The following is a 56,115-nucleotide window of genomic DNA, read 5'->3' as shown; positions in this document are numbered from 1 at the left end:
ATGACCGAGATGAGGACCTCCGGAAGGCCGGTCACCAGCGTGAGCGTCGACACGTACGCGCCCGCGGAGACGTTCTGGATGTAGACGCCGAAGATGAAGCCGCCGACCAGGCCGATCGTGATGACCGCGCCGTTGAGCAGCAGCGCCACGAACGTGGAGGCCACCACGCGGGGGACGACGAGGCGGTGGATGGGGTCGATGCCCAGCACCTCGAGCGCGTCGATCTCCTCCCGGATGGTGCGGGCCCCGAGGTCGGCGCAGATCGCGGTGGAGCCGGCGCCCGCGACCACGAGCACGGTCACGAGCGGGCCGAGCTGGGTGACCGCGCCGAGCGCGGCGCCCGCGCCGGAGACGTCGGCGGCGCCGAACTCGGCGAGCAGGATGTTGAGCGTGAAGATGATCAGCACGGTCAGCGGGACGGACACCGCGACCGTCGGGAGGAAGGACACCCGGAACAGGAACCAGGCCTGCAGGATGAACTCGCGCCACTGGAAGGGCGGACGGAACAGCGCCTTCCCGGTGAGCACGCACATCCGGACGAATCCGCCGACGGCCTCGAGACCCGGCCTCACCTGATCACGAACGTATCCCGTCAGCCCGCCGCTGGAGGCGGTCACCAGTGCGCTCCCATGACGGAACCGTCATCGTGGCGCAACGGCAGTCCCTGTCGCACGCCGCCTCCTTGTTGCCCCGTCCCGACCGTAGTGACGACTGTCTCCCTACTCGGTAGTAGTAAGTGAGACCACAGGACTGTACCCGATGCCAGAACCGCCGTGCACCGCATCCGCGGGATTGGCCACCCAACCGTTAGCAAACTCGTCACCAAACGCTAGCTTTTGCGCGATGTGGCCGAAAGACTTGTCGCAGACTGGCTTTCGTCCGCGTCATCGGACTGCGTGGAAGCATACCGCTGCCGCAGTTCGGTCTTGAGCACTTTGCCTGCCGGATTCCGCGGCAGGGCGTCGACGATCTCGAGGGCTTTCGGATGCTTGTAGCGGGCCAGCCGCTCGGTGAGGAAGCCGTCCAGATCGGCCAGCGACAGGCCGGGTTCGGCGCCGTCCAGCGCGATGACGGCCACCGGCACCTCGCCCCACTTCTCGTGCGCTCGGCCGATCACCGCGACCTCGGCGATGGCCGGGTGCGCGGCCAGCGCGTTCTCCACCTCGGCGCAGTAGATGTTCTCGCCACCGGAGATGATCATGTCCTTCTTACGGTCGACCACCCAGATGTAACCGTCCTCGTCCTGGCGGACCAGGTCGCCGGAGTGGAACCAGCCGCCCTCGAACGCCTCCGCGGTGGCCCTGGGGTTGTTCCAGTAACCGGCCATCAGAGTCGGTGCGCGGTAGACGATCTCCCCGACCTGTCCCACGGGCACGTCGTTCATGTCCTCGTCGACCACGCGCGCCGAGACGGTCGGGATCACCTTGCCGACCGAGCCGAGTTTGCGGATGGCGTCGTCGGCCAACAGCATGCAGGTCACCGGTGACATCTCGGTCTGGCCGAACGCCGCGAAGATCTGGGCGCCCGGGAACGTCTCGGCCATCGCGCGCAGCAGGGTGTCCGACGCCGGCGCCGCACCCCACGACAGCACCCGCAGTTTCAGGTCGCGGGGTCGGCTGCGCTGCGCGGCGCAGACCGCCTGCCACTGGGCGGGTACGAGGAAGATCGACGTCACCTTCTCCTCGGCGAGCACGTCGAGCAGTTCACCGGGGTCGAAGGCGCCGAGCGGGTACAGCACGGTGGGCAGGCCGAGGAGCAGCCCGCTGATCATGTTGCCGATCCCGGCGATGTGGAACAGCGGCACGCCGATGAAACCGACGTCGTTGTTGAGGTCGGCGCCGGTGGTGAACAGGTTGGTCATGGCCTGACCGGCGATGTTGGTGTGGGTGAGCACGGCACCCTTGGGCCGGCCGGTGGTCCCCGAGGTGTACATGATCAGCGCGGGCGAGTCGTTGGGGATGTCGACCGGTTCGGGGTCCAGGCCGGGTTCGGCGAGCAGGTCGTCGTAGCCGAGGAGCCCCTCGGCGGTGCCGCCGCCGGCGACGATCACCGTCTCGAGCGTGGCATCGAGGTCGCGTACCGCGGCGGCGACCGGGGCGAGCGCGGCTTCGGTGACGACGACGCGGGCGGCGCAGTCGCTGACCAGGAACGCGATCTCCGGCGGGGTCATGCGGAAGTTGACCGGCACCGCGATGCCGCCGAGCTTGTTGACCGCGAGGAACGTCTCGATGAACTCGGTCCGGTTGAGCATCAGGATGAGGACCCGGTCACCGGCGGCCACGCCGCGCCGGCACAGCGCACCGGCCAGCGTGGTGACGCGCTGGTCGAGCTCACCCCACGTGGTGGTGCGGCCGAGGAAGCGCAGCGCCGTCTTGCCGGGCTGCATCAGCGCGTGACGGGCCAGCTGGTTGGTCCAGTTCTGCCGGCGGGCGAGGTACGGCTGCTCGGTGGCGGCGGGGGGCGCTGAGGTCAACGGCGTGACTCCCTCTTCTGGGGTTGCACGTGCTTGATATTTGATCAAACATGGGATGGCCCCGGTCACACTATGGCCTCGGCGGCTCGGGAACAAGCCCGCCCTGAAGACCGGAGAGCGCGATGAACACGACCGTCGGACACCGCCCGGTGCGCCCGCGGGGAGTCCGTCGCGAGCAGATGTCCGACGAGGTCGCGGCGCACCTGCGGGCCGAGATCATGACCGGCTCGCTGCGGCCGGGCACCTTCATCCGGCTCGACGAGACGGCGGCGCAGCTGGGGGTGAGCATCACCCCGGTGCGGGAGGCCCTGCGGACGCTGCGCGGTGAAGGGATGGTGCGACTGGAGCCGCACCGCGGACATGTCGTGGTCCCGATGACCCGCGCGGACATCGAGGACATCTTCTGGTTGCAGGCGACGATCGCCGAGAAGCTGGCCGCCTCGGCGACCGAACGGATCACCGACGAGGAGATCACCGAACTCGAAGGGCTCAACGAGGCGCTGGCGGACGCGGTCGAGCGGCGGGACCCCGAAGAGGTGGCCTACGCCGAGTTCGCCTTCCACCGGGCGTTCAACCATGCGACCGGGCGGATCAAGCTGGCGTGGCTGCTGCTGCAGGTGGCGCGGTTCCTGCCGCCGCTGCTCTACGCCACCGATCCGGCGTGGGGGGCCGAGGCGGTGGCCAGCCACCGGGAACTCATCGCGGCGCTGCGCCGGCGGGACACCACCACGGTGGTGCGGCTGACCAGCGGGCAGTTCACCGACGGCGCCGAACGGCTGATCGCCCGCCTGGAGAAGATCGGGCTCTGGGACTGAGGTCTGGGGCGGCCGAGTGGCCACTCGTGCGACGCGAGCCACCGAGAAGCGCGCCGTAGGTGGCCGCTCGGCGCTATTGCTGGGCGCCGAACTGCTCCGCGCGGGCCTTGAGGTTGTCGGCGAGGTAGTCGAGCGTCTCGCCGATCGCCTTCTTCACCATCGGCCCGGGAATCGACAACTTGGTCTCGACGTCCATGTCCACGGTCAGCAGCGACGCCGTCCCGATCGGCACCACCGAGAAGCGCTGTTCCTGCTTGTCGAAGTGATCACCCTGCTGCAGCATCGTGAAGATCTGGTTCTCGGCCGGGTAGTACACGGCGGTGATGAACGTGCCGGCCTGCCCCTGCACCTCGACGTCGAGCCGCAGCTGGCTGGGCCGCCCGTCGTGGTAACGCGCGAGGATCCAGCACCCCTTGATCTCCGGGTTCCACTCGGGGAACCTCTCGAAGTCGGCGACGATCGCCATGATCGTCGCCGCAGGCGCCTGCACCTCGACGGTCTTGCTCACCAACGGCATCGGGCGAGCATATCGACTAGCCGACGACCGCCGTCGCCAGCAGCGTCCGGATCCCGTCGGGCATCGGCACCGGCCGCCGCGTCTGCCGGTCGACGTACACGTGCACCCAGTGCCCCACCGCCGCGACCGCGTCGGCGTCCCGCTCGAACAGCGCCAATCGGTAGGTCACGCTGCTGCGGCCCAGCCGGGCCACGGCCAGCCCCACCACCAGCGGATCCGGGAACGCCAGCTCCGCGAAGTACTGACATCCCGACTCCGCCACCACGCCCAGCCACGGCGCGGTCACCGGGTCCACCCCGACCGTGGTGTTGATCCACGCGTTGATCGCGGTGTCGAACAGCGCGTAGTACACCGCATTGTTGAGGTGGCCGAACATGTCGTTGTCCGCCCACCGCGTGGACACCGACCAGTGCACGGGGAAGTCGCGGGGCGTCGGACGGCTCGCCGGGTCGCTGGGCATGCATGCAGTGTCCCAGTGGGGGCAGTCTGGTCTGCATGACGATCACGATCCGCGGCGCCGTGCTCGAAGAGATCGGCCGGCCGCGCCCTTTCGGGGAGTCCACTCCCCTCTCGGTGTCCGAGCTCGAACTCGACGGTCCGGGCCCCGGCGAACTGCTGATCCGCATCGAGGCGGCCGGCCTGTGCCATTCGGACCTGTCGGTGGTCGACGGCAACCGGGTCCGTCCGGTCCCGATGCTGCTGGGCCACGAGGCCGCCGGCGTCGTGGAGGAGACCGGCCCCGGCGGCTCCGACCTCGCGATCGGCCAGCGGGTCGTGATGACGTTCCTGCCGCGCTGCGGGCACTGCCGCGCCTGCGCCACCGACGGCCTCACCCCCTGCGAGCCCGGCAGCGCCGCCAACGCCGCGGGCACCCTGATGCAGGGCGAGATCCGGCTGCGCCGCGACGGCGCGCCGGTCTTCCACCACCTCGGCGTGTCCGGGTTCGCCACCCACGCGGTGGTCGACCGCCACTCGGTGGTGCCGGTCGACGACGACGTACCCGCCGTGGTCGCCTCCCTGCTGGGATGCGCGGTGCTCACCGGAGGCGGCGCGGTACTCAACGTGGGCAGACCCGCACCCGGCCAGACGGTGGCCATCGTCGGGCTCGGCGGCGTCGGGATGGCCGCGATGATCACCGCCATGGCTTTCGACGGCGTCGACGTCGTCGGCATCGACCAGGTGGAGGAGAAACTGGAACGCGCCCGCGCCATGGGCATCAACGCCGCCTACACCCCGGCCGAGGCCGCCGAACGCGACCTCAAGGCGACCGTGGTGATCGAAGCGGTCGGCCACCCCGTCGCCTTGGAGACCGCGATCGCACACACCGCACCCGGCGGGCGCACGGTGACCGTCGGGCTCCCCCGGCCGGACGCCCGGCTGTCCATCGCGCCGCTGGGATTCGTCGCCGAGGGCCGGTCGCTGATCGGGAGCTACCTGGGGTCAGCGGTGCCCGCCCGGGACATCCCGCGCTTCGTCGAGCTCTGGCGCGCCGGCCGGCTGCCGGTGGAAACCCTTGTCTCCTCGACTATTTCGCTCGACGACATCAACACCGCCATGGACCGGCTGGCCGAGGGCAAGGCCGTGCGACAGGTGATCGAGTTCAACTGACCCTGGACCGGTCACTACTCGTCTGATAACTTGAAGCTTGTCATACAAGCTTAAGGAGCATTCGTGGCCGACCGGATCAAGAGCCTCACGCTGTCGCATGTGGTTCTGCCCCTCGACAACCCCGTCAGCGACGCCAAGGTGCTGACCGGCAGGCAGAAGCCGCTCACCGAGACGGTGCTGCTGTTCGTCGAGGTCAGCACCGAAGACGGTTTCGAGGGAATGGGTTTCAGCTATTCCAAGCGGGCCGGCGGGCGGGCCCAGTACACGCACCTGTGCGAAGTGGCCGAGACCGCGCTCGGGCAGGACCCGTCCGACGTCGACAAGATCTACCAGTCGCTGCTGTGGGCGGGTGCGTCCGTCGGCCGCTCCGGCACCGCCACCCAGGCCATCGCCGCGCTCGACGTCGCGCTGTGGGACCTCAAGGCCCGCCGGGCGGGCCTGCCGCTGGCCAAGTTGATCGGCGCGCACCGCGACTCCTGCCGGGTGTACAACACCTCCGGCGGGTTCCTGCAGGCCTCTGTCGACGAGATCAAGGAGAAGGCCACCGCCTCGCTGGAATCGGGTATCGGCGGCATCAAAATCAAGGTGGGACAACCGGATTGGCAGCTCGATCTGGAGCGCGTCGCCGCGATCCGCGACCACCTCGGCGACGTCCCGCTGATGGTCGACGCCAACCAGCAGTGGGACCGGGCCCGCGCCCGGCGCATGTGCCGAGAACTCGAGCAGTTCGACCTGATCTGGATCGAGGAGCCCCTCGACGCGTGGGACGCCGTCGGCCACGCCGACCTCAGCCGCACCTTCGACACCCCGATCGCGACCGGGGAGATGCTCACCTCGGTGCCCGAACACCTCGCCCTGCTCGACGCCGGCTACCGCGGCATCGTCCAGCCCGATGCCCCGCGTATCGGCGGCATCACGCCGTTCCTGCGCTTCGCGACGCTGGCCTCGCAGGCCGGCCTGGCCCTGGCCCCGCACTACGCCATGGAGATCCACCTGCACCTGGCGGCCACCTATCCGACCGAGCCGTGGGTCGAACACTTCGAATGGCTCAACCCGTTGTTCAACGAGCGCATCGAGATCCGCGACGGCCGCATGTACCTGCCCGAGCGGCCCGGCCTGGGCTTCACGCTCAGCGACACGATGCGGGCACTGACCAAGGAGTCGGCGTCCTTCGGTACGCGATGATCGTGCGGTGAGCACGAATCTCGCGGCGCGGGTGGTCGCCGGTGTCAAGGACAAGATCTTCACCGGCGCCCTCCCGCCCGGACACAAACTGCCGTCCGAGGCCGAACTCATCGATGAGTTCGGCGTCTCGCGCACCGTGGTGCGCGAGGCCGTCACCCGGCTGCGCGCCGAGGGGCTCATCGAAACTTTCCAGGGCCGCGGCTCTTTCGTGCTCGCGGTGCCCGATCCCACGCCGTTCACCGTCGAGACCGATGCGCTGCGCACCCACCGCGACATCCTCGACATGATCGACTTCCGGCTCGGCGTGGAGAGCGAGACCGCCGCGCTGGCCGCCGCCCGCATCGACGCCGCGGGCCGGCGCACCGTGCGGGCGGCGCTGGCGGCGTTCCTGGCCGCCGAGGCCGAGGACGCCGTCGAGGCGGACTTCGCCTTCCACCGGGCCATCGCGGCCGTCAGCGGCAACCGGTTCTGCCTCGAACTGCTCGACTCACTGGGCCCGATGATGATCATGCTGCCGAGAACCCGGTTGGGCGACGCGTATTCGATGAGCGACACCGGTCACGTCGAGCGCGTGCGCCGCGAACACGACGACATCGCGGCCGCGGTACTGGCCGGCGAAGCCGACACCGCCCGGGCCGCGATGCGTGTCCACCTGGGCAACAGCCGCCGGCGCCTGGACGCCGGCGGCCGCTAGCTCAGACGCCGACCTTGTCGGAGTCGGCCTTGTGAGCGTCGTCCTTCTTGGCCTTCCGCAGGTGGAGGAGGTGCCGGATCAGCGGCAGCAGAATCAGGAGCAGGAAGATCGCCAGGATGGTCCCCGAGATCGGCCGGGTGATGAAGCCGGTCGGGTCGCCGCCGAAGATCAACAGCGAACGGCGGGTGCTGGATTCGATGATCGAGCCCAGCACGAACGCCAGCACCATCGGGCCGGGGTCGAAGCCGGCCTTCTTCATCAGGTAGCCGATGATGCCGAAACCGATCATCAGGAAGATGTCGAAGGTCGAGTTGTTGATCGTGTAGACGCCCAGGATCGTGATCAGCGCGGTGATCGGCGCCAGGATCGCCGGCCGCACCCGCAGGATGCGGACGAACAACCCGACCAGCGGGATGCTCAGGATGAGCAGCAGCAGGTTGCCGATGTACATCGAGTTGATGACGCCCCAGAACACATCCGGGTTCTCGTCGACCAGCTGGGGTCCGGGCGAGACGCCCAGGATCAGCAGCGCACCGAACAGCATGGCCATCGAGGCGTTGGCCGGCAGGCCGATGGTCAGCAGCGGGATGAATGACGAGGTGGCCGCGGCGTTGTTCGCGGTCTCCGGGGCGGCGACGCCCTCCACCGCACCGCGCCCGAACCGCGACGGATCCTTGGCCCGGCGCTTCTCGGTGGCGTAGGCGACGATCGAGGACAGCACCGCGCCGCCGCCGGGCAGCACGCCGAGCACGAAGCCGATGATCGAACCGCGGCCGATGGCGCCCGAGGACTGCTTGAGGTCCTTGCGTGACGGCCACACGTTGCCGACCTTGGCGGGCGGCTGCACCTTGCGGTGGCGCTGTTCGAGGTTGTAGAGGATCTCGCCGACACCGAACAGGCCCATGGCCACGACGACGAAGTCGATGCCGTCGGCGAGGTTGAGGCTGTCGAAGGTGAACCGCTCGGCGCCGGTGAAGCTGTCGCGCCCGACCGTCGCCAGTAGCAGACCGATGGCGCCGGCGATCAGCGCCTTGAGCTTGTTGCCGCTCCCGATGGTCGCCACGAGCAGCACGCCGAGCAGGGCCAGTGCGGCGTACTCCGGCGGCCCGAAGTCGAGCGCCACACTCGCCACCACCGGGGCCAGCAGGGTCAGTCCGATGATCGAGATGGTGGCGCCGACAAAGGATCCGATGGCGGCGATACCGAGCGCGGTGCCGGCTTTGCCCTGTTTGGCCAGGGCGAAGCCGTCGAAGACGGTGACCACCGAGGACGCTTCGCCGGGTAGCCGCAGCAGCACCGAGGTGATGGTGCCGCCGTACTGGGCGCCGTAGTAGATGCCGGCGAGCATGATGATCGCCGACACCGGATCGATGGTGTAGGTGATCGGCAGCAGGATCGCGATCGTGGCGGCCGGGCCGAGGCCGGGCAGCACGCCGATGATCATGCCGATCAGCACGCCCGCCAGGCAGTAGAGGATGTTCTGCGGCTCTAAGACGAGCGCGAACCCGTCGAGGAATGCGTTGATGTCCATGGTGTTCTACACGTCGCTTTTCACAGAGAGATCAAGTGCGGCAGCGGGATTCGCAGCCCGTAGAGGAACAGGAGGTAGAAGACCGTTACGGTCACCACGCTGGTGATGAGCGTGCTACGCCAGGTCTCCCTACCCAGGAACCGCAGCCAGATCACGCCGAGCACCAGGGCCGGGATCTCGAAGCCGATCACCGGCATCAGGAACCCGAACGCGATGAACGTGATCACGCCGATCACCGGCAGCCAGCTGCTGCGGGTGAAGGCCTCCGCATCGGTCAGGCCCCGGCCGGCCACCAGCAGACCCACCGACATCAGCGTGATCGCGACGCTGACGATGAAGGGCCATAGGCCGGGTCCGGGCTCGTTCAGCGAGCCCAGGCCGTAGCCCCAGGAGAAGAATCCGCCGGCGACACCGACCGCGACGCCCACCAGTGCGCCCACGGTCTGGTAGAGCGGACCGCCCTGCGGCGGGCGGTCCTCCTCCATCTCGTGTGCGATCTCCTCCTCGATCTCGTGGAGGATGTCGCGGGTGTGCGGGTGATCGTGCTGGTCGCGCGGATCCTCGGCGGGATCCGAGACCGGGCTGTCGACGCTGTCCTTCATGGTCAGCCTTCGTCGCGCAGGTTGATGCCGTACTGCTGCACCAGGTCGGCGTACCGCTGCTTGTCCGACTCGAGCTGCTCGAGCACCTCTTCACCGGAGATGTCCATCGGAGTCAGGCTGTTCTGCTTGTTGAACTCCTGGTACTCCTCGGTCTCGAAGGTGGCCTTCATGCCCTCGACGAGCCGGTCCTTGACGTCCTGCGGAGTGCCCTTGGGGACGGTCATGAAGCGGTACTGCGTCACCTCGACGTCCAGACCCTGCTCCTTGGCGGTCGGCACGTCGGGCAGGTACTCGATGCGCTCGGGGCCGAACACCGCGAGGGGGACCAGCTTGTTGGACTGGATGTTCTCGATCGCCTCACCGACCTGGATGCTGGCCACGTCGACCTGGTTGCCCAGCACGGCAGCCAGGGCCGGGGCGCCGCCGTCGAACGGCACGGCCTGGGAGTTGACGTTGCTGGTCTTGAACAGCAGCGCGGCCGACAGCTGCGCACCGGTGCCGACGCCGGTGGTGCCGTAGCGCACCACGTTCGGCGAGGCCTGCATGTCGGCGAGCGAGCGGAAGCCGCTGCCCGGGCTGGCGACCAGCACGTAGTCGTCGCGGGAGACGCCGTGCACCACGTCGAACTGGTCGATGTTGGTGACCTCGTCGGGCGCCACGGCCAGCGGGGTGATGGTGAACAGCGAGGCGTTCTGGATGCCGATCTTGGAGCCGTCCGGCTTGGCGTTGGCGATCTCGGCGGCGGCCAGCGCACCGTTGGCGCCCTCGCGGTTGATCACCGGGAAGGACGCGCCGAGGCTGTCGGACAGCCCCTTGGACACCGCGCGGCTGATCAGGTCGCTCGAACCGCCGGCCGACGCGCCGACGTACATCTCGACCGTGCCGGACGGGTAGTTCGCGCCCTCCTCGCCGCCGCCGGTCGACGTCTCGACCCCACCGCACGCCGTGAGGGTCAGGGCGGCCGCGGCCGAGGCCACCAGGCCGGTGCGGAAGCGGGTGCGGGTAGCGATCGCCATGGAAATCTCCTGTCTGCGTGACTAGCACTTCGTTGAGCCGCCGGTATGGCGTGCGTCACCTGGATACACGGTAAGAACAGTTGGTGATACCTGTCCAAGCCCTATGCGGCATTACTTGATACTTTTGGTGCATGACGGTGACGCTGGATCAGATCCGCTGCTTCGTCGCGGTCGCGGAGGAGTTGCACTTCGGCCGCGCCGCCGAGCGGTTGGCCATGACCCAGCCCCCGCTGAGCCGCCAGATCCAGAAGCTCGAACGCGCCGTCGGGGCCGGGCTGCTGGACCGCGACAACCGCCGGGTGTTGCTGACGCCCGCCGGCATCGCGTTTCTCGAGGACTGTTACCGCATGCTCAACACACTCGAGGGCGCCACCACGCACGCACAGCGGGTCGAGCGCGGGTCCGCGGGCACGCTGCGGCTGGGTTTCACGGCGGTGTCGGCGATCGGCATCCTGGGGCCGCTGCTCGGACTGCTGGGCAGTGAACTGCCCGACGTGCAGGTCGTGCTGCAGGAGGGGGTGACCAACACCCAGGTCGACGGCATCCGCCGCGGCGAGCTCGACCTGGGCCTGGCGCGGCCGCCGTTCGACACCGCCGCGCTCGCGTCCGAGATCGTGGCGCGCGAACCGCTCTACGCGGTGGTGCCCGCGGACCATCCGCTGGCCGCCGGGATCGGACCGCTGACCCCGCAGGCGTTCGACGGGCTACCGGTGATCAGCTACCACCCGGAGCGGGCGCGCTACTTCCACGAACTGACCGTGCGGTTCCTGTTCAACGGCCACCCGCGCATCACCCAGCGCGTCCAGCAGGTGCTGACCGCGGTCCTGCTGGTGGCCGCGGGGGAAGGGGTGGCCCTGGTGCCGGCCAGCGCGACCGCGCTGCGGGTCGACGGCGTGGTCTACAAGTCGCTGACCGACGTGGGCGGCGGGCATCCCGACATGGATCCGGCGCGCCCGGTCGAACTGCACGCGATCTGGGCGCGCGGCGGTCTCACCCCGATGTTGCAGCGGGTGCTGCAGCTGGTGCAGCAGTCCGCCGAGGCGCACCTCACCGCGATCACCGGCTGACGGGCTGTTCCCCGAGGTGGCGAGTGAAGCCGTCCGGGATCACGAGGTCGGCCGGGCCGAGGTCCTGCACCGAGGAGTGCCCGAGACCGAGCAGGGCCGAGTCGATTCCGCCGCGCATGATGTCGAGGACGTTCTCCACGCCGGCTTGGCCGCCTGCCGCCAGACCCCACAGGTAGGCGCGGCCGATCATCACCGCGCGGGCGCCCAGCGCCAACGCCTTGACGACGTCGCTGCCCCGCCGGATGCCCCCGTCCAGCACGATCTCGACTTCGTCACCGACGGCCGCGGCGATCGAGGGCAGTGCCCGGATCGGCGCCGGCGTGCCGTCGAGGTTGTTGCCGCCGTGGTTGGAGACCGATATCGCGCTGACCCCGGCGGCGACCGCCCGGCGGGCGTCGTCGACCCGCATCACGCCCTTGAGCATGAACGGCCCGCCCCACTGCTCGCGCAGCCACGCGATGTCGGACCACGTCGGCAGCGGGGTCTGCATCCATTCGCCGTACGCGCCGAAGAATGTGGGCGCCGCACCGCCGTCGGCCAGATTGGGTGCGGTCAGGTCGGGAACCCGTCCGGCGCGGGCGAATTCGCCCAACCAGCGGGGCCGGGTGACGGCCTCGGGCGCGAACCGCAGCATGGCGCGCCAGTCCATCTTCTCCGGGATCGCCGGGCTGCCCCAGTCCCGGCCGCTGGAGAAGGACCAGTCGGTGGTGAGGATGAGGCCGACCGCACCGGCCGCCCGAGCTCGCTGCATCCGGGTGACGAGTTTGTCGCGGCCGCCCGTCCAGTACATCTGGAAGAACGTCTGCGGATTCGCCTCGACGACCTCTTCGATCGGCTTGCTGGCGAACGAGCTCAGACTCATCGCCGTACCGCGAGCGGCGGCGGCCCTGGCCACCGCGACCTCGCCGTCGGGATGGACGGCCTGGACCCCGGTCGGCGAGATGAACACCGGCAGCGAGATCGCCTGACCCATCACGGTCGTCGAGAGGTCGCGCTTGCTCGACAGGCCGGCCACATGCGGCGCGAAGCCGAGCTCACCGAAGGCCGCGAGGTTGTCGTCGACGGTGCTGCCCCGCTCCGAGCCGGCGACCAGCGCGGAGTAGACACTACGGGGAATGCGTTTGGCCGCCCGCCGCTGCGCTTCGGCGACGGTCTCGAACCAGCCTGTACTCGCCACTTCTGATCTCCTCTACACCAGGTCGCGAACCGGGTTGATGTCACAGGCACGCGCCGGCTGCCGCGCGACCACCGTCAGGGGAAGTGACCTCGAATGGTCGACGGTGGATTTGGGCACCTCACGCTCGAGGCGCAGGGCCGTTTCGCCGAAACCCTGAACACATTCGGGATCCGGCCCGTCCATCGGCAGACCGGTGAAGAATTTCGCGGCCATGCAGCCGCCGCGGCACGCATCGAAGAAGGAACACTTCGCGCACGCGCCGCCGGTCTGCGGCGCCCTCAGCTCGGCGAACAACTCGGAGTCCCGCCACACCGCGGCGAACCCGTTGTCGCGAACGACGTTCCCGGCCAGGAACGTGTCGTGAATGGCGAACGGGCAGGCGTAGACGTCGCCCACGGGATCGATCAGGCACACGACGCGTCCGGCGCCACACAGGTTCAGCCCCGGCAGCGCCGAGCCGTAGGCGGACAAGTGGAAGAAGGAGTCCCCGGTCAGCACGTTCTCGCCGTTGTCGACCAGCCAGTCGTAGAGCTCGCGCTGCTGCGCCGCCGTGGGATGCAGCTCGTCCCAGACGTCCGCGCCGCGGCCGGACGGGCGCAGGCGGGTGATGCGCAGGGTCGCACCGTAGGCGTCGGCGAGCGCCTTGAAGTCGTCGAGCTGGCCGACGTTGTGCCGCGTCACCACCACCGAGATCTTGGCATCGGAGAAGCCCGCCCCGGCCAGGTTGTCCAGCGCGCGGACCGCCATGGCGAACGAACCGCGCCCGCGGACCGCGTCGTTGACCTCGGCCGTGGCGCCGTCGAGCGAGATCTGGACGTCGACGTAATCGGAGGCGGCCAGACGCGCGGCGACCTTCTTGTCGATGCGAACGCCGTTGGTGGAGAATTTGACCCCGACGTGGTGATCGGTGGCGTAATCGACCAGCTCCCAGAAGTCCGGTCGCACGGTGGGCTCACCACCACCGATGTTGACGTAGAAGACCTGCATGCGCTCCAGCTCGTCGATGACCGCCTTGCACTGTGCGGTGCTCAGCTCCCGTGGATCGCGCCGGCCCGACGACGACAGGCAGTGCACGCAGGCCAGATTGCAGGCGTAGGTCAGCTCCCAGGTCAGGCAGATCGGCGCATCGAGCCCCCGCTCGAACCGGTCGACCAGGCGGGGCACCGCCACCGCGGTCATGATGCCCGCACCAGCATGTGCGACGACACCAGGGTGTCCAGCGCCCGGGCGTACCGCTCGACATCGTGGACGCCGGCCGCCCGCAGCGCCGTCCGCGCGTCCGCGTGATCGGGCAGTGAGGTGATCACCCGGACCACGGTGCGGTCCTTGAGGAACGACAGCTTCCTGGTTCCGAAGTGATACAGCAACGCACCGAACGATTCCGGCCGCAGTGCGACCTGCGGGTGCAGTCGCCAGGCGGCGTCGACGTCGAACATGTCAGTAGACCCCGCACATGCCGTCGATCGAGACCTCTTCGACCAGGGACTCCTCGACGAGCGGCTCGGCCGGCGAATTGGTCAGGGCGTCTTGGTGATCGGACATCGGAACCTCCGGGGAATGTGGTCGGGACCACACCGACGCTATGGCACGGCACGCGATCACGACACTCGCCGAACGGGCAGTCGACATCCCGTCCGGGCGGCGCGGCGTTTACGCCCGATCGGTGCGCGTGGACACGGGCGCGATCCGCATAGCGTCGCGGGCATGCTGGATCAGCTCACCGTCCGGGTACGCCGCCGCAGCGGCGCCCATCCGCTCCACCACGGGCGGGACACGTTGTGCACCAGTCACTTCTGCGCACACCGGTCGGACGGCATCCTCGAGGTCGCGCATGATCTGGACGCCGACGACCTGTCGGACGATCTCGCCGAGCTGCTGGCCGACGAGCTGGACGATGCCGGCGTCCTGCGCGGACTACCGGAGTTCGAAGCGGTGTTCGCAGGCGTGGTCGAGTCGACCGACCCCGACCGGGAGGAGGCCTGGTCCCGCTTCTACGCCAACTCCCTCGACCGTCTCGAACGCGGTTGCGCCGCCTTCGCGCCCGTCCACGAGCACGCCGCCTCGCTTTTGGTCGGCCACCGTCTGATCGACCTCGGGTCCTGCTTCGGGTTCTTCCCGTTACGCGCCGCCGGCGACGGATACGCAGTACTGGCAACCGATCTCAGCGCACCGACGATGGATCTGCTCGCCCGGGCCGCGACGTGGCTGGGCCGGCCGGTGAAAACGCTGGCGTGCGACGCTGCGCAGGTACCGCTGGCCGGGCGCGCCGCGGACACCGTCACCGTGCTGCACCTGATCGAACATCTCGAACCCGACGTCGCCGAGCAGGTGCTCGACGAGGCGCTGCGCCTGGCCCGTCGGCGTGTCATCGCCGCGGTGCCGTTCGAGGACGAGCCCCGCGCCTGCTACGGCCACATCCAGCGGTTCGACGAAGCCGCCCTGCGCTCACTGGGATCCCGGATCGCCGAGCGCCACCACGACGTCCGCGTGGCGGTGCACTCCCATCACGGCGGCTGGTTGGTGTTCGACCGCTAGATCAGCCCGCGTTTACTCGCCGCGTACACGGCCTCGGCCCGTCTGCTCACCTCGAGTTTACGCATGATGTTGCTGACGTGGAACTTGGCCGTGGTCGCCGAGATGTACAGCTGTTCACCGATCTTGATGTTGGACAGGCCGGCCGCGAGCAGCCGCAGCACCTCGATCTCCCGGTCGGTCAGCTGCTGGCGCGGCTCGGTTCGGCCGTTCATCGAGCGGACCACCGCCGCGGCGCTGCGCGAGTCGAAGGCGCTCTGCCCCAACGAGACCGCCCGGATCGCCCGCACCAGTTCGGTGGTGTCGACGTCCTTGACCACATACCCGCGTGCCCCGGCGTGCACCGCGCGCACCACGAGATCCTCGTCGAGGAACGTCGTCAGCACCAGCAGCCCCAGGTCCGGGTGCGCCGCGGACAGTTTGGCGCACAACGACAGACCCTCGAAGTCCGAACCCGCCGACAGTTTCAGGTCGAGCACCACGACGTCGGGCGTCGAGGCGCGCACGACGGCTTCGGCCTCGGCGTCGCTGGACGCCTCACCGACGACCACCAGATCGCTCTCCCGCTCCAGCACCGAGCGCAGACCCTGGCGCAGGATGGCGTGATCGTCGACGAGGACCAGCCGGATGGTCCTGGTGCCCACACCCACACTCATGCCTCACACACCTTCCGTGGAACGGGGAATGGTCGCGGCCACCCGCACCCCGCCGATGCGGGAGCGGCCGACCTCGAACGTGCCGCCGTGTTCTCGTGCCCGGGCGGACATGTTGGCCAATCCGCGGTGGTGACCGTCGACGTCGGTGGCGTCGGCCAGCCGCAGCATCAACCGCAGCTTGTCCGGGTCACCGGTGCCGTCGTCGGCGATCGCCAGCGAGACCGAGGTGGGCCGGTACGTCAGCCGTACCGTCGCGCGCGTGGCGTTGCCGTGCATCGCGGTGTTGAACAGCGCCTCGCCCGCGATGCGCAGCAGCGCGTGCTCGACCTCGCTGGGCAGGTCGGCGCGGCGGCCGATGACCCGCAGCGTCACCTGCAGGTCCTCGGGCATGTGCACGGTGGCCAGCTGGGCCAGCATCTCCGGCAGGCTGGAGCGGTGCGCGCTGCCGGGATGGTTCAGCGCGTAGATCGCCGACCGCAGCTGCTCGACCGCGGACCGGGTGAGGGTCTTGGCCAGGTCCAGCCGCTCGGCGAGATCCGCGCCGTCCGAGCGCCTCTCGATGTCGCTGCGGCACACCTCGATCTGCATGCCGGCCGAGAGCACGCACTGAGTGACGCTGTCGTGGAGCTCGCGCGCGATGCGGTGCCGCTCGGAGTCCAGCACCTGATGGCGTTGGGCTGCGTCGAGTTCCCGCTGCGTGGTCAGCAGCTGGGCGTTGCGCGCCTGTGCCTGCGCCAGGAGCGCCTCTGTGGTGCCGAACAGCGCACAGTTCTGCAACGCGACCGCGGTCTGGCTGCTCAGAATTCGCATCACGATCTCGTCGGTCGCGTCCAGCGTCCGGTGCCGGGGCGTCCATGCCGCGAACGCGCCGATCACCCCGCCGTCGAGCTCGATCGGCACGTGGGCGTGATGGCTCTCGATCACCGGCCGGGTGAACTGCGCCAGCTGACCGCGTAGGACGTCGTTGAGCCGGTTGAGCACCGCGTCCGGCAGTGCGGCGCCCGGGTCCCTGGCGCCCACCAGCCCCTCGAACGAGTACGCCACCCCGTCGGTGTCCAGGATCAGGTGCCGCGGCCGCGCCTCCGGCAGCGCTCCGTCGGCCAGCGCCAGCAGCACCCAGTCCGCGTTCAGGTGGGTGCGCGCCGCCTCGGCCACCGCTCGCACCAGCGGCTCGGGACCGTTGACGGTCTGCACCAGCGCGCGCGAGATCGCATCGAGGGCCGTCAGCACCCGTTCGGTGCGCTGGGCGGCCACCCGGAACTCGGGATAGAACGAGCCCTTACCCGACCGGACGCCGGTGAGCCGTTCCAGATCGGGTGTGCTGACCCGGCGACCCGACAGCGACGTCACATCGCCGCCCGGAACAACGCCTCCACCAGCGCCTCGTCGGCGGGCCGGGGGTTGGTCGACATACAGGCGTCCTGCAGCGCGGTCCGCGCCAGCCGGGGCACGTCGGCATCTCGGACGCCCAGGTCGGCGAGCCCGCGCGGCACCCCGACGTCGGCGGCGAGTGTGGCGACGCGGTCGGCCAGGGCGTGCGCAGCCTCGGTGGCGGGCGCGCGCCGGTCGACCAGCCCCAGGCAGCCGGCGATCGTGGCGAACGGGGCCGGATCCGCATCGGCGTTGAAGCGGATGACGTGCGGCAGCAGCACACCGTTGATCACCCCGTGCGGCAGGTCCAGCAGCCCGCCCACCTGGTGGCTCATGGCGTGCGCCGCGCCGAGGATCGCGTTGGTGAAGGCCAGGCCCGCCTCCAGGCTGGCCTGGGCCATCAGCACGCGCGACGGCAGGTTCCTGGGCCGCTCGATGGTGTCGGCGAGGTTCTCGATCACCATCAGCACGGCCCGCAGCGCGTGGTGGTCGGTCAACTGGTTGTGCCCCAGCGACACGAACGCCTCGATTCCGTGGGTCAACGCATCCAATCCGGTTGCCGCGTTGAGCCATTCGGGCATCGTGGTCAGCACCCGCGGGTCGATGACGGTGACGTCGGGCACCAGGGCCCGGCCCAGGATGGTGACCTTGGTGTTTCGGGTGGTGTCGGTGACGATGCAGAACTGCGATACGTCGGCGCCGGTGCCCGAGGTGGTCGGGACCACCACCAGCGGCGGGATCGGCATCGTCGCCTTGTCCACCCCGGCGTACTCGAGGATGTCGCCGCCGTTGGCCGCCAGGATCGCGATGCCCTTGGCCGCATCGATCACCGAGCCGCCGCCCAGCGCGATCAACACGTCGCACCCGTGCTCGGCGTAGTACTGGTAACCGGCGGTGATCTCGTGGTCCTTCGGATTGGGTGTCACCGCGCTCCACACCCTGGCATCGACGCACTGCGTCCGCAGGTACCCGGCGAGTTCGTCGACCCAGCCCGCCTCGATCAGTCCGCCGTCGGTGACCAACAGCGGCCGCAACGCCCCGTGCCGCAACGCGGCGTGGGCGGCCTCGGCCATCGAGTCGAGCCCGAACACGATCTCGGGGGCGTGGAACTTCAGCAGCCGGGTCGGTTCGGCGGCGGCGCTGCGTTCATGTTCGGGGATCAGCGCCCGCCCTGCCAGTGCGGGCATCCCGCTCGGTGCCTCGCGTGTCGCCGAGAGCTTTGCCACGGTTCCTCGCTTCCCCTCCGTGCCCGGGTCGGCGCGTCCGGCCGCCTGCCCCGGGGTGTGATGCACGCTACATCGGTGGCTTCAGCCTACGACCCATCCGGTCACCCCCCAATGTGCAGCCGGGCAGCCCGACCCCTACCCGATCGGGTAGGTGCCCGGCTCACGACAGGGCCGCGGCCAGGTCGCGGGCCTGGGCCGCCAACTGGTCGGCGTCACGGGCGACGATCACCGCATCGCACACGTCGGCGTACTCCGGCATCGCGCACGTCGCCTGGCGCCAGTACCGCTCGGGTTCGGGAGTGATCCACGCCAGTCGATGCACCCGCCTGCGCAGGGCGCGCAGCACATCGGCGCGGGCAGGCAGGCCGCCGCTGCGCCCGTCGCCGACGATCAGCACCGCGGTGCGTTTGTCGAGCGCACCGGCGTGTCCGGTCATCATGTCGTCGAGCATCCGCCCGTAGTCACTGCTGGCCTCCAGGTCCAGGTGGGCGTCGGCCAGCACGGCCGCCAGCACGGCATCCCCCCCGGCCTCGCCGTGATCGCGCAGCAGCACGTCGGTGACGTCCACGGCCCGGTCCACGAACGCCATCACGCGGCACCGCTCGGCGCGCCGGTGCATCGCCCGGGCCAGCCGCAGCGTGAACGCGGTGACCGGGCGCACGGACAGCGACACGTCGGCGATCACGAGCAGCCGCACCCGGTCGGGCAGCGGGGTGCGCATGACGAGGTGGAACGGCACGCCGTCGGTGCGCAGGCTCGCGCGGGTGGTCCCGCGCATGTCGAGCCGGCCGCGGTCGCGCGCCCGCGGCACCGGACGCGGCGCCCCGCGCATCCGGCGCAGCACCTCCTGGCAGGCCAGATCGACATCGCGTGTGCCGGCGCCGGCGTCCGCCGCGAAGTCAGCGGTGTCGGTCGCCGCGGCCAACGGTGTCCGCGCTGCGAGGGCGGCGACGAACTCCTCCACCGCCCGGGTCAGCTCGGCCAGCTGGTCGGCGGTCAGCGGCGAATCGGACGCGTCGCCGCCGTAGGTGCGGTCCGGGTCGTAGGCGTCGAGCCAAGCCAGGATCGAGTCCGGGTCGTCGAAGCTCAGAGAGCCTGCGACCACCGGGCCGACAGCGTCGGCGAGATCACCCGCCGCGGTGGAGGCGGCGCGGTCGACCTCGACGGTGTACTTGACGCCCCGGCGCCCGTCGTCGGCCTCGGCGGAAACCGCGAGCTCGTTGTCGGCGCCGGAGACGCTGATGTCGTCGTCGTCCTTGTGCGGGTTGAAACCCTTTTCCGCCTGGGGGGTGTCGAAGTGGTCGCCGACCTCGGCCGCGCGTTCGTTGTATTCGGCGTACCGGCCGATGGAGTCGTCATCGGAGACCTCGAGGTCGGCGGGCAGGCCCGCGGCGGAGTGGGCCCGGGAGGCCGGACCCTCGGTGGCGTCCGCGCCCGTGCGCGCGCCGAACAGCGCATCGAATGCGCGGTCGAAAGCGGCCTGCTCGCGCGCGTACTTGGCGCAGGTGGCCCGCAACGCGGCCCGCAACGCCGGCTGGTCGCGCGCACCGAGCAGCGCGAGCACCCGCCGCACCTCGATCATCTCGGCCGGCGACGCCCCGACACCGGACATGCGCAGCAACCGGCCGAACCCGGCCGCCACCACGTCGAGGATCTGAGCCGGGTCAGCGCCGACTGCCACGGAACGCCGCCGTCGTCGTGTTGGCCGGACGCGACGCGACCGTCACCCGCTCGACCGACGTCGCGACGGCCACCGCGGTGGGTGCGGGCGCGCCGCGCAGATGGTGCAGCGCCACGTCTCGGTCACTGGTGAACTTCACCAGCGTCGCGAGCAGCACGTCGTCGGACACCCTGCCGCCCAACATGATCGCCGCACGCGCAGCGTCGATCACCTCCGAGATCGACGGGCTCTTGCGCAGTGGCAGCTCCCGTAGGGCGCGCGCCAACTCGACCACGTCGTGCACGGTGTCGGCCGGGACGTGCGGCGCCCGCACCGACACGATGTCACGCTCCCGCTCGGCGGTGGGGAAGCCGAGGTGGTAATGCAGGCAGCGGCGTTTGAGCGCGGACGACAATTCGCGGGTGTCATTGGAGGTCAACACCACCCACGGGACGTGGCGTGCGGTGAACGTGCCGATCTCGGGGATCGTCACCTGCCGTTCGGCGAGCACCTCCAGCAGCAGGGCCTCGACGGCCTCGTCGGTGCGGTCCACCTCGTCGACGAGCAGGACCACCGGTTCGTCGGACGTCACGGCGTCCAGCAGCGGGCGCGACGAGAGGAAGGCCTCGGTGTAGAGCCCGAAGTCGCGGTCGGCCAGGTACCGCGACGCCTCGTCGAGGTCGTGGATGCCCGCGGTGGCGGCGGTGATCCGGTCCCGCAGCATCTGCACGTGCAGAAGCTGTTTGGCGTAATCCCACTCGTAGAGGACGCGGTTGTCGTCAAGACCCTCATAGCACTGCAACCGCACCAGACGGCGTCCGCTGGCGGCCGCCAGCGCCTTGGCCAGCTCCGTCTTGCCGACGCCGGCGGGACCTTCGAGCAGCAGGGGCCGGTCCAGCGCGGTGGCCAGGTGCACGACGGTCGCGAGGTCGTCGTCAGCGATGTAGTCCTGGTCGCCGAGTGCCGCGGAAAGCTCTACGGCACTGCGGAACCGGCGTGGGGCTTCGATCGAAACGGCGGCGATGGTCGAGGTCACAGATCACTCCCATGGGTGGACGGGTGGTGACGGGCACGGCCGGAGGGGGCTCATCCGGCCGTGCCCGCAGATCGGGTCAGTACTTCTCGTTGATCGCGTGGCCGACCACCGGAATCATCGAGTCGACGGTCACCTCACGCGGATTCCCCGGCGTGCACCAGTCGCCCTGGATGTGTTCGGAGATCGCCAGCACCGTCTTGTCGTCGCCCTTGATGACCTCACCGCGGCCGGCGTACTTGCCGGTGTTCATCCGGTTCTTGTCGTAGGAGTCGGTGCGCACCTGGCTGAAGTTGTCGGGAATGCCCACATCTTGCGACAGCCGGATGGCCGCCTCGACCGCGGCATCGGCGGCCTGGACCGTCGTCATGTTGCGGGTGTCAACCCCCATCGCCGTGGCCAGCTGCGCGTACCGCTCGTAGCGGGCGGGCAGGTTGTACTCCCACACGCGGGGCAGCGCGATCGCGTTGTTGAGGCCGTGGTGGCTGTCGAAGAACGCGCTGACGGCGTGGCTGATCGAGTGCACGATGCCCAGTCCGCCGGAGTTGAACGCCTGTCCGGCGATGTACTGCGCGTTCATCATGCCTTCGCGGGCCTTGAGGTTGCGCGGTTCGAAGACCGCCTCCCGCAGGTGCTTGGCGACGAGTTCCACCGAGTACAGCGCGTTTCCGAGTGAGGGCGCGAAATCGAGCCGCGACACGAACGGCTCGGAACCGTGCGCCAGCACGTCGAATCCACAGTAGGCGGTGAAATGCTGGGGGCAGCTGTAGTAGAGCAGCGGATCGTCGATGGCCAGCGTGACGATCGTCGCCTCGTCGAAGCCGACCCACTTGTGGGGATGGTCCATGTCGGAGGTGTCGGTGATGACGTATGCCCAGGACGTCTCCGAACCCGTTCCCGCCGTGGTGGATACGGCGATGTGCGGCGGGTTCTGCTTGTTCGTCGACTTGGCGAAGCCCTCGAACTCGTTGATGTTGCGGCCGTCGTGGGCGATCACCACCCGCGCACCCTTGGCGGCGTCATGACTGGAACCGCCGCCGACCGAGATGATGCTGTCGCACTTCTCCTGCTGGTAGAGCGCCGCGGCCTCCATGCAGTTGTAGTCCTTGGGGTTGGACTCGACCTTGTCGTAGAGGACGACCTCGACGCCCTGGTACTCGATCTTGCCGGTGAGCTCCTCGATGATGCCGGAGCCGCGCAGGCCCGTGGTCACCAGCAGAGCGCGCTTGAACCCGAGATTCTTCGCCTCCACCCCGATGATGTCGTGTGCACCCACGCCGAGCAGCGCTCGCGGAAATGGATGGAACTCCTTGATCGGGAACTCCCAGATCTGGTTCAGCTCAATGGCCATCGCGATCTCTCCTTGCCGTATCGGTGGACGTTCGGTGGAAGTGCGCCACCGCCGGTCACCACCGTGACGCCCTGTGTCGGCGGTCACAACGGGTACGGGCACTTACTCACCGACCGGCAGGACAGAACTACCCGACCGGACAGGACGCGCGACGGGATCGGACCCACCGCCGCGAGGGGTCCGCGCTGACGGCGCTCGGCCGTCCGGTCAGCGGATCGTGCTCACGCCGCCGTCGACGGGGATGACCGTGCCCGTGATGTAGGTGCTGGCGCGGCTGGCCAGAAAGACCGCGATACCCGCCATGTCGTCGGGTGCGCCGACGCGGCCCAGCGGCAGCGCGGCGCCGACGGCCTCTTCCCCGGCGCTCATCAGCACCTTGGTCATCTTCGACGGGAACAGCCCGGGCGCGATCGCGTTGACGAGGATCTTCGGGGCCAGTTCGGTGGCCAGGTGGGTGGTCAGCATGTGCACCGCGGCCTTGCTCGCCGCGTACGAGAAGTTGTTGCGGCCGCGCTCGGGGGTGTGGAAGCCGTCCACGCTGCCGGTGTTCACCACCCGGGCCGGGTCGTCGTCGCGTGAGCCGGCGGTCAACAGCGGGACCAGTGCCCGGGTGAGCAGGAAGACACCTTTGACGTTGACGTTGAAGACCCGGTCGAACGCCGCGTCCGGGAACTCCTCGAACGGCGCACCCCAGTTGGCGCCGGCGTTGTTGAACAGCGCGTGGATCTCGTCCTCGCGGGCGGTGAGCGCATCGGTGAGGGTCTGGACCCCCTCGGCGGTGCCCAGGTCGGCCGGCACCGCCTCGACGCGGCCGAACGGCGACAGCTCCTCGACCGCGGCGGACAGTTCGTGCTCTTTGCGGCTCGACAGGTACACCGCGGCGCCGGCCTGCAGCAGCCCGCGCGCCATCATCACCCCGATGCCGCGGCCGCCGCCGGTGACGACCGCGACCTTGCCGTCCAGCCGGAACAGGTCGGTCACGCCGAGGGCACCTGTTCGACGCCCAGCGGCGAAGAGGCGCGCACGGTCTCGTCGCGGATCAGCCCGCGCAGCAGCGCGGTGCTGAACTCCTCGGCGATCTCCTGGGCGGTGCGCCGGCCCTGCGGCCGCAGCCAGCGGTAGGAGCCCAGCGTCATCCCGATGTAGCCCAGCGCGAGCACGTGGGAGTCGCAGTCGTAGAACTCGCCGTCGGCGATGCCGCGGTCGATCACGTCGCGGACGTGTTCGTAGACCTGGGTCTCCTTCTCGCGGATGTACTCGACCTGCTCCTCGGTGAACCACTCGCCGATGTAGGGCCCCTCCTGGAAGTACACGGCGGCCCGCTCGATGTCGCTGGCGATCCCGACCAGCAACCGGCGGGTGAAGTGGTAGATCGTCTCGCGCGCGGACGCGGACGGATCGTCGTGCAGCGCGTCGACGGTGAAGTCCGCGGCGCCCTTGTAGATGTCGTAGAGGATCAGCGACTTGCTGGCGTAATAGTGGTAGACGGTCGCCTTGTTCAGGCCGACGGCGTCGGCGACGTCGTCCATCCGGGTGCCGTGGTAGCCGCGCGCGGCGAACAGTTTGGTGGCCACCCGCAGCAGTTCGTCGCGCCGGGAGGTGCCGTTCGACGGCGACGACCCGCTCGCGCGAGCGGATTCCGGCGAGGCTTCGGGGGGCATGGCGACTCACTATCGAACGGGCCCGGCGGCGGGCGTCTATCAACTGGCTGGTTGACCAGTCTATGGCAATGCGGTGCGACCCCTGTTTAGGTTCGGCGCCGGCGGTCTAGACTTCCCGAAACGGCCCGCGTCACACCCGGAGGTACCGATGGACCCGAATCCCGATTACGACGCGACCGACGAGCTCGAGTTCTTCTTCAGCTACCTCACCTGGGGTCTGCGCGGCGTGGCCGGCCCGGGCGGTGGCTACCCGCCGCCGGCCTATCCCCCGGTCTGATCAGTCGGGCTGGCTGCCCCGGGTGTCGAGGCGGCGCAGCACCAGGTCCACCATCGTCGGGTCGGTGCCCGACTCCGAACGCGCCTGCACCACCGCGTCGCGGGCGGCGGCGAGCATCTCGTCCTTGAGCGCGTTGACCGTCATCGCGTGTTCGGTGTGCTCGGTGCGCCCGTCGTCGGGCGTGTAACCCAGCTGAGGCCACATCCGGTCGGCGTTGTCGCGGGCATGCTCGATCAGCTCGGCGGCGGCGGCGCCCGACGCCGCCAGCTCGTCGAGGCGCGCCAGCCCGGCGTCGCGGGCACGGCGGATCAGCGCCTGCACGGCCTCGTCCTGATCGCCCGCCGAGGCCCGCACGTCGAGCCGGCGCACCAGCCACGGCAACGTCAGCCCCTGCAGCAGCAACGTGACCACGATGACGACGAAGGCGAAGAACAGCAGCCGCTCGCGGTGCGGGAAGTCCGGGGGTAGCGCCAGCACCGCGGCCAGTGTCACCACCCCGCGCATACCCGCCCACGACGAGACCGTCATCTCCCGCCAGCCGATCGGTTCGGCGACCGCGGCCTTGCGGCGGTGCAGCCGTTCGTCGAGGGCGGCGACCGGGAAGATCCAGGCGAACCGCACGACGATCACCACGGCCGTCACCAGCAGCGCCTGACCGATCAGCTCGCCGAGCGGGGCGTCGATGCTGGCCGCCACCGCCCGCAGTTCCAACCCGACGAACGCGAACGCCACCCCGGTGACCAGCAGCTCGACGATGTCCCATGCGATTCCGGTGAACAACCGGGTCTGGGAGGACTCCACGTCGCCGTAGCGGCTCAGCGCCAGCGCGACCGTGACGACCGCGAGCACCCCGCTGCCGTGCAGCGCGTCGGCGGCGCCGTACGCGGCGAACGGGATGATCAGCACCAACGCGCTGCCCGCCGGGTGGGCGGGCAGCTTGGTGACCAGCCAGCGCGTCGCGGCGGCGACGGCCAGCCCGACACCGACGCCCAACACGATCGACAGGGCGAGCGCCTTGCCGGCGCTGACCGGTGAGAACGCCCCGGACAGGGTGCCGGCCACCGCCACCTCGTAGAGCACCAGCGCGGTGGCGTCGTTCGACAGCCCCTCCCCCTCGAGGATGGTCCGCAGCCGCCGCGGCAGGCGCAGTTCGTGGGCCACCGCGGTGGCGGCGATCGGGTCCGGCGGCGCGACGGCCGCACCGAGCGCCAGCGCGGCGATCAACGGCAGGCCCGGCAGCAACGCCTGCAGCGTCGCCCCCACCGCGAAGGCGGTGACGCCCACCAGCGCGACGGCCAGCAGGCCGATCGCCCGGCGGTTGTCGAGGAACTCCCGCCACGACGTGCGCCGCCCCGCCGCGAACAGCAGCGGCGGCAACACCAGCGGCAGGATGAGCTCCGGGGCCAGCGTCGGCGTCGGCACCCCGGGCACCAGAGCGAGCACCAGCCCGAACACCAGCAGCAGCACCGGGTACGGGATCGACATGCGCCCGGCCACTGGAGCCAGCACCACGGTGCCGGCCAACAGCACGAGCAGGAGCGTGAAGTCAGCCAAACCGCGGTCCTTCCCCCTCGACGTGCCGGGGGCGAGTACCCGCTTCACGCCCGCCACACCACACCCGATCCCGGTCGCGGCCGCAGAGGGTGGGCATGCCGCCGGTCCGGACGGATGCCAAGATGTGGCGATGCTCATAGCGATCCCTCGCGAGTCTGCGCCCGCAGAGACGCGCGTCGCTGCCACGCCGCAGACGGTCGGGCAGCTCATCAAGCTCGGCTACTCGGTCGTGGTCGAATCCGGCGCGGGCGCCGCCGCCAGCTTCTCCGACGCCGCCTACGCCGAGGCCGGCGCCGATATCGCGCCGTCCGAGCAGGTGTGGTCCGCCGACGTGGTGCTCAAGGTCAACGCACCCACCGACGCGGAGATCGCCGCGCTGCGCGACGGCGCCACCCTGGTCGGCCTGATCTCCCCCGCGCTGAAGCCCGACCTCGTCGAGAAGCTGGCGGCGCGGCCCATCACCGTGCTGGCGATGGACGCGGTACCGCGCATCTCGCGTGCCCAGTCGCTGGACGTGCTGTCCTCGATGGCCAACATCGCCGGCTACCGCGCGGTGGTCGAGGCGGCGCACACCTTCGGCCGGTTCTTCACCGGTCAGGTGACCGCCGCGGGCAAGGTCCCGCCGGCCAAGGTGCTGGTGGTGGGCGCCGGGGTGGCCGGCCTGGCGGCCATCGGGGCCGCGGGCAGCCTCGGGGCGATCGTGCGGGCGACCGACCCGCGGCCGGAGGTCGCCGACCAGGTCAAGTCGCTGGGTGGCGAGTACCTCGCTGTGGACCCGGCGGCGGCCGAGGTGTCGGCGACCGGCTACGCCAAGGAGATGGGCGACGACTACAAAGCCCGCGAAGCGGCGCTGTACGCCGAGCAGTGCAAGGACGTCGACATCATCATCACCACCGCGCTGATCCCCGGCCGGCCGGCGCCGCGGATCATCACCGCGGAGATGGTGGCCTCGATGAAGCCGGGCAGCGTGATCGTCGACATGGCGGCGGCCAACGGCGGCAACGTCGAGGGCACCGTCAAAGACCAGGCCGTCGTCACCGACAACGGCGTGACCATCATCGGCTACACCGACCTGGCCGGGCGGCTGCCCGCCACGGCTTCCCAGCTGTACGCGACCAACCTGGTCAACCTGCTCAAGCTGCTGACGCCGGAAAAGGACGGGCAGCTCACGCTCGACTGGGACGACGTGGTGCAGCGCTCGATGACGGTGGTGCGCGACGGCGAGATCACCTGGCCGCCACCCCCGGTCCAGGTGTCGGCGGCGCCCGCAGCGGCCGCCAAGGCCGCCGCCCCGGCCGAGGTGTCGAAGGCCAAACAGCCGATGACCACCGGACGCCGGCTGGGCATCGCGTTCGCCGGCGCCGCGGTGCTGTTCGCGCTGATCGCGTTCTCCCCCGCCGCGCTGCAGGTGCACCTGACGGTGTTCGCGCTCGCGATCGTCATCGGTTACTACGTCATCGGCAACGTGCACCACGCCCTGCACACACCGCTGATGTCGGTCACCAACGCCATCTCGGGCATCATCGTCGTCGGCGCGCTGCTGCAGATCGGTCACGGCGACGCCATCGTCACCGCACTGGCAACGGCAGCGATCCTGCTGGCCAGCATCAACGTCTTCGGCGGCTTCGCGGTGACCCGCCGCATGCTCGCGATGTTCTCGAGGAGCTAGGACCATGTTCACACTGGAGACCGCCGCCGTCGCGGCCTACGTCGTCGCGGCGCTGTTGTTCATCCTGGCGCTGGCCGGCCTGTCCAGACACGAGACCTCGCGGGCCGGAAACACCTTCGGCATCGCCGGGATGGCCGTGGCGCTGGTCGCGACGATCGTGCTGGCACTGGACCGCCACATCGAACCGCTGGGGCTGGCGCTGCTGGCCGCCGCGATGGTCATCGGCGCGGCGATCGGGTTGTGGCGCGCCAAGATCGTCGAGATGACCGGCATGCCCGAGCTGATCGCGCTGCTGCACAGCTTCGTCGGTCTGGCCGCCGTGCTCGTGGGCTGGAACGGCTACCTGCACGTCGAGGGCGATTCCGGCGGCGCCGAGGCGGCGCAGCTCGCCCGCGAGGGCATGCTCGGCATCCACTCGGCCGAGGTCGTGATCGGCGTCTTCATCGGGGCCGTCACGTTCACCGGGTCGATCGTGGCCAACCTGAAGCTCTCGGCCCGGATGAAGTCCGCCCCGATGATGCTGCCCGGCAAGAATGCCCTCAACGTCGGCGCGCTGGTGGTGTTCTTCGCGCTCACGGTCTGGTTCGTGATCGACCCGCAGCTGTGGCTGCTGATCGTGGTGACCGTGCTGGCGCTGCTGCTGGGCTGGCACCTGGTGGCCTCGATCGGCGGCGGCGACATGCCGGTCGTGGTGTCGATGCTCAACAGCTATTCGGGCTGGGCCGCCGCGGCGTCGGGCTTCCTGCTGGGCAACGACCTGCTGATCATCACCGGCGCGCTGGTCGGCTCCTCGGGTGCCTACCTGTCCTACATCATGTGCAAGGCGATGAACCGCTCGTTCATCTCGGTCATCGCCGGCGGTTTCGGGATGGAAAGTTCCAGTAGCGGGTCCGATGTCGATTACGGCGAGCACCGTGAGATCACCGCCGAGGGTGCGGCAGAACTGCTCGCGTCGGCCGGCTCGGTGATCATCACGCCCGGCTACGGCATGGCCGTCGCGCAGGCGCAGTACGGCGTCGCCGACCTGACCCGCAAGCTCCGCGAACGCGGCGTCGACGTCCGCTTCGGCATCCACCCGGTCGCGGGGCGCCTGCCCGGCCACATGAACGTGCTGCTGGCCGAGGCCAAGGTGCCCTACGACATCGTGCTCGAGATGGACGAGATCAACGACGATTTCGACGGCACCTCCGTCGTCCTGGTCATCGGCGCCAATGACACCGTCAACCCGGCCGCGTCGGAGGATCCGGGCAGCCCGATCGCCGGCATGCCGGTGCTGACGGTGTGGAACGCCGACCACGTCATCGTGTTCAAGCGGTCGATGGCCTCCGGGTACGCCGGTGTGCAGAACCCGCTGTTCTTCCGCGAGAACACCCAGATGCTGTTCGGCGATGCGAAGGACCGCGTCGACGCGATCAACGCGGCGTTGTCCGTCACCGAGAAGGTCTGACGCCCGCGCACACCCGTCGACCTCCTGCGTGGTCGGTGCCGATGTTCTTCGTCGTCGGCGCGGTCTCGCAGTACATCGGCGCCGCGGTCGGAGTCTTTCTGTTCACCACGGCCGACCCGGCGGCGGTTGCCTGGCTGCGTGCAGCGGCCGCCGCGGCGGTGCTTCTCGCCTGGCGCCGGCCGTGGCGGTTGCGCTGGACGCGGCGCGGTGTCGCGGTCGCGGGCGGCTTCGGCGTCGTGACGGTGGGCATGAACGTCGCGTTCTTCGAGGCGATCGCGCGCATCCCGCTCGGCACCGCGGTCGCGATCGAGTTCCTCGGGCCCATCGCGGTCGCGACGCTGGGGTCGCGCCGGGCGCGCGACGTACTCGCGGTGGCGATGGTGGCCGCGGGCGTCGCGCTGCTCGCGGGGGCGCCCGGGGGCGGAGCCGGTCGGCCGGCCGGCGACGACGCGCTGGGCATCGTCTTCGCCCTGGTCGCCGCGGGCATGTGGGCCGGCTACATCCTGCTGAGCAAGCGCGTCGCCGACGCGGGGTCGGGGCTGGACTCGCTCGCGGTGGGGATGGCCGTGGCCGCGGTGGTGCTGGCCCTGCCGCTGCTGGCCCGGCAGGTGCTCGACGACGCCTCCGTTCTCGCCGAGCCGCGGACCTGGCTGCTCGGCCTCGGTGTCGGCGTGCTGTCCACCGCCGTCCCGTACGTGCTCGACCAGTTCGTGCTGACCGTGATCAGCCGGGCCCGGTTCGCCCTGCTGCTGGCCCTGCTGCCGGCGACGGCGGCCGTGGTCGGCGTCGTGATGCTGCACCAACTCCCGACGGTGGCCGAGGTCGCCGGTATCGCGCTGGTGATGGCCGCCCTGGTCATCAGTGCGGGCGGGCAGGAGGCGGCGCCGGGTCCGCCCTGAGAACGGCCGCCGGTAATCTGAGCCGCGGAAAAACTAGGAGATGCAACCATGCCGGTGGACCGTCTGCTGCCGTCCGACGAGGCGCGCGAGCTGATCGCGCTCACCCGCGACCTCGCCGACAAGGTGCTGGACCCGATCGTCGACGCCCACGAGAAGGCCGAGACCTACCCCGACGGCGTGTTCGCGCAGCTCGGTGCGGCCGGGCTGCTGAGCCTGCCCCAGCCCGAGGAGTGGGGCGGCGGGGGCCAGCCCTACGAGGTGTACCTGCAGGTGCTCGAGGAACTCGCCGCGCGGTGGGCGGCCGTCGCGGTCGCGGTCAGCGTGCACAGCCTGTCGACCCATCCCCTGCTGGCCTTCGGCACCGATGCGCAGAAGCGGCGCTGGTCACCCGGCATGCTGTCCGGTGAGCAGATCGGCGCCTACAGCCTGTCCGAACCGCAGGCCGGTTCGGACGCCGCCGCATTGCGCTGTGCCGCAACGCCCTCGGACTCCGGGTACGTGATCACCGGGGAGAAGTCGTGGATCACCCACGGCGGGCGGGCCGACTTCTACACGCTGTTCGCGCGCACCGGCGACAACAGCGTGTCCTGTTTTCTGATCCCCGGCGATCAGCAGGGGCTCTCCTTCGGCAAGCCCGAGGAGAAGATGGGGCTGCACGCGGTGCCGACCACGTCGGCGTACTACGACGGCGCGCGCGTCGAGGCCGACCGGCGCATCGGCGACGAGGGACAGGGTCTGCAGATCGCGTTCTCCGCGCTGGACTCCGGGCGGCTCGGCATCGCCGCGGTGGCGGTCGGCCTGGCGCAGGCCGCGCTCGACGAGGCCACCCGTTACGCCAATGAGCGAACCACGTTCGGCCGCAGGATCATCGACCATCAGGGGCTGGGTTTCCTGCTGGCCGACATGGCCGCGGCCGTGGTCAGCGCGCGCGCCACCTACCTCGACGCGGCGCGCCGGCGTGACCTCGGGCTGCCCTACTCGACGCAGGCCAGCGTCGCCAAGCTGGTCGCCACCGACGCGGCGATGAAGGTGACCACCGACGCCGTGCAGGTGTTCGGCGGGATCGGCTACACCCGCGATGTCCGCGTCGAGCGCTACATGCGCGAAGCGAAGATCACCCAGATCTTCGAGGGCACCAACCAGATTCAGCGCCTCGTCATCTCGCGCTCGCTGAGCCGTCGAGACGCTTGACGTAGAACACCCGGTCGTAGCCGTGCCGGCGGCCGCGGCCGGACTCGGTGTACCCGTGCCGCGGATAGAAGGTCTGGTTCTCGGTCATCGCGACGTTGGTCGAGAGCCGCACCTCACGCAGGCCGAGCTCGCGGGCGTCGTCCTCGGCGCGGGTCAGGAGCACTGCCCCGTAGCCACAACCCTGGGCATCGGGTGCGACGGCGACGGTGTCGAGGTGCAGATGGTCGGGATGCCCGACGGTGACCAGCACACCGGCGATGCGCTCCGGCGTCTGGAGCACCCACACCCGCGCTGCGGTCAGCAGTGCGCGGTAGTCGTAGGTCATCGGGCCGGGGGGCACGCCGATGCGGTCGATGTAGTGGCCGAACGCGTCGGCGACGAGGCGTTCGATCGCCGGCACATCGTCCTCGCGCGCGCGGCGCAGGTCGTGGTCCGTCACCGTGATCAGGGTAGGCCCGCGGCCGCTCGGGGCGGGGATGACAGCCCCCGGCCACCGGGCGTTGGTCGGCCCGACTCGACGGTGTCCTATCGTGGTCGTTCAGTGCCCAACCGGTCGGTTGGGCGGTGCGGCACGAAGGGACACCCGATGGACTTCGCGATGTCGGCCAAGGCGCAGGACTACCACCAGCGGCTCACCGATTTCATGACCGAGTATGTCTTCCCCGCCGAAGCGGACTACCACCGCTACCGCGAGGAGGCCGGGCCGAAGGACCACACGGTCCCGCCGGTCGTCGAAGACCTCAAGAAGCTGGCCAAGGAACGCGGCCTGTGGAACCTGTTCCTGCCGTCGGAGTCCGGGCTGTCCAACCTCGACTACGCGGAGCTGGCCGAACTGTCCGGGTGGAGCATGGAGATCGCCCCGGAGGTGATCAACTGCGCCGCGCCCGACACCGGCAACATGGAGACGCTGCACCTGTTCGCCACGGAGGCCCAGCGCACGCAGTGGCTCGACCCACTGCTGGCCGGGGAGATCCGCAGCGCGTTCGCGATGACCGAACCGGCGGTCGCCTCCAGCGACGCCCGCAACATCGAGACCACGATGCTGCGGGACGGGGCCGACTACGTGATCAACGGCCGCAAGTGGTGGATCACCGGCGCCGCCGATCCGCGCTGCAAGATCCTGATCGTCATGGGGCGCACCAACCCCGACGCGGCCAGCCATCAGCAGCAGTCGATGATCCTGGTCCCGGTCGACACCCCCGGCGTCGACATCCGGCGGTCGCTGCCGGTGTTCGGCTGGCAGGACCAGCACGGCCACTGCGAGATCGTCTTCGACAACGTGCGCGTCCCCGCCGAGAACCTGCTGCACGAAGAGGGCAGCGGATTCGCGATCGCCCAGGCCCGGCTCGGCCCGGGCCGCATCCACCACTGCATGCGCGCGCTCGGCGCCGCCGAGCGGGCGCTCGCGCTGATGGTCGACCGCGTGCAGAAGCGCGTCGCGTTCGGCAAACCGCTGGCCGAGCAGGGTGTGGTGCGCGAGGCGATCGCCAAGTCGCGCAACGAGATCGACCAGGCCCGGCTGCTCTGCCACAAGGCGGCGTGGACCATCGACCAGCAGGGCAACAAGGCCGCGCACGTGCTGGTGTCGCAGATCAAGTCGGTGGCGCCGCAGGTGGCCTGCGACGTCATCGACCGCGCCATTCAGGTGCACGGCGGCGCCGGGGTGTCCGACGACTTCCCGCTGGCCCGGCTGTATGCCTGGCACCGCGCGATGCGGCTGTTCGACGGCCCCGACGAGGTGCACATGCGGACCATCGCGCGCGCCGAACTGGGCCGGGAGAAGTCGGCGTTCGCCGCGGCGGTGACACGCTAGTGCTGTCGGGCGCCTGGAACTTCCGCGACGTCGCCGAGGAAGCCGGCATCCGCCCGGGCCGGTTCTTCCGGTCCAGCGAGCTCAGCGGTCTGGACGACGACGGTCGGCGCCGCCTCGTCGAACTCGGCATCACCGATGTGGCCGACCTGCGCTCCGCGCGCGAAGTGGAGCGCCACGGTCCCGGCGCGGTGCCCGCCGAGGTCGAGGTGCACCTGCTGCACTTCCATGAGGTCACCGCGGTCGGCGGGGAAGCCCCGCACGAGTCGGCGTTCCAGAAGATGATGACCGAGAAGCCCGACGACGAAGACGTCAGCGTGGCGGCCAGGCGCTTCATGACCGAGGAGTATCTGCGGTTCCCCACCCTGCCGGGCGCGCAGCGCGCGGTGCGGCGGGTGGTCGAGCTACTCGGCGAGGAGCGGCCGGTGATCGCCCACTGCTTCGCGGGCAAGGACCGCACCGGCTTCACGGTCGCCACCGTGCTCGAGGCGGTCGGTGTCGACCGCGACGCCGTCCTCACCGATTTTCTACGGAGCAACGACGCGGTGCCGAGGCTGCGCGAGCAGATCTTGCAGTCGATCCGCGAACGCACCGAGACCGCCGAGGAGGTGACGTTCGTCGAGGCGCGGCTGACCGACGCGGTGCTCGGCGTGCATGCGGATTACCTCGATGCCGCGCGTCGTGCGATCGAACAGAACTACGGCGGGCTACCGGGCTATCTCGAGGCCGCCGGGGTGACCGCGGACGACCTGACGCGGCTGCGGACCGCACTGCTGGGCTGATCGCGTGACGCCACGGCGGTGCAGAGCCCGCTTTCCCGCCACCGCGTTACGCGAACGACGGGTGTCGGTGCCCGTCGTCATGCTGCCTTCATGGTCGAGCCCTTCCTCGGTAGCGCCGCGCTCGCCGACGGTGTTCTGACGCGGCACGCGCTGCGGTCACGATTCGTGGCCGTCCACCACGACGTCTACGTCGCGAAAGATGCCGAACTCACCGCCGTCGTGCGCGCGAAGGCCGCCTGGTTGCGCACCCGGGGCCACGGTGTGCTCGCCGGTTTCAGCGCGTCGGCGCTGCACGGGACGCTGGATCGATGCTCGGCGACCCGCCACTGTGATCGACTCGAACCGGCGGCGCACCCGCGGCCTGCAAGTCTGGGCGGACCGGCTCGACGACGAGGTCGCGACGATCGACGGCGTGCGGGTCACCACTCCCGTGCGCACCGCCGTCGACCTGGCGCGGCGCTATCCCACCGACACGGCCGTTGCCGCGATCGACGCTCTCGCCCGCGCCACCCGGCTGACCGTCGGCGACATCCTGGCCGCTACGAACCGGCCACGGCGCCACGGGATGATAGGGGCACGCGCGGCGATCGCCCTGGTCGATCCGGGTGCGGAATCACCGCGGGAGACCTGGTTGCGGTTGGTGATCGTGCGGGCCGGGTTTCCCCCTCCCGAGACACAGATCCCGGTGCAGAACGAGTACGGCGTGCTGATCGGCGTCGTCGACATGGGCTGGCGGCAGGTGCAGATCGCGGTCGAGTACGAGGGCAAGCACCATCGGATGAGCCGTGCCGCATTCGACAAGGACATCCGCCGGATGGATGACCTGATGGAACAGGGCTGGACGGTCATCCGGGTCACGGCCGCCGACACCGAGGCGACCGTCGTCCGGCGACTGTCGGCTGCCTGGAGCCACCGCACGCCCGCGGTGTCGTAACGTCACGCGCGCTACTGCGTGACGTACACCCCGGCCACCCACGCCACGGTGGCCAGCAGCGCGCCGGCCAACTCCACCCCGACCGACAGCGCGACGCCCTTGAGCGCGTGCACCGTAGACGCCCACGCCACCCGCTGATCGCGGCGCACGCCGAGCTCGGCCAGGTACACCCCGCCGACGAACCCGATGACCAGGCCGAGCACCGGAATCACGAAGAAGCCGACCACGCCGAGCACGCCGCCGGCGACCAGGCTCATGGTGCGCACCTCGGCGGCCCGCATCCGTCGCATCGGCCACAGGTACTTGACCAGCAGCGCCGCACCGAGAATCGCGGTGACCACGCCGAGCGTCACCCACCCCGCCACGTTGCCCTCGACGAACGCCCACACCGCGATCGCGGCGAACACCAGCAGCGTCCCGGGGAGCAGCGGCACGATGATCCCCACCATGCCGACCGCGATCGCCAGTGCGACGAGAACGATTCCTCCGGCGCTCATGGAGTCGAATCTACGGCGTCACGGCCGCCGGCCGCGGACCCACTGGACGGTGCCCATGCTCTTCGTCCGGACGCCGGCCCGCCGGGACCGGCCGCGCGACCCAGAGCCGCGGTGACGTTGCCCGGTCCGCTTCCCACGTCGAGGGCCACGCCGCCGGCCGGCAGCTCGCGCCACTCCAGCGGCAACTGCCACGCCGCGAGCAAACAACGGGCCACCAGCTGTGCGTTGTCGTAGACCAGCGAGCCGAGCCGCGCCGCCCACATCGCCCGGATGGCGCCGGTGTTGCGTTCGGCGGTGCCGGTGCCGTCAGGCGCCGAGCTGGTCGGCAAGATCGAGCAAATCGCTTGCGTCCACGTCGAATTCACCGTGCGGCGGCCTGCGCAACGTGCGGTCGGGGCCGTATTCGAGCGGCCGGAACACGAACGCGGTGCGCAACCCGGCGTCGCGGGCGGCCCGCAGATCGGACGCGTGCGCTGCGGCGAGCATCAGCTCGCCGGGCGCGATCCCGAAGAGGTCGGCGCAGCCGAGGTACGCCTCGCGGTCGGGTTTGTAGTGGCGGAACAGTTCGGCGGAGATCACGCAGTCCCACGGCAGCCCGGCGCGTTTGGCCATGTTGGTCAGCAGCGACACGTTGCCGTTGGACAGCGTGGTGATGACGAACCGCTCCTTGAGCCGCGTCAGCCCGGCGACGGAGTCCGGCCACGGGTCCAGGCGGTGCCACGCCCGGTTGAGCTCGTCGACGGCCGCGTCGTCGGCCGAAATGTGTTCGCGCCGCAGGAGTTCGACGAGGATCATGCGGTGCAGATCGTCGATGCGGGTCCACGGCAGCTCACCGCGGCGCACCCGGTCCATGGCCGGTGCGTAACCCTTGCGCCAGTCGTCGGCGAACACCGGCCAGTCGGCGGTGGCGCCGTGCGTGCGCCCGAAACGTTCGAGCTCGGCGATGATGCTCGACCGCCAGTCGACGACGGTGCCGAACACGTCGAACGCCAGGGCGCGGACCGTCACGGTTCGAGGACCAGCTTTCCCCGGATCTCCCCGGCCGCCAGCGCCTCGAGCGCCGCACGGCCCTCCGCCAGCGGATAGCGCACCGGCGGCGGCGGACGCAGCCCCGCCTCGACCAGCCGGCCCAGGCCGGAGCCGAACAGCGACTGCGCCCCCGGATTGCGGCTGACGAACTCGCCCCACCCGACGCCGACCACCGAGACGTTGCGCAGCAACAACCGGTTGACCTTGACCGTCGGGATGCCACCCGCGGCGAACCCGACCACCAGCAGCCGGCCCTCGGTGGCCAGCGCGCGGATCGCGTCGTCGAACGCCGCGCCGCCGATCGGGTCGACCACCAGGTCCACCCCGCGGCCGTCGGTGGCGTCGCGCACCGCCTGCAGCCACCCGTCGGTCAGCGGCAGCACGAGGTCGGCGCCCAGCGATTCGACGAACTCGCGCGCATGCGGGCGGTGCACCATCGCGATCACCCGGGCACCCATCGCCTTGGCGATCTGCACCGAGGCCGTGCCGATGCCGCCGGCCGAGCCGAGCACCAGCACGGTCTCGCCGGGGCGCAGCGCGCCACGACGGGCCAGCGCGAAGTACATCGTGTAGTAGTTGCCCAGCAGGGCCACCGCGGCGCCGTCATCGATTCCGGACGGGGTCGCCATCACCGAGGCCGCGGGCACCGCCACCCGTTCGGCGAAGCCACCGAGCAGTGAGAACGCCGAAACCCGCTGTCCCACGGAGAATTCGGAGTCTTCCGGCGCCGCGACCACGACACCGGCCACCTCGACCCCCGGGATGAACGGCGGGTCCATCTTGAGCTGATACTCGCCGCGGAGCATCAGCAGGTCGGGGAAGTTCACCCCGGCCGCACCGACGTCGACGACGACGGCGTCGCCGCCCGACACGTCGTCGACGTCGGTGTAGACCAACCCGGCCGGGCCGGTCAGAGATTGCGCGACAAGCGCTTTCACGCCGGGTCTCAGCCGAGCTTGAAGCTCGCCTGCTGCGCCGCCGACAGATCGGTGATCTCGCCCCACTTGGCCGCGACGTCGTCGACCGTCGGCACGCCGTCGGTGAACGTCACGCCCTCGTTCTGGAACAGCGCCGCCCTCTGGACCTTGCCGCCGCCGACGATGAACACCGACGCCGTCTCGGGCACCTCTTCGCCCATCAGGTACGCCACCACCGGAGCGACGTACTCGGGCGTCAGCTTCTCGAACACCTCCGGCGGCAGGATGTCCTGCGTCATGCGGGTGGCGGCGATCGGCGCGACGGCGTTGGTCTTGATGTTGTACTTGGCGCCCTCCTGGGCCAGCGTGTTGATCATGCCGACCAGGCCGAGCTTGGCGGCGCCGTAGTTGGCCTGTCCGAAGTTGCCGAACAGGCCGCTGGTCGAGGTGGCCACCACGACCCGGCCGAAGCTCTGCTCGCGGAAGTGCGGCCAGGCCGCGCGGATCACGTTGTAACCACCGTAGAGATGGACCTTCATCACAGCGTCCCAGTTCTCGAACGGCATCTTGTGGAACGTGCCGTCGCGCAGGATGCCGGCGTTGCTGACCACGCCGTCGACCTTGCCGAACTCGTCGAGCGCGGTCTTGACGATGTTCTCCGCACCCTCGGGTTCGGCGACGCTGTCGTAGTTGGCCACCGCGCGGCCGCCGGCGTCCTTGATCTCGGCGACCACCTGATCGGCCATCGCCGACCCGGCGCCGGTCCCGTCGCGCGCCCCGCCGAGGTCGTTGACCACCACGGCGGCACCCTCACGCGCCAGCGTCATGGCGTACTCACGACCCAGACCGCCACCGGCCCCGGTGACGACGATGACGCGATCCTGCACTCCTGGCATGGACTTCCTTTCGGATTCGGTGCGGATTTCGGTGCAGTGGGTCGCACTCAGCGCTACCAACTACACCGAAATCGCTAGAACAGACGGCGGGCGAGCTTCCAAGCCTTCTCTGTATACGGGGGGTAGATGAAGGAGCCGACGTCGGGTCGGGTCGGTTTGGTCATCACGGTCTTCTTGTGGCTGAACGTCTCGAACCCGAACCGGCCGTGGTAGGCGCCCATCCCGGACGGGCCGACGCCACCGAACGGCAGCTTGTTGGTGGCGAAGTGGAAGAGCAGGTGGTTGACCACCATGCCGCCCGACGGCACCTCCTTGACCACCCGCTCGCGGATGCTCTTGGTCTTGGTGAACAGGTACGCCGCCAGCGGTTTGGGCCGGGCGTTGACGAACGCGATGGCGTCGTCGAGGTTCTTGACCGTCACGATCGGCAGGATCGGCCCGAAGATCTCGTCGGTCATCAGCGGTTCGGCCGGGTCGGGGTCGACGACGACGGTGGGCTGGATGCTGACCTTGGCGGCGTCCGACCCGCCGCCGATCACCACGTCGCCCTTCGTCGCAGCCAGCGCGGTGGTCAGCCGGTCGAAGTGCCGCTCGTTGACGATGCGCTTACCGTCGGGGTTGCCGGACTCGAACGTGGCGACCGCGGCCTTGATCCGGTCGACCAGTTGGTCCTTGATCTTCGCATCGGCCAGCACGTAGTCGGGCGCGATGCAGATCTGCCCGGAGTTGATCAGCTTGGTCCAGGCGATGCGCTTGGCCGCCACCTCGATGTCGGCGTCGGCGGTGACGATCACCGGGCTCTTACCGCCCAACTCGAGCGTCACCGGCGTCAGGTGCGGCGCGGCGCCCTCGTACACCTTGCGACCGATCTCGGTGCCGCCGGTGTAGAGCAGGTAGTCGAAGCCCTGGGCGATGAGCTCCTGGCTCACCGCGCCGTCACCCTCGATGACCGCGACCGCGTCACCGTCCAGGTAGCGCGGCACCAGATCGGCCATCAGCGCCGACGAGGCCGGCGCCACCTCCGACGGTTTGAGCACCATGGTGTTGCCCGCGGCCAGCGCCCCGACGGCCGGGCCGAGCGTCAGTGCGAACGGGAAGTTCCAGGCCCCGATGATGAGCACGGTGCCGAACGGCTCGTACTCGACCCAGCCCAGCCCCGGCAGCTGCGACATCTCCAGCATCCGGTAGCGCCGGCGCGTCCAGCGGCGCAGGTTCTTCGCGGCGTCCTTCGCCTCACCGGCCACGCTGGCGATGTCGGCCAGCCACGCCTCGAACGGTTTGCGGCCGAGATCGCGGTCGAGCGCATCGGCGATCGCGCCCTCGTTCTCGATCATCAGCCGTTCCAGCGCACGCAACTGGCGGATGCGCCAGTCCAGCGAGCGGGTGCGGCCGGTCGCGTAGGTGCGCCGCAGCCGGGCGACGGTGGCCGGGATGTCCTCGGCGGCAGTCGGCGCCGCGGTCGAGGTGGCGGAATCGGTGGTCATGAGGGTCCTTCCTGACCTGGGAATGACCCGATACTAACCAGTCGGTTGGCCGCCTCAGAAGGGCAAGCGACGGGCTAGGCGATTTTCTCCGCGGTCGCCAGCATCGCCTCCGCGGACAGCCACTCCTCGCCGTACGAACCGCGAGCCGACAGCTCCGGCAGATCGCTGACCGCCACCACGTCGGTCCACCAGCCGCGGGTGGTCAGCCAGTCGGCGGCGTCGGAACGCCCGGTGCAGCGGCCGAGCGCATCGTTGAACGCGAAACGGCTGCCCGCGGCGCTGAGCCCGTCGATGTCGCTGACCAAGGCGTCCTGGTCGGCGTCCGGTAGCGGCAGCAGCCCTTCGGCCACCCACGCCGTCGGCTCGTTGTGGGTGAAGCCGGACCGCCACAGCGCCTTCGGCCACGACTCGCTGCCGTGCACCGCGACCAGATGCCGATTCGTCTGCAGGCGGATGCCGTGGGCGGCCAGGGTCGCCGCCTTGAACACCAGTACGGCGGGGCGGTCGACCTCGAAGACCGTCATCCCGGCCGGCCAGGCCAACCGGAACGCGCGGGTGTCCAGGCCTGCGGCGAGCACCACGCACTGCCGGATGCCGGCATCGGCCGCCTCGGCCAGAAACGTGTCGAAGTAGCGCGCCCGGACGGCCTGATAGTCGGCGAGCTGCTGATGGATGGCGGCCAGTGCGGGCACCTCGTCGATCAGCGTCGTCGTCTTGCGCAGCACCCCGGCGAGTTCGGGGGTGGAGATCAGCACCTCGGCGAGCGGATCGTCACCTCCGGCGGCGACCGATCGGGCCGCCGCGGTCAGGACCGCGGCGGGACCCAGGACGGTCGCCAGACCGGGGATCGCCGCGGAGTCGGTCACGACGTCTTCTCGCCGGTGACGAAGTGGGAGAACCCGGTGTCGGCGTCGTCGTCGGCGCTGAACTCGGCGGGCAGCACCCACCGGCCGAGCCGCCGCATCTCCTCCTGCGAGCGCACCGCGTTCGCCGACCAGCCGTGCGCGCCGAGCCATTCGGCGACGTCCGCGCGGTCGGGATCCTCGTAGATCAGTTCCATGATGTCGATGCTCGAGCCCAGACCGAACTTCTCGGCGATGCGCTCGAAGCGCTCCCGCATCTGCCTGCGCCGTTCGTCGTCGGTGTGCATGCCTGCGGTCTCGGCGGCGACGCGGCTGCCCGGCGCGGACAGCTCGGTGATCTGGGTGAACAGCCGGTCCTGGGCGTCCGCGGGCAGGTACATCAGCAGGCCCTCGGCCAGCCAGGCCGTCGGCGCGACTGCGTCGAAGCCGGCGTCGCGCAGGGCGGCCGGCCAGTCCTCGCGCAGGTCGATCGGCACCTCTCGTCGCGTTGCGGCGGGCTGCGCACCGTGTGCGGTGAGCGTGGCGCCCTTGTACTCGAGCACCTTGGGCTGGTCGATCTCGTAGACGGTGGTGCCGGCCGGCCAGTCGAGCCGGTAGGCGCGGGAGTCCAGCCCCGAGGCCAGGATGACGATCTGGCGGATGCCGGCCTCGCCGGCCGCGGTGAAGAACGCATCGAAGAAGTGAGTGCGGACCGCCTGGTAGTTGTTCATGTGGGTGAACAGCGCACCGGCCTCGGCGTCCGCCTCGGCGACCCGGGTGACGAAGTCGGCGTCGAGCACCGACTCCCAGATGCCGGTGCCCGCGCCGTCGACGAGGGTGCGGGCGTACGGGTCGCGGATCAGCGGGGTGTCGGATTCGGTCTCTGCGGCCCGCGACGCGGCCACCATCACCGCGGTGGCGCCCACGCTGGTGGCGATGTCCCAGGTGTCGTTGTCGGTTCGCAGAGAACTCATCGGCGTTCCTCCTGCCGCGCCCACGGCAGCGGCTCACTCAGCACAGACGGTGGTCACATCCATGCTAAGCGGAAAGTTAGCCGAGCTATACGACTGTGGTTGAGGTCACGCCATCCGGTCGTTGAGCTGCCACAGCTTGTTCGCCATCAACAGTTCGAATTTGTCGACGATGACGCTGACGTCCTGAGAGGTGCCGACATACCCGGCGTAGAAGCCCATTCCCCACATCACGGCCACCAGCATCTCGACGATCGACGGGATGTCGGTGTCGGTGCTGAGCTCGCCGCGCTCGATGGCGTCGTTGACCGCCCACGACACGAACGACCGGGACATCCGCAGTGCGTCGTGCTCGTCGTTGCGCAGGTCCGGATGCCGCTGGGATTCGAGCACCGAGGTGACCAGGAACGCGGCCGCCGACCGGTCCTCGGTCTCGGCGTGCATGGCCGCGGAGAAGAACGCCGAGAGCCGGCCCAGCAGCGTGGTGGCACCCCGGGCGCGTTCCATGCCCGCGCTGATCACCAGCGCGTTGGTCTGCTCGACGACCTCGCGGTAGAGCACCCGCTTGCTCGCGAAGTAGTGGTTGATGGCCGGACGGGTCAGATCGGCCCGGATCGCGATGGCCTGGAAAGTCGCAGCGTCGTAACCGAGTTCGCTGAACACCTCTCTTGCGGCACGCAGAATGCGTTCCCGCGTCTCCGCGGCCTTCGCTGCGGGAGGACGTCCGGGCCCTCGACTGGCAGTATGCGGCACAGTCAAATTGTGCCACACGTCACGCGTCGTCCCAGCACACGGGTTGCGGGCTTTCCCCGCCGCGTCACTGTCAGCAAAGTGCGACGCGGCGACGACGGCGCCGTGGCCAGTCTCGCACCGAGCGCAAGATCAAGAACTATGGTGTCGTCCCATGGGGGGCACGGTTACACGCGACGCCTATTTCGACACGGGGTTGGAGGTTCTCTCCGACCTGGGCTACGGCGGTCTCAAACTCGCCGAGGTGTGTCACCGCCTCGGCGTGACGACGGGGTCGTTCTATCACTACTTCCCGAACTGGTCGGCCTACACCGGCGAGCTCGTCGCCTACTGGCGCCAGCACCGCACGTCGCTGATCATCGAGGCGGTGCGCACCCAAGGCGATCCGCGCCGTCGCATCGAGACCCTGGTCGGCGAGGCGCTGGCCCTGCCGCACGGTGCGGAGGCCGCGATCCGGGTGTGGAGTTCCATCGACGCCGAGGTCTTCGCGGTGCAGTCCGAGGTGGACCGCCAGCGGTACGACATCATGCGTGAATCGGCACTCGAACTGCTGCACGACGCCCGGCAGGCAGAGGTGTTCGCGGCGTGGAGCCTGTACGTGCTGGTCGGCTACGAGCAGGCCACGGTGCCGCCGGACGAGGCCGCGCTGCAGTGGATCTCGGCCGAGATGCTCGGCATGCTCGACTCCGGCCGCTTCGCCTCGGTGCCCGACCGGGGCTGAGCCGGTCGCCGGCGGTCTACCATCGGCGATCATGCTGACCCCGGCTGTCCTGTGGCGCCGGGCGGCCGACCGGATCGAGCGACGCGATCCCGAGCGCGACGCGCTGCGGCGGGCCGCGCGGGCGGCGATCGTGCTCCCCCTCGCGGCCGCGGCCAGCTTCACGTTCGCCGGCGGCACGCAGGCCCCGATGTTCACGATCTTCGGTTCGGTCGCGCTGCTGATCCTCGTCGACTTCCCCGGCAACCGCCCGGCGCGCGCGTTGGCCTACGCCGGGCTGGCCGTCAACGGGGCCATCCTCATCACCCTCGGGACGCTGACGGCGCCGTACCCGTGGCTCAGCGTGCTGCTGATGTTCGTGCTCGGCGTCGCGGTGATGTTCTCCGGGGTGCTCAGCGAGATCGTCGCGGCAGGCCAGCGGGCGACGCTGCTGACATTCGTGCTGCCGGCGTGCACGCCACCGGGGCCGATCGACGAACGGTTGACGGGCTGGTTCATCGCGCTGGCGGTCTGCGTCCCGGCGGCGCTGTTCCTGTTCCCGCCGCGGCACCACGACGACCTGCGCAGGCACGCCGCCCAGGTCTGTCATGCGCTGGCCGACTGCCTCGAGGGCGACGCCTCCACGCGCGACGTCACCCGCGCGATGAACGCGCTGTGGGCCAATTTCGTCAACGCCGACTACCGGCCCGTCGGGCTGACCGCCGGCAGCCGCGCCCTGGTGCGGGTGGTCGACGATCTCGGCTGGCTGTGCGACCGCGTCACCGACAGCACCGGCGCCCTGCTCGGCGACATGAAACCACCGATCGTGCGGGTGCTGCGCGATTCGGCGGCGGTACTGCGCCTGGTGGACCGCGATGAGCGTGCGGTGCGCACGGCCGACCTCGACGCCGCGCTGACCGAACTGCGGGCGGTGGCCCAGGGCCGCTACCGCGAGGACATCGAGCAGATCCTCGCCGTGCCCGACGACGCGACGGCCGTCGCGGTGGGCCGCTCACTGCTGGACCGCCGGACCTTCTCGGCCACGGCGGGGGTCACCGGGCGGATCATCCGCAACGCCGCGCTGGCCGACGCCCGGCCGGTGTGGGCGCGGGTCTTGGGCCGCCGGCTGCCGCCGACCGGTGCGGCGGACTGGGTGATGCCGGAGACCACCGCCGTCGCGGCGATCACCAAGGGCTTCGTCGCGACCCGCGCGGTCGCGCTGCGCAACAGCCTGCGCACCGGGCTCGGTCTGGCGGTGGCCGTCGCGGTGACCCACGTGTTTCCCGTGGAACATGGCTTCTGGGTGGTGCTGGGCGCAATGTCGGTGTTGCGCAGCAGCGCGCTGACCACCGGCACCCGGGTGCTGCGCGCGGTGGCCGGGACCGGCATCGGTTTCGTGCTCGGGGTGGCGCTCATCGAGCTGGTCGGCGTCGATCCGGTGGTGATGTGGCTGTTGCTGCCCGTCGTGGCGTTCGGCTCGGCCTACGTTCCGGAGATCGCCTCGTTCATCGCCGGGCAGGCCGCCTTCACGATGATGGTGCTGATCATCTTCAACGTCATTCAGCCCAGCGGGTGGGCCGTGGGGTTGATCCGCGTCGAGGACGTCGTGGTGGGCGCGCTGGTCGGGGCGACCGTCTCGCTGCTGCTGTGGCCGCGCGGCGCCTCGGCCGCGGTGTCGGCCGCGGTGTCCGAGGCGTGCGCCGACGGCGCGGCGCTGCTGCGCGCGGCGGTGGCGCGGGTGACCCGCGGCGCCTCGGAGAACGCCACCGACCGCGTCATCGCACTGAGCCACGAGGCGCTGGAGGCGACCAGGACCCTGGACGACGCGGTGCGGCAGTACCTGTCGGAGAACGGCGGCGAGACCGACGTGCGCGCACCGGTGGTGCGCGCGGCCAACCGGGCGGTGCGGCTGCGCGCGGCGGCCGAACTCATCGCCGACGTCGTGCCGCCCCCGCTCGCGGTGTATCCGCAGACCCGCCTGCTGCTCGAGTCGCACGCCGATCTGGTCTGCGGCCGCTTGATCGGTGACGGCCAGGCGACCGACCGGCGTCGGCTGCCCCCGATCAGCGACGACTTCGTGCTCGCGCTGCGCGCCGAGACCGGGGAGGGTGACCTCGCGATCTCGGCGGCGCTGCCCCTACTGACCGTCGCGGCGCACCTGGGCGAGCTGGAACTGCTGTATCCGCGCGCCGAGGAACCGCTGTCGGCCTAGCGGGTGTGCGGCATCAGCGCGCCCGGCGGGATGGTGCCGAACTTTCCGGCCTGGAAGTCCTCCACCGCCTGGATCAGTTCGGACTTCGAGTTCATGACGAACGGGCCGTAGTGGAACACCGGCTCGCGGATCGGCCGGCCGCCCAGTAGCAGCACCTCGAGGGCGGGGCGGTTGGAGTCCTGCGCGCTGTCGGCCGTGACGGCGATGCGGTCGCCGGGTCCGAGCACCGCGAGCTGGCCCTGCTGGATCGGGTGCCCGAGCGGGCCGACCGCCCCGCGGCCGGACAGCACGTACACCAGCGCGTTGAAGTCCCGGTTCCACGGCAGGTCCAGCCGCGCACCCGGCTGAACCGTGGCGTGCGCCATGGTGATCGGGGTGTGGGTGGCCCCCGGACCGTGCGCGGTGCCGTCCCGGCTCTCGACGTCGCCGGCGATGATGCGGACCAGCGCTCCGCCGTCGGAGGAGGCCAGCAGCTTGACCTCACCGCCCTCGATCGCCTGGTAGCGCGGCGTGGCGAACTTGTCCTTGCGGGGCAGGTTCACCCACAGCTGGATGCCGTGGAACACGCCGCCGCTCTCGACCAGTTCGGCGGGCGGGGTCTCGATGTGCAGGATGCCCGATCCGGCGGTCATCCACTGGGTCGCGCCGTCGGTGATCAGGCCGCCGCCACCGTGCGAATCCTGGTGGGCGAAGCGGCCGTCGATCATGTAGGTGACGGTCTCGAAACCGCGGTGCGGATGCCAGTCGGTGCCGCGGGGTTCGCCGGGCTCGTACTCGACCTCACCCATCTGATCCATGTGGATGAAGGGGTCCAGGTCGGCGGCGCTCACGCCGGCGAAGGCGCGGACGACGGGAAAGCCCTCCCCCTCGTAACCACGGGGGCCGGTGGTGATGGAGCGGACGGGACGTTCGGTGTCCGACGGCGCGGGCGCCGTCACGCGGGGCAGGGACAGGGTGTCAGCAGTGATGGCAGGCATGCCCACAATAACCGGACTGCGGTCCGATTCATTCCTCGGCCGGCGGCGGGTACCCCTCATCCACACAGGAGGAGGTGCCGATGACCGAGACGAACGACGCGGCGGTGTGGGAGGTTGTTGCCGCCAGGCCCTACGACAAGGGAGACACCGCCCAGGGCGCGGAGGAGATCTCGCTGGCCACCGGGCCGGAGGACGAGGCACGACGGATCTACCACGACACTGCCGGGCAGGCCGCCGACCAGGGCTATGAGTACGTGTCGCTGCGGCGCGACGGCGTCGAGGTCGAGTCCTGGCCGCAGGCCACCGGCTGGACCGTCTAGCCCAGGACGGCGAGCGCGGCGGCCCGGGCCTGCGCAGCCGACGCGGTGCCGCGCACGGCGTCCGCAGCGTCGCGGCACTGGTCCAGCGTGACCTGTGCGAGTCTCGCGCCGACCCCGGGGACCGCGGCCGACGCCGCCGACAGCGACGCCACCCCGAGCCCGGTCAGCACGCAGGCCAGCACCGGGTCCGCGGCCGCCTCGCCGCAGACTCCCACCGGCTTGCCTGCCGCCTCGCCGGCCCGCACGGCCATTGCGACCAGCGCGAGCACCGCGGGCTGCCACGGATCGGTGAGCGTCGCGAGATCGGCGGACATCCGGTCGGCGGCCATCGTGTACTGAGCCAGATCGTTGGTCCCGATCGACAGGAAGTCGACGTGTTCGAGGATGCGGCCGGCGAGCAGTGCCGCGGCGGGCACCTCGATCATCACCCCGGGTGTCAGGCCGTGCCGGCGGGCGGCGGCGGCGAAGTCCCGCGCCTCCTCGGCGGTGGCGATCATCGGCGCCATCACCCATGGCGGGTTGCCGGTGCGCCGGCCGGCCTCGGCGATGCCGGCGAGCTGGCGGTCGAGGATGCCGGGATTGCCGGCCGCGATGCGGATGCCGCGGACCCCGAGGGCGGGGTTCGCCTCGTCGGGGTGGCCCGCGAACTTCAGCGGCTTGTCCGAACCCGCATCCAGGGTCCGGATCACCACCTTGTGGCCGGCGAACGCCTCGAGCACCTCGGCGTAGATCTGCGCCTGCTCGTCGACCGACGGTTCGGTCTCCCGGTTGAGGAAGCACAGTTCGGTGCGGAACAGCCCGACGCCCTCGGCGGGGGTCTGACGCGCGGCCCGCGCGGCCGCGCCGTCCTGCACGTTGGCCAGTACGGCCACCCGGTGACCGTCGGCGGTGGCGCCCGGACCGGTCCACTGCGCCGCGCGCTGGGCCTCCCGGTGCGCGGCGGCGACGGCCGCCCCCGCGACCGCCGCATCGGGTTCGACGGTGACCGTGCCCGCCGTACCGTCGACGAGCACCATGGCGCCCGCGGGCACCGCGTCGAGGCCGTCGACCGCGACGACGCACGGGATGCCGAGCTGGCGGGCGATGATCGCGGTGTGGCTGGTCGGGCCGCCCAGCGTGGTGGCCAGCCCGACGATCAGCGCCGGGTCCAGCCCCGCGGTGTCGGCGGGCGCCAGGTCCTCGGCGCACAGGATCGACGGGACGTCGGGTAGCGGGACCCCGGGTTCGGGCAGCCCGCTGAGCTCGGCGAGCACCCGGTCCCGGATGTCCTGCAGGTCGGTGACCCGCTCGGCCATCAGCCCGCCCATCTTCGCGAACAGGTCGACGAACTGGGCGGCGGCCTCGCGCACGGCGCGGACGGCAGGCGTCCCCGCCGCGATCCGCTTCTCGGCGGCGCCGATCCACGCCCGGTCCTGGGCCAGCGTGGCGGTCGCGGCCAGCACCTCGGATGCGGCACCGGTGGCGTGGGCGGCGCGGTCGCGCAGGCGGGTGGCGACGGCCGTCACCGCGGCACCGAACCGGGCGGACTCTCCCGGCCGATCGGCCTCCGCGACATCCGGGAGCTTCTCGTCGAGGGCGGGCAGCCGTCCCGGGCGGACGACGGGCGCGTACTGCACGCCGGCCACGACCGGGACGCCACGCAGTACGGTGCCGACCGGCGCGCGGGGGGTATCCGCGGGCAGTGATGTGGATGCGGATGAGGTGCTCATGTGAACCAGATTACAGAATTCCATTGACAACACAACACGAACGGGAGTAAAACCAAACATAACCAAATCACACCGCAGGCAACCCCACACATAGACGGAGTCCCATGTACGCCGAAGAGCGGCAGCAGGCCATCGCCACGCTGGTGATGGAGAACGGCCGCGCCTCGGTGGCCGAGCTGGCCGCGGCGTACGACGTCACCACCGAGACCGTCCGGCGTGACCTCGCCGTCCTGGACCGGGCGGGGCTGGTCCGCCGCGTGCACGGCGGCGCGGTCCCCGCCCGCTCACTGCACCTCGTCGAGGCCGGTGTCGGCGAACGCGAGAACAGCCGCGCCGACTACAAGAACGCCATCGCGGCGGCGGCCGTCGACTACTGCCCGGTCGGCGGGGGCAGCATGCTGCTCGATGCGGGCACCACCACCGCCCGCATCGCCGCCGCCCTGCCCACCGACCGCGAACTGGTCGTGGTCACCAACTCCGTGCCCATCGCCGCCCGGCTGGCCGGCGTGCCGTCGGTGCACCTGCAGTTACTCGGCGGCCGGGTGCGCGGCCTGACCCAGGCCGCGGTCGGCGAGCAGACGCTGCGGGTGCTCGACCACCTCCGCGTCGACGTCGCGTTCCTGGGCACCAACGGCATCACCGCCCGGCACGGGCTGTCCACCCCCGACAGTGAGGAGGCCGCCGTGAAGCGGGCCATGGTCTCGGCCGCCAACTACGTGGTCGTCGCCGCGGACTCCTCGAAGATCGGTCGCGAGGAGTTCGTCAGATTCGCCCCGATCGAGCGCGTCGACACCCTGATCACCGACCGCGAGATCGACGACGCGCACCGCCGTGAGCTGACCGACTTGGGCATCGAGGTGGTCGTCGCATGATCGTCACCGTCACCCCCAATCCCAGCATCGACCGCACCCTCACCCTGCCCGCCCCGTTGGCCCGCGGCGCGGTGCAGCGGGTCTCCTCGGCCACCAGCGAACCCGGCGGCAAGGGCGTCAATGTTGCTCGCGCGCTCACCCAGGCGCACGTCGACGTCGTCGCCGTGCTGCCCGCCGCCGCCCACGACCCCCTGGTCACCGCGCTCTACGACAGCGGCGTGCCGTTTCGCGCCGTCCCGGTCACCGAACCGGTGCGCACGAACCTGGCGATCACCGAATCCGACGGCACCACCACCAAACTCAACGAACGCGGCGCGGTGCTCGACGCCACCACCCGCGACCTGCTGACCCGCGCGGTGACCGAGGCCGCCCGCGACGCGTCGTGGGTGGTGCTGTCCGGCTCGCTGCCGCCCGGGCTGCCGGACAGCTGGTACGCCGACGTCGTCGCATTGCTCGCGCCGCTGCCGTGCCGCGTCGCCGTCGACACCTCCGAGGCGCCGCTGGCCGCGCTCGCGGCCGCCTTCGAGCGGGCCGCACCCGACCTCGTCAAACCCAACGCCGAGGAACTCGCCGGGCTGGTCGGCGAGTCGCCGGCGCGCCTGGAAGGCGCTGTCGCACAGGGTGATCCGCAGCCCGTCGTGGCAGCGTGCCGCCGCCTGGTGGACCGCGGCGTCGGCGCCGTGCTGGCGACGCTGGGCGCGGCCGGTGCCGTGCTCGTCGATCAGACCGGCGCGTGGCTGGCCACGCCGCCCCCGATCGTGCCGCGCAGCACCGTCGGCGCCGGCGACTCCGCACTGGCCGGCTACGTCCGCGCCGCGGTCGGCGGTGCCGAACCGCCGCGGCGGCTGCGGATGTCGGTGGCCTACGGCAGTGCGGCGGCCGCCCTGCCCGGCTCCGCTCTGCCCGGACCCGCCGAACTCGACCTCGACGGCGTCACCGTCACCACCATCGTCCCGACCCCGGCCACCTCGTAACCCGAGGAGAAGGATCTCGCCATGTCCAGTCCCACCGCATCACCGATCATCACCACCGATCTGGTGCTGCTCGACGTCGACACCGGCGGCGACAAGGAGGCCGTCATCGGTCGTCTCGCCCACCGGGTCGCCGACGCCGGCCGCACCAGCGACACCGCGGGCCTGACCGCCGCGGCGATGGCGCGCGAGGCGCAGTCCGCCACCGGCCTCCCGGGCGGGATCGCGATTCCGCACTGCCGCTCCCCGTACGTCGACACCGCCACCATCGCGTTCGCCCGGCTGACGCCCGGGGTCGACTTCGGCGCCCCCGACGGTCCGGCCGATCTGGCGTTCCTCATCGCCGCTCCGGAATCCGGCGGCGCGGAGCACATGAAGCTGCTCTCCAGCCTGGCCCGCGCGCTGGTGCGCAAGGACTTCGTCGCCGCATTGCGCGCCGCCTCGACCCCCGACGAAGTCGTCGGCCTGGTCGACGGGGTGGTCAACCCGCAGGCCGCGCCGGCCCAAGCGGCACCGGCCGCGCCCACCCCTTCCGCCGCCTCGGCGCCCGCCGCGCCCGAAGCCGCCCGGGAGAGGACCCTCGTCGCGATCACCGCCTGCCCGACCGGCATCGCGCACACCTACATGGCCGCCGACTCGCTGGTCGCCGCCGCCAAGAAGGCCGGAGCCACGCTGCATGTCGAGACCCAGGGATCCTCGGGCAGCACCCCGCTGTCGGCGGCGACCATCGCCGCGGCCGACGCGGTCATCTTCGCCACCGACGTCGGAGTCAAGGACCGGCAGCGCTTCGCCGGGAAGCCGGTGATCGCCTCCGGGGTGAAACGCGCCATCAACGAACCCGACCGGATGGTCGCCGAAGCGCTTGCCGCGGCGGACAATCCGAACGCCGCCCGGGTCGAGGGCAGCGCCGGGGCCGCGGCCGCGCCTGCGGGCGGACCGTCCGGTGACGTCGGCTGGGGCACCCGCACCCGGCAGATCCTGCTGACCGGCGTCAGCTACATGATCCCGTTCGTCGCGGCCGGCGGTCTGCTGATCGCGCTGGGCTTCCTGTTCGCCGGCTACGACATCGCCAACGCCCCCGACGGTGAGACCGACTCGCTGGGCAAGATCATCGCGCTGAACAACTCGCTGACCGACCTGCCGTCGGGCGGGCTGCTGCAGTACCTGGGCGCGGTGCTGTTCACGATCGGCAACCTCGCGTTCTTCTTCCTGGTGCCCGCGCTGGCCGGCTACATCGCGTTCGCGATCGCCGACCGGCCCGGCATCGCACCGGGGTTCGTCGCGGGGTACATCGCCACCACGGTGGGCGCCGGCTTCATCGGCGGCATCGTCGGCGGTCTGATCGCCGGCTTCGCCGCGCTGTGGATCAGCCGGATCGGCGTCCCGCAGTGGGCGCGCGGGCTGATGCCGGTCGTCATCATCCCGCTGTTCGCCTCGATGGCGGTCGGCCTGCTGATGTTCCTGCTGCTCGGCCGTCCGCTGGCCTGGCTGACCAGCAGCCTGACCGACTGGCTCGGCGGGCTGTCCGGCAGCTCGGTCATCATCCTGGGCGTCATCCTCGGGCTGATGATGTGCTTCGACCTCGGCGGCCCGGTCAACAAGGCGGCCTACGCGTTCGCCACCACCGGACTCAACGTCGCCGACCCGGCCTCTCTGCGCATCATGGCCGCGGTGATGGCCGCCGGGATGGTGCCGCCGCTGGCGATGGCGCTGGCCTCGACCGTGCGCCCAGGACTGTTCACCGAACCCGAGCGGGAGAACGGGCGGGCGGCCTGGCTGCTGGGCGCCTCGTTCATCTCCGAAGGCGCGATCCCGTTCGCGGCGGCCGATCCGCTGCGGGTGATCCCCTCGATGATGTTCGGCGGTGCGGTGACCGGCGCGCTGGTGATGGCGTTCGACGTCACCTCCAAGGCGCCGCACGGCGGGATCTTCGTGTTCTTCGCGATCGGCAACCTGCTGTGGTTCGTGGTGGCGCTCGCCGTCGGCACCGCCGTGGCCGCCGCCGCGGTCGTCGCGGCCAAGCAGTTCGCCAAACCCAACGCAGCCACCGAGACCACCCCCGAACTGGCCACCGCCTGACCATCCCATCCGGACCCAAGGAGAACCCATGCCCAGCAAGACCGTCACCGTCGGCTCGTCGATCGGCCTGCACGCCCGGCCCGCGGCGATCATCGCCGAGGCCGCCGTCACCGCCGGCGTGCCCGTCACGCTGTCCGTCGACGGCGGTGAGCCGGTCGACGCCGGGTCGGCGTTGATGATCATGACGTTGGGCGCCGCGCACGGCGCCCAGGTGACCGTCGCCTCCGACGACCAGGCCGCCCTCGACACGGTCGCGGCGCTGGTCGAGCAGGACCTCGACGCATAGTTTGCCGACCCCCGCGTCCGCCTGACCCGGACGCGCCGGACGCCGCCGGTCCATGCTGCCGCAAGAAAGCGGAGCCGCCCCCCTCGGGCACCCCTTACGATTGCTACCGTGCTTTCTGCCGGACGGCGTGACGTGACGGGATGGCTCGCCACACCAGCGACGTCCGGTTTGCTGTGCACAGCGGGCGCCCGACGTGCCCGCGGGTCGACAAGGGGGGTGCGTAGCGCGATGCGTCGCATCGGTGTGCTGCTGGTGGCATTGCTGTTGGCGCTGGTGAGCGCCCCGCCGGCCGGGGCGGTCGAGCCACCCGGCATCGACCCCGGCGCGCTGCCGCCCGACCAGACCGGTCCGGATTCGCCGACCGAACAGCGCCGTGTGTGCTCGGCGCCCACGGTGATGCCGAACTCGAACTTCGCCGACAAGCCGTGGCCGAACACCTATCTGCAGCTGGCCGAGGCGCAGAAATTCGCCACCGGCGCGGGCATCACGGTCGCGGTGATCGACACCGGGGTCAACGGGTCACCGCGCGTACCCGCCGAACCCGGTGGCGACTTCGTCGACCAGGCCGGCAACGGGATGAGCGACTGCGATTCGCACGGCACGCTGACCGCGTCCATCATCGCCGGCCGCGGTGCGCCGACCGACGGCTTCATCGGCGTGGCGCCCAACGCGCGGATCCTGTCGCTGCGCCAGACCTCCGAGGCGTTCCAGCCGGTCGGCGCCCGCCAGGACCCCAACGACCCGAACACCACCCAGACCGCGGGCTCGCTGCGCAGCCTGGCCCGCGCCGTCGTACACGCCGCGAACCTCGGCGCCCAGGTCATCAACATCAGTGAGGCGGCCTGCTACAAGGTCACCCGGCGGATCAACGAGACCAGCCTGGGCGCCGCGATCAACTACGCGGTCAACGTCAAGAACGCCCTGGTGGTGGTCGCCGCGGGCAACACCGGACAGGACTGCACGCAGAACCCGCCGCCGGATCCCGCGCTGCCCGCCGATCCGCGGGGCTGGCAGCAGGTGCAGACCATCGTGAGCCCCGCCTGGTACTCCCCGCTGGTCCTGACGGTCGGCAGCATCGACGAGAACGGCCAGCCGAGCAACTTCTCGATGTCGGGTCCGTGGGTCGGTGCGGCCGCGCCCGGCGCCAACATCACCGCGCTCGGCTACGACGGCAACCCGGTCAACGCGCTCTCCGGTCAGGACGGCCCCATCCCGATCGGCGGCACCTCGTTCTCCGCGGCCTATGTCTCGGGCTTGGCGGCGCTGATCAAGGAGCGCTTCCCCGACCTCACCCCCGCACAGATCATGAACCGGATCACCGCGACCGCGCGGCACCCGGGCGGCGGCGTCGACAACTACGTCGGCGCCGGCGTCATCGATCCCGTCGCGGCGCTGACGTGGGAGGTGCCCGACGGTCCGGCCACGGTGCCCTACCGCGTCAAGCAACTTCCCCCGCCGGTGTACGTGCCGCCCCCCGACCGCGGACCCATCACCTGGGTGGTGGTGATCGGCACGGGTCTGGCGCTGGTGCTGGGTATCGCGGCCCTGACGCGGCGGGCGCTGAGGCGGCGATGAAGACGCTGTTCGGGCAGTTCGGGCTCCGGCTGACCACCGGCCACTCCATCTCGGCGGCGGTGCTGATCCCGGCGTGCATCGCGATCTTCGTCCCGCTGAACCTGCTGTGGGTCGGTGTCACGGTGTCGGTGCTGATCGCGCTGACGGCGGTGGTGACCATCCGCGGCCGCCGCCTGACCGGGTGGATCGCCGCGCTGTTCGCGTGGCGGCGGCGGCATCGCAGCACCCCGCCCGCACCGTCGGAGCCCGCGGTCGGCGCGACCGTGCTGCCCGGCGACCACGTCGCGGTGCGCTGGCAGGGCGAGTACCTGATGTCGGCCATCGAGCTGGTGCCGCGGCCGTTCACCCCGACCGTGGTGGTGAACGGCAAGTCGTTCACCGACGACGTGCTCGACACCGAACTGGTCGAGAAACTGCTCGCCGCGCACTGCCCGGAGCTGGAGGCCGACGTGGTGTCGGCGGGCTACCGCGTCGGCAAGACGGCGCCGGCCAGCCTGGTGGCGCTCTACGAGCAGGTCGTCGGCCCGTACCCGGCGCCGGCGAACCGGCGGACGTGGATCGTGCTGCGCGCCGATCCGAAGCTGACGCGCAGACCCGCCCAGCGCCGCGACGCCGGCCTCGGCGGGCTGGCCCGCTATCTCGTCGCGTCCACCACCCGCATCGCCGATCAACTGGCCGGCAACGGGATCGACGCGCGGTGCAGCCGCAGCTTCGACGACTTCGACCGGGCCACCGAGGTCAGCTTCGAGCGCGAGACGTGGTCGACCATTAAGGGCCGCAGCACGTTCACCGCGGCGTACAACGCGCCGGGCGGACCGGACGTGTGGTGGTCGGCCCGCGCCGACCACACCATCACCCGGATGCGCATCCGGCCGGGCGAGGCGCCGACGATCACCGTGCTGTTGACGACGCTGGCCAATCCCACGACGCCGCGCGGCTTTTCGTGCCTGTTCGGTGGGCAGCGCGCGGCGCTGCAGGGCATCAGCCCGGTCACCGACAGGCACTACGAGATGCCCATCGGGTCGGCCGGCATCCTGATCGGCGAGACCGCCGACCGCTACCCCGTCTACATGCCGTTCGACGATGTCGACGTCAGCATCAACCTCGGCGACGCGCGCCTGTTCACGCAGTTCGTCGTGCGCTCGGCGGCCGCCGGCGCCCAGGTGACGCTCGGACCGCAGTTCCGGGAGTTCGCCACGTTCGTGAACGGCCGGATCGGTCAGGTCGCGAAACTGTCCTGGCCCAACGCCACGACCTACCTCAGCCCGCATGCGGGTGTGGGCCGGGTCATCCTCCGCCACAACTTCATCGACACGCCGCGGCACCGCCAGTTGCCGATCCGGCTGATCAATCCGCGTGAGGAAAGCCGTTACCAGATGGCGCTGGAGCAGTAGAGAATGGATTCGCTGGACACCGCGACGCGGTGACCTGAAAAGGAGTGCCACATGGGGGATCAGCTTCAGGTCGAACAAGAAGCGCTCAACGCGCGCGCCGGTGTGCTGGAGGGTAAGCAGTGGCCGCCCGCGCCCGAGAACGTCATGCCGCCCGACGGCCTTCCGTTCGCCCCCGCCGTCGCCGAGAACATCAACACCAACGCCCGGGCGCTCGCCGAGTACAACGAGTACGCCAGGGCCGAGGCACAGCGGTTCGCCGGGGTCCTGCGCGAGGCGGCCACGGCGTACGGCACCGTCGACAGCGAGTACCGGGTCGCCATCGAGAATCCCGAGCGGCGTGCGGCGATGGACGCGATCTCGCTGTCGCCGGGTGCGTCGCTGCCGCCCGTGCCCGGGGCCGTGCCGCTGCCGAAGTCGCTGGACCCCGGCGGCTACAGCGATGTGATGGCCACTCAGGCGCAGTTCGAGGCGAACCAGGGCGCCGCGACGGCGCTGCGGGCCGCGATCCAGTACAACACGATGGCCGATGAGCTGGTGGCCGACCTGCCGGACAGCCCGGTCGGCAACTGGGAGGGCGACGCGGCTTACGCTGCAGCCGAACGATTTACGAAGTACCGGCAGTGGGTCACCGAGCTGTCGCAGGCCTGGCGTGAGCTCGCGGCGGCGGCGGCCAAGGTGGCCGAGGCCCATCAGGAGGCCTACCGGGCGCACACCGCGATCGCCGCGAACTACAAGGGTCTCGAGGACCGGCTCAAGGCGGAGATGAGCCGCGGCTGGTTCGGCGACCCGGATGTCGTCAATGCCATCCAGAAGCAGATGGCCGAATTGCAGCAGCACTCCGAGCAGATCCGCGAGGACTACGCCGGTAAGGCGACGTTCAGCACGGCGCAGCCGCCCGA

General features: G+C 70.5%; 53 protein-coding genes and 3 pseudogenes (1 of these 56 only partly in view). 24 read left to right on the top strand and 32 right to left on the bottom strand.

All coding sequences use genetic code 11. From position 1 onward, the window contains the following. A protein-coding gene (locus tag E4P42_RS14620) for an MlaE family ABC transporter permease (RefSeq protein ID WP_371287041.1) crosses the window boundary here: on the bottom strand, positions 1–533 show its 5' portion. Its footprint begins 184 nt before the window's first position; only the first 533 of its 717 coding nucleotides appear in the window; its start codon is at positions 531–533; its stop codon lies beyond the left edge, outside the window. Positions 534–829: 296 nt separating this feature from the next. Further along, entirely contained in the window at positions 830–2,473 is a 1,644-nt protein-coding gene (gene fadD5, locus E4P42_RS14615) for a fatty-acid--CoA ligase FadD5 (RefSeq protein WP_135126792.1), read from the bottom strand. A gap of 122 nt (positions 2,474–2,595) precedes the next feature. Here fadD5 and E4P42_RS14610 point away from each other — a divergent pair, with 122 nt between their 5' ends. After that, complete coding sequence (locus tag E4P42_RS14610; protein ID WP_135126791.1) at positions 2,596–3,288, top strand: GntR family transcriptional regulator; 693 nt, start codon at positions 2,596–2,598, stop codon at positions 3,286–3,288. A 73-nt stretch (positions 3,289–3,361) separates the two neighbouring features. Here the strand turns inward: E4P42_RS14610 and E4P42_RS14605 are convergent, their stop codons facing one another. Next, positions 3,362–3,805, bottom strand: a complete 444-nt coding sequence (locus E4P42_RS14605; protein WP_135126790.1) for an SRPBCC family protein — start codon at positions 3,803–3,805, stop codon at positions 3,362–3,364. Between the two features lie 16 nt (positions 3,806–3,821). Continuing rightward, positions 3,822–4,265, bottom strand: a complete 444-nt coding sequence (locus E4P42_RS14600; RefSeq protein WP_135126789.1) for a thioesterase family protein — start codon at positions 4,263–4,265, stop codon at positions 3,822–3,824. A 35-nt stretch (positions 4,266–4,300) separates the two neighbouring features. On the opposite strand from E4P42_RS14600, the gene E4P42_RS14595 reads away from it, so the two are divergent. The 3 genes from E4P42_RS14595 to E4P42_RS14585 all read left to right on the top strand — a co-directional run bounded on the left by E4P42_RS14595 (position 4,301) and on the right by E4P42_RS14585 (position 7,292). Then, entirely contained in the window at positions 4,301–5,413 is a 1,113-nt protein-coding gene (locus E4P42_RS14595; protein ID WP_167759490.1) for an alcohol dehydrogenase catalytic domain-containing protein, read from the top strand. Between the two features lie 63 nt (positions 5,414–5,476). After that, on the top strand, positions 5,477–6,598 hold the full coding sequence (locus E4P42_RS14590) for a mandelate racemase/muconate lactonizing enzyme family protein (protein ID WP_135126788.1): 1,122 nt from the start codon (positions 5,477–5,479) through the stop codon (positions 6,596–6,598). Between the two features lie 7 nt (positions 6,599–6,605). Then, on the top strand, positions 6,606–7,292 hold the full coding sequence (locus tag E4P42_RS14585; RefSeq protein ID WP_135126787.1) for a FadR/GntR family transcriptional regulator: 687 nt from the start codon (positions 6,606–6,608) through the stop codon (positions 7,290–7,292). A 1-nt stretch (position 7,293) separates the two neighbouring features. Here E4P42_RS14585 and E4P42_RS14580 read toward each other — a convergent pair whose 3' ends face one another. From E4P42_RS14580 to E4P42_RS14570, 3 genes are read right to left on the bottom strand one after another with little or no spacing between them, the layout of a single operon-like run. Beyond that, a complete protein-coding gene (locus tag E4P42_RS14580) occupies positions 7,294–8,823 on the bottom strand; it encodes a tripartite tricarboxylate transporter permease (RefSeq protein WP_135126786.1) in 1,530 nt (509 codons plus the stop codon). A 20-nt stretch (positions 8,824–8,843) separates the two neighbouring features. Then, positions 8,844–9,425, bottom strand: a complete 582-nt coding sequence (locus tag E4P42_RS14575) for a tripartite tricarboxylate transporter TctB family protein (RefSeq protein WP_245234026.1) — start codon at positions 9,423–9,425, stop codon at positions 8,844–8,846. A gap of 2 nt (positions 9,426–9,427) precedes the next feature. Further along, positions 9,428–10,441, bottom strand: a complete 1,014-nt coding sequence (locus tag E4P42_RS14570) for a tripartite tricarboxylate transporter substrate binding protein (protein WP_135126785.1) — start codon at positions 10,439–10,441, stop codon at positions 9,428–9,430. Positions 10,442–10,572: 131 nt separating this feature from the next. Here E4P42_RS14570 and E4P42_RS14565 point away from each other — a divergent pair, with 131 nt between their 5' ends. Further along, positions 10,573–11,508, top strand: coding sequence for a LysR family transcriptional regulator (locus E4P42_RS14565; RefSeq protein ID WP_135126784.1), 936 nt, complete (start codon positions 10,573–10,575; stop codon positions 11,506–11,508). Here E4P42_RS14565 and mftD read toward each other — a convergent pair. From mftD to mftA, 4 genes are read right to left on the bottom strand one after another with little or no spacing between them, the layout of a single operon-like run. Continuing rightward, positions 11,498–12,685 carry a pre-mycofactocin synthase MftD gene (gene mftD / locus E4P42_RS14560; protein WP_135126783.1) on the bottom strand — a complete coding sequence of 396 codons (1,188 nt, stop codon included), beginning with the start codon at positions 12,683–12,685 and terminating at the stop codon, positions 11,498–11,500. The genes E4P42_RS14565 and mftD overlap by 11 nt on opposite strands. Positions 12,686–12,697: 12 nt before the next feature. Beyond that, positions 12,698–13,864: a mycofactocin radical SAM maturase gene (gene mftC / locus E4P42_RS14555; protein ID WP_135126782.1), complete on the bottom strand. Its 1,167-nt coding sequence runs from the start codon at positions 13,862–13,864 to the stop codon at positions 12,698–12,700. After that, positions 13,861–14,121: a mycofactocin biosynthesis chaperone MftB gene (mftB, locus tag E4P42_RS14550; protein ID WP_135126781.1), complete on the bottom strand. Its 261-nt coding sequence runs from the start codon at positions 14,119–14,121 to the stop codon at positions 13,861–13,863. Before mftB ends, mftC begins: the two co-directional genes overlap by 4 nt. Before the next feature lies 1 nt (position 14,122). Next, a complete protein-coding gene (mftA, locus tag E4P42_RS14545) occupies positions 14,123–14,227 on the bottom strand; it encodes a mycofactocin precursor MftA (protein ID WP_135126780.1) in 105 nt (34 codons plus the stop codon). Between the two features lie 162 nt (positions 14,228–14,389). Here mftA and mftM point away from each other — a divergent pair, with 162 nt between their 5' ends. Beyond that, entirely contained in the window at positions 14,390–15,220 is an 831-nt protein-coding gene (gene mftM, locus E4P42_RS14540) for a mycofactocin oligosaccharide methyltransferase MftM (RefSeq protein ID WP_135126779.1), read from the top strand. Here the strand turns inward: mftM and E4P42_RS14535 are convergent. The 8 genes from E4P42_RS14535 to E4P42_RS14500 form a co-directional block, all read right to left on the bottom strand. Beyond that, positions 15,217–15,867 carry a response regulator transcription factor gene (locus tag E4P42_RS14535; protein WP_135126851.1) on the bottom strand — a complete coding sequence of 217 codons (651 nt, stop codon included), beginning with the start codon at positions 15,865–15,867 and terminating at the stop codon, positions 15,217–15,219. The two genes, mftM and E4P42_RS14535, sit on opposite strands and share 4 nt — an antisense overlap. Before the next feature lie 9 nt (positions 15,868–15,876). Beyond that, positions 15,877–17,223, bottom strand: a complete 1,347-nt coding sequence (locus tag E4P42_RS14530; protein WP_167759488.1) for a sensor histidine kinase — start codon at positions 17,221–17,223, stop codon at positions 15,877–15,879. Continuing rightward, positions 17,220–18,431: an iron-containing alcohol dehydrogenase gene (locus tag E4P42_RS14525; RefSeq protein WP_135126778.1), complete on the bottom strand. Its 1,212-nt coding sequence runs from the start codon at positions 18,429–18,431 to the stop codon at positions 17,220–17,222. The genes E4P42_RS14530 and E4P42_RS14525 overlap by 4 nt, the downstream gene beginning before the upstream one ends. A 199-nt stretch (positions 18,432–18,630) precedes the next feature. Beyond that, positions 18,631–20,082, bottom strand: a complete 1,452-nt coding sequence (locus E4P42_RS14520) for a VWA domain-containing protein (RefSeq protein ID WP_135126849.1) — start codon at positions 20,080–20,082, stop codon at positions 18,631–18,633. A 52-nt stretch (positions 20,083–20,134) separates the two neighbouring features. Continuing rightward, on the bottom strand, positions 20,135–21,166 hold the full coding sequence (locus E4P42_RS14515) for an AAA family ATPase (protein WP_371287038.1): 1,032 nt from the start codon (positions 21,164–21,166) through the stop codon (positions 20,135–20,137). Positions 21,167–21,242: 76 nt separating this feature from the next. Next, a complete protein-coding gene (gene mdo / locus E4P42_RS14510) occupies positions 21,243–22,514 on the bottom strand; it encodes an NDMA-dependent methanol dehydrogenase (protein ID WP_135126777.1) in 1,272 nt (423 codons plus the stop codon). 207 nt (positions 22,515–22,721) lie between these two features. Continuing rightward, positions 22,722–23,495: an SDR family oxidoreductase gene (locus E4P42_RS14505; protein ID WP_135126776.1), complete on the bottom strand. Its 774-nt coding sequence runs from the start codon at positions 23,493–23,495 to the stop codon at positions 22,722–22,724. Further along, positions 23,492–24,175 carry a TetR/AcrR family transcriptional regulator gene (locus tag E4P42_RS14500; protein WP_135126775.1) on the bottom strand — a complete coding sequence of 228 codons (684 nt, stop codon included), beginning with the start codon at positions 24,173–24,175 and terminating at the stop codon, positions 23,492–23,494. The genes E4P42_RS14505 and E4P42_RS14500 overlap by 4 nt, the downstream gene beginning before the upstream one ends. Before the next feature lie 148 nt (positions 24,176–24,323). Between E4P42_RS14500 and E4P42_RS14495 the strand changes: the two genes are divergently transcribed. Next, positions 24,324–24,452, top strand: coding sequence for a hypothetical protein (locus E4P42_RS14495; RefSeq protein ID WP_135126774.1), 129 nt, complete (start codon positions 24,324–24,326; stop codon positions 24,450–24,452). Here E4P42_RS14495 and E4P42_RS14490 read toward each other — a convergent pair whose 3' ends face one another. After that, complete coding sequence (locus tag E4P42_RS14490; RefSeq protein ID WP_245234025.1) at positions 24,453–26,006, bottom strand: Na+/H+ antiporter; 1,554 nt, start codon at positions 26,004–26,006, stop codon at positions 24,453–24,455. Positions 26,007–26,136: 130 nt separating this feature from the next. On the opposite strand from E4P42_RS14490, the gene E4P42_RS14485 reads away from it, so the two are divergent. Genes E4P42_RS14485 through E4P42_RS14470 form a run of 4 tightly spaced genes read left to right on the top strand, consistent with a single transcriptional unit; the run spans position 26,137 to position 31,212 of the window. Next, a complete protein-coding gene (locus tag E4P42_RS14485) occupies positions 26,137–27,675 on the top strand; it encodes a Re/Si-specific NAD(P)(+) transhydrogenase subunit alpha (RefSeq protein ID WP_135126772.1) in 1,539 nt (512 codons plus the stop codon). 4 nt (positions 27,676–27,679) lie between these two features. Beyond that, the gene (pntB, locus tag E4P42_RS14480) at positions 27,680–29,122 is read left to right on the top strand and encodes a Re/Si-specific NAD(P)(+) transhydrogenase subunit beta (protein WP_135126771.1); all 1,443 of its coding nucleotides are present in this window, start codon (positions 27,680–27,682) and stop codon (positions 29,120–29,122) included. Between the two features lie 41 nt (positions 29,123–29,163). Then, positions 29,164–30,021 carry a DMT family transporter gene (locus E4P42_RS14475; RefSeq protein ID WP_135126770.1) on the top strand — a complete coding sequence of 286 codons (858 nt, stop codon included), beginning with the start codon at positions 29,164–29,166 and terminating at the stop codon, positions 30,019–30,021. 48 nt (positions 30,022–30,069) lie between these two features. After that, entirely contained in the window at positions 30,070–31,212 is a 1,143-nt protein-coding gene (locus tag E4P42_RS14470) for an acyl-CoA dehydrogenase family protein (protein ID WP_135126769.1), read from the top strand. Here the strand turns inward: E4P42_RS14470 and E4P42_RS14465 are convergent. Then, the gene (locus tag E4P42_RS14465; RefSeq protein ID WP_135126768.1) at positions 31,178–31,651 is read right to left on the bottom strand and encodes a GNAT family N-acetyltransferase; all 474 of its coding nucleotides are present in this window, start codon (positions 31,649–31,651) and stop codon (positions 31,178–31,180) included. The genes E4P42_RS14470 and E4P42_RS14465 overlap by 35 nt on opposite strands. 159 nt (positions 31,652–31,810) lie before the next feature. Here E4P42_RS14465 and E4P42_RS14460 point away from each other — a divergent pair, with 159 nt between their 5' ends. The 3 genes and pseudogenes from E4P42_RS14460 (at position 31,811) to E4P42_RS14450 (ending at position 34,738) form a co-directional block, all read left to right on the top strand. Then, positions 31,811–33,025, top strand: coding sequence for an acyl-CoA dehydrogenase family protein (locus tag E4P42_RS14460; RefSeq protein WP_167759491.1), 1,215 nt, complete (start codon positions 31,811–31,813; stop codon positions 33,023–33,025). Next, on the top strand, positions 33,025–33,804 hold the full coding sequence (locus tag E4P42_RS14455; RefSeq protein ID WP_135126766.1) for a tyrosine-protein phosphatase: 780 nt from the start codon (positions 33,025–33,027) through the stop codon (positions 33,802–33,804). Before E4P42_RS14460 ends, E4P42_RS14455 begins: the two co-directional genes overlap by 1 nt. Positions 33,805–33,894: 90 nt before the next feature. Next, a pseudogene (locus tag E4P42_RS14450) lies at positions 33,895–34,738 on the top strand (hypothetical protein). An 11-nt stretch (positions 34,739–34,749) separates the two neighbouring features. Here E4P42_RS14450 and E4P42_RS14445 read toward each other — a convergent pair. The 9 genes and pseudogenes from E4P42_RS14445 to E4P42_RS14405 all read right to left on the bottom strand — a co-directional run bounded on the left by E4P42_RS14445 (position 34,750) and on the right by E4P42_RS14405 (position 42,127). Further along, a complete protein-coding gene (locus tag E4P42_RS14445; RefSeq protein ID WP_135126765.1) occupies positions 34,750–35,235 on the bottom strand; it encodes a DUF456 domain-containing protein in 486 nt (161 codons plus the stop codon). A 65-nt stretch (positions 35,236–35,300) separates the two neighbouring features. Further along, positions 35,301–35,525: pseudogene (locus E4P42_RS14440) on the bottom strand (SAM-dependent methyltransferase); the annotation flags it as partial. A 16-nt stretch (positions 35,526–35,541) separates the two neighbouring features. After that, on the bottom strand, positions 35,542–36,243 hold the full coding sequence (locus tag E4P42_RS14435) for a haloacid dehalogenase type II (protein WP_135126764.1): 702 nt from the start codon (positions 36,241–36,243) through the stop codon (positions 35,542–35,544). Then, entirely contained in the window at positions 36,240–37,202 is a 963-nt protein-coding gene (locus E4P42_RS14430; RefSeq protein WP_135126763.1) for an NADPH:quinone oxidoreductase family protein, read from the bottom strand. Before E4P42_RS14430 ends, E4P42_RS14435 begins: the two co-directional genes overlap by 4 nt. Before the next feature lie 8 nt (positions 37,203–37,210). Further along, entirely contained in the window at positions 37,211–38,077 is an 867-nt protein-coding gene (locus E4P42_RS14425) for an SDR family oxidoreductase (RefSeq protein ID WP_135126762.1), read from the bottom strand. A 74-nt stretch (positions 38,078–38,151) separates the two neighbouring features. After that, positions 38,152–39,561 carry an aldehyde dehydrogenase family protein gene (locus E4P42_RS14420; protein WP_135126761.1) on the bottom strand — a complete coding sequence of 470 codons (1,410 nt, stop codon included), beginning with the start codon at positions 39,559–39,561 and terminating at the stop codon, positions 38,152–38,154. A gap of 74 nt (positions 39,562–39,635) precedes the next feature. Next, positions 39,636–40,427, bottom strand: a complete 792-nt coding sequence (locus E4P42_RS14415; RefSeq protein WP_135126760.1) for an SAM-dependent methyltransferase — start codon at positions 40,425–40,427, stop codon at positions 39,636–39,638. After that, a complete protein-coding gene (locus tag E4P42_RS14410) occupies positions 40,424–41,377 on the bottom strand; it encodes a class I SAM-dependent methyltransferase (RefSeq protein ID WP_135126759.1) in 954 nt (317 codons plus the stop codon). The genes E4P42_RS14415 and E4P42_RS14410 overlap by 4 nt, the downstream gene beginning before the upstream one ends. 105 nt (positions 41,378–41,482) lie before the next feature. Continuing rightward, positions 41,483–42,127, bottom strand: a complete 645-nt coding sequence (locus E4P42_RS14405) for a TetR/AcrR family transcriptional regulator (RefSeq protein ID WP_135126758.1) — start codon at positions 42,125–42,127, stop codon at positions 41,483–41,485. A gap of 151 nt (positions 42,128–42,278) precedes the next feature. Between E4P42_RS14405 and E4P42_RS14400 the strand changes: the two genes are divergently transcribed. Beyond that, the gene (locus E4P42_RS14400; protein WP_135126757.1) at positions 42,279–42,845 is read left to right on the top strand and encodes a TetR/AcrR family transcriptional regulator; all 567 of its coding nucleotides are present in this window, start codon (positions 42,279–42,281) and stop codon (positions 42,843–42,845) included. Between the two features lie 31 nt (positions 42,846–42,876). Continuing rightward, positions 42,877–45,033: an FUSC family protein gene (locus E4P42_RS14395; RefSeq protein ID WP_135126756.1), complete on the top strand. Its 2,157-nt coding sequence runs from the start codon at positions 42,877–42,879 to the stop codon at positions 45,031–45,033. Here E4P42_RS14395 and E4P42_RS14390 read toward each other — a convergent pair. Beyond that, positions 45,030–46,010: a pirin family protein gene (locus E4P42_RS14390; protein ID WP_135126755.1), complete on the bottom strand. Its 981-nt coding sequence runs from the start codon at positions 46,008–46,010 to the stop codon at positions 45,030–45,032. The genes E4P42_RS14395 and E4P42_RS14390 overlap by 4 nt on opposite strands. An 80-nt stretch (positions 46,011–46,090) precedes the next feature. On the opposite strand from E4P42_RS14390, the gene E4P42_RS14385 reads away from it, so the two are divergent. Continuing rightward, on the top strand, positions 46,091–46,330 hold the full coding sequence (locus E4P42_RS14385; RefSeq protein WP_135126754.1) for a hypothetical protein: 240 nt from the start codon (positions 46,091–46,093) through the stop codon (positions 46,328–46,330). Here E4P42_RS14385 and E4P42_RS14380 read toward each other — a convergent pair. Then, positions 46,327–48,099: a phosphoenolpyruvate--protein phosphotransferase gene (locus E4P42_RS14380; protein WP_135126753.1), complete on the bottom strand. Its 1,773-nt coding sequence runs from the start codon at positions 48,097–48,099 to the stop codon at positions 46,327–46,329. The two genes, E4P42_RS14385 and E4P42_RS14380, sit on opposite strands and share 4 nt — an antisense overlap. Positions 48,100–48,143: 44 nt before the next feature. Between E4P42_RS14380 and E4P42_RS14375 the strand changes: the two genes are divergently transcribed. From E4P42_RS14375 to E4P42_RS14345, 7 genes and pseudogenes are all read left to right on the top strand, one after another. Beyond that, a complete protein-coding gene (locus E4P42_RS14375) occupies positions 48,144–48,911 on the top strand; it encodes a DeoR/GlpR family DNA-binding transcription regulator (protein ID WP_135126752.1) in 768 nt (255 codons plus the stop codon). Beyond that, positions 48,908–49,885 carry a 1-phosphofructokinase family hexose kinase gene (locus E4P42_RS14370; RefSeq protein WP_135126751.1) on the top strand — a complete coding sequence of 326 codons (978 nt, stop codon included), beginning with the start codon at positions 48,908–48,910 and terminating at the stop codon, positions 49,883–49,885. Before E4P42_RS14375 ends, E4P42_RS14370 begins: the two co-directional genes overlap by 4 nt. A gap of 21 nt (positions 49,886–49,906) precedes the next feature. After that, positions 49,907–51,961: a fructose-specific PTS transporter subunit EIIC gene (locus E4P42_RS14365; RefSeq protein WP_135126750.1), complete on the top strand. Its 2,055-nt coding sequence runs from the start codon at positions 49,907–49,909 to the stop codon at positions 51,959–51,961. A gap of 28 nt (positions 51,962–51,989) precedes the next feature. Beyond that, positions 51,990–52,247: an HPr family phosphocarrier protein gene (locus E4P42_RS14360; RefSeq protein ID WP_135126749.1), complete on the top strand. Its 258-nt coding sequence runs from the start codon at positions 51,990–51,992 to the stop codon at positions 52,245–52,247. Positions 52,248–52,475: 228 nt separating this feature from the next. After that, positions 52,476–53,822 carry a type VII secretion-associated serine protease mycosin gene (gene mycP, locus E4P42_RS14355; protein WP_135126748.1) on the top strand — a complete coding sequence of 449 codons (1,347 nt, stop codon included), beginning with the start codon at positions 52,476–52,478 and terminating at the stop codon, positions 53,820–53,822. Beyond that, on the top strand, positions 53,819–55,216 hold the full coding sequence (gene eccE / locus E4P42_RS14350) for a type VII secretion protein EccE (RefSeq protein WP_135126747.1): 1,398 nt from the start codon (positions 53,819–53,821) through the stop codon (positions 55,214–55,216). The genes mycP and eccE overlap by 4 nt, the downstream gene beginning before the upstream one ends. A 51-nt stretch (positions 55,217–55,267) precedes the next feature. Next, positions 55,268–56,115: pseudogene (locus E4P42_RS14345) on the top strand (PPE domain-containing protein); the annotation flags it as partial.

It is taken from the genome of Mycobacterium sp. PS03-16, assembly GCF_004570325.1.
Classification (GTDB): Bacteria; Actinomycetota; Actinomycetes; order Mycobacteriales; family Mycobacteriaceae; genus Mycobacterium.
Note: the sequence above shows the minus strand (reverse complement) of the source record. Positions and strands in the feature narration are given on the sequence as shown.

Bases quoted from the DNA above. Each gene is read 5' to 3' on its own strand.
- E4P42_RS14605 (WP_135126790.1), bottom strand. From the start codon at position 3,805: ATGCCGTTGGTGAGCAAGACCGTCGAGGTGCAGGCGCCTGCGGCGACG.
- E4P42_RS14395 (WP_135126756.1), top strand. From the start codon at position 42,877: ATGCTGACCCCGGCTGTCCTGTGGCGCCGGGCGGCCGACCGGATCGAG.
- E4P42_RS14475 (WP_135126770.1), top strand. From the start codon at position 29,164: ATGTTCTTCGTCGTCGGCGCGGTCTCGCAGTACATCGGCGCCGCGGTC.
- E4P42_RS14360 (WP_135126749.1), top strand. From the start codon at position 51,990: ATGCCCAGCAAGACCGTCACCGTCGGCTCGTCGATCGGCCTGCACGCC.
- pntB (WP_135126771.1), top strand. From the start codon at position 27,680: ATGTTCACACTGGAGACCGCCGCCGTCGCGGCCTACGTCGTCGCGGCG.
- E4P42_RS14570 (WP_135126785.1), bottom strand. From the start codon at position 10,441: ATGGCGATCGCTACCCGCACCCGCTTCCGCACCGGCCTGGTGGCCTCG.
- E4P42_RS14575 (WP_245234026.1), bottom strand. From the start codon at position 9,425: ATGAAGGACAGCGTCGACAGCCCGGTCTCGGATCCCGCCGAGGATCCG.
- mftC (WP_135126782.1), bottom strand. From the start codon at position 13,864: ATGACCGCGGTGGCGGTGCCCCGCCTGGTCGACCGGTTCGAGCGGGGG.
- E4P42_RS14445 (WP_135126765.1), bottom strand. From the start codon at position 35,235: ATGAGCGCCGGAGGAATCGTTCTCGTCGCACTGGCGATCGCGGTCGGC.
- E4P42_RS14375 (WP_135126752.1), top strand. From the start codon at position 48,144: ATGTACGCCGAAGAGCGGCAGCAGGCCATCGCCACGCTGGTGATGGAG.
- E4P42_RS14400 (WP_135126757.1), top strand. From the start codon at position 42,279: ATGGGGGGCACGGTTACACGCGACGCCTATTTCGACACGGGGTTGGAG.
- E4P42_RS14460 (WP_167759491.1), top strand. From the start codon at position 31,811: ATGTCGGCCAAGGCGCAGGACTACCACCAGCGGCTCACCGATTTCATG.
- mycP (WP_135126748.1), top strand. From the start codon at position 52,476: ATGCGTCGCATCGGTGTGCTGCTGGTGGCATTGCTGTTGGCGCTGGTG.
- E4P42_RS14580 (WP_135126786.1), bottom strand. From the start codon at position 8,823: ATGGACATCAACGCATTCCTCGACGGGTTCGCGCTCGTCTTAGAGCCG.
- E4P42_RS14565 (WP_135126784.1), top strand. From the start codon at position 10,573: ATGACGGTGACGCTGGATCAGATCCGCTGCTTCGTCGCGGTCGCGGAG.
- E4P42_RS14525 (WP_135126778.1), bottom strand. From the start codon at position 18,431: ATGCCCGCACTGGCAGGGCGGGCGCTGATCCCCGAACATGAACGCAGC.
- E4P42_RS14370 (WP_135126751.1), top strand. From the start codon at position 48,908: ATGATCGTCACCGTCACCCCCAATCCCAGCATCGACCGCACCCTCACC.
- mdo (WP_135126777.1), bottom strand. From the start codon at position 22,514: ATGGCCATTGAGCTGAACCAGATCTGGGAGTTCCCGATCAAGGAGTTC.
- eccE (WP_135126747.1), top strand. From the start codon at position 53,819: ATGAAGACGCTGTTCGGGCAGTTCGGGCTCCGGCTGACCACCGGCCAC.
- E4P42_RS14520 (WP_135126849.1), bottom strand. From the start codon at position 20,082: ATGTCCGGTGTCGGGGCGTCGCCGGCCGAGATGATCGAGGTGCGGCGG.
- mftA (WP_135126780.1), bottom strand. From the start codon at position 14,227: ATGTCCGATCACCAAGACGCCCTGACCAATTCGCCGGCCGAGCCGCTC.
- E4P42_RS14410 (WP_135126759.1), bottom strand. From the start codon at position 41,377: ATGAGTTCTCTGCGAACCGACAACGACACCTGGGACATCGCCACCAGC.
- E4P42_RS14600 (WP_135126789.1), bottom strand. From the start codon at position 4,265: ATGCCCAGCGACCCGGCGAGCCGTCCGACGCCCCGCGACTTCCCCGTG.
- mftM (WP_135126779.1), top strand. From the start codon at position 14,390: ATGCTGGATCAGCTCACCGTCCGGGTACGCCGCCGCAGCGGCGCCCAT.
- E4P42_RS14470 (WP_135126769.1), top strand. From the start codon at position 30,070: ATGCCGGTGGACCGTCTGCTGCCGTCCGACGAGGCGCGCGAGCTGATC.
- E4P42_RS14500 (WP_135126775.1), bottom strand. From the start codon at position 24,175: ATGCCCCCCGAAGCCTCGCCGGAATCCGCTCGCGCGAGCGGGTCGTCG.
- mftB (WP_135126781.1), bottom strand. From the start codon at position 14,121: ATGTTCGACGTCGACGCCGCCTGGCGACTGCACCCGCAGGTCGCACTG.
- E4P42_RS14610 (WP_135126791.1), top strand. From the start codon at position 2,596: ATGAACACGACCGTCGGACACCGCCCGGTGCGCCCGCGGGGAGTCCGT.
- E4P42_RS14425 (WP_135126762.1), bottom strand. From the start codon at position 38,077: ATGCCAGGAGTGCAGGATCGCGTCATCGTCGTCACCGGGGCCGGTGGC.
- E4P42_RS14485 (WP_135126772.1), top strand. From the start codon at position 26,137: ATGCTCATAGCGATCCCTCGCGAGTCTGCGCCCGCAGAGACGCGCGTC.
- E4P42_RS14365 (WP_135126750.1), top strand. From the start codon at position 49,907: ATGTCCAGTCCCACCGCATCACCGATCATCACCACCGATCTGGTGCTG.
- E4P42_RS14595 (WP_167759490.1), top strand. From the start codon at position 4,301: ATGACGATCACGATCCGCGGCGCCGTGCTCGAAGAGATCGGCCGGCCG.
- E4P42_RS14380 (WP_135126753.1), bottom strand. From the start codon at position 48,099: ATGTTTGGTTTTACTCCCGTTCGTGTTGTGTTGTCAATGGAATTCTGT.
- E4P42_RS14385 (WP_135126754.1), top strand. From the start codon at position 46,091: ATGACCGAGACGAACGACGCGGCGGTGTGGGAGGTTGTTGCCGCCAGG.
- E4P42_RS14495 (WP_135126774.1), top strand. From the start codon at position 24,324: ATGGACCCGAATCCCGATTACGACGCGACCGACGAGCTCGAGTTCTTC.
- E4P42_RS14390 (WP_135126755.1), bottom strand. From the start codon at position 46,010: ATGCCTGCCATCACTGCTGACACCCTGTCCCTGCCCCGCGTGACGGCG.
- E4P42_RS14420 (WP_135126761.1), bottom strand. From the start codon at position 39,561: ATGACCACCGATTCCGCCACCTCGACCGCGGCGCCGACTGCCGCCGAG.